The organism is Streptomyces sp. NPDC002537 (genome assembly GCF_053594975.1).
Window position 1 is genome coordinate 1 of sequence record NZ_JBSFWT010000063.1, and the last position, 43,383, is coordinate 43,383.

Annotated in this window: 37 protein-coding genes and 9 pseudogenes; 26 read left to right on the plus strand and 20 right to left on the minus strand. The window is 68.2% G+C overall.

Translation table 11 applies throughout. The annotated features are described in order from the left end of the window. The first annotated feature begins 192 nt into the window (after positions 1–192). Both ACWD4A_RS25045 and ACWD4A_RS25050 read left to right on the plus strand, forming a co-directional pair. Positions 193–1,308: a glycoside hydrolase family 19 protein gene (locus ACWD4A_RS25045; protein ID WP_451197342.1), complete on the plus strand. Its 1,116-nt coding sequence runs from the start codon at positions 193–195 to the stop codon at positions 1,306–1,308. A gap of 315 nt (positions 1,309–1,623) precedes the next feature. Beyond that, a complete protein-coding gene (locus tag ACWD4A_RS25050; RefSeq protein WP_451197344.1) occupies positions 1,624–1,854 on the plus strand; it encodes a hypothetical protein in 231 nt (76 codons plus the stop codon). A 517-nt stretch (positions 1,855–2,371) separates the two neighbouring features. Here ACWD4A_RS25050 and ACWD4A_RS25055 read toward each other — a convergent pair. The 4 genes and pseudogenes from ACWD4A_RS25055 to ACWD4A_RS25070 all read right to left on the minus strand — a co-directional run bounded on the left by ACWD4A_RS25055 (position 2,372) and on the right by ACWD4A_RS25070 (position 5,653). Further along, the gene (locus ACWD4A_RS25055; RefSeq protein WP_451197346.1) at positions 2,372–2,767 is read right to left on the minus strand and encodes a transposase; all 396 of its coding nucleotides are present in this window, start codon (positions 2,765–2,767) and stop codon (positions 2,372–2,374) included. A gap of 71 nt (positions 2,768–2,838) precedes the next feature. Further along, positions 2,839–3,759 (minus strand): annotated as a pseudogene (locus tag ACWD4A_RS25060) (transposase); the annotation flags it as partial. 7 nt (positions 3,760–3,766) lie between these two features. Next, entirely contained in the window at positions 3,767–4,573 is an 807-nt protein-coding gene (locus tag ACWD4A_RS25065) for an IclR family transcriptional regulator domain-containing protein (RefSeq protein WP_451197347.1), read from the minus strand. Between the two features lie 120 nt (positions 4,574–4,693). Then, entirely contained in the window at positions 4,694–5,653 is a 960-nt protein-coding gene (locus tag ACWD4A_RS25070; protein WP_451197390.1) for a quinone oxidoreductase family protein, read from the minus strand. Between the two features lie 309 nt (positions 5,654–5,962). On the opposite strand from ACWD4A_RS25070, the gene ACWD4A_RS25075 reads away from it, so the two are divergent. From ACWD4A_RS25075 to ACWD4A_RS25120, 10 genes are read left to right on the plus strand one after another with little or no spacing between them, the layout of a single operon-like run. Next, on the plus strand, positions 5,963–6,856 hold the full coding sequence (locus tag ACWD4A_RS25075) for a conjugal transfer protein (RefSeq protein ID WP_451197349.1): 894 nt from the start codon (positions 5,963–5,965) through the stop codon (positions 6,854–6,856). Between the two features lie 37 nt (positions 6,857–6,893). Beyond that, positions 6,894–7,139: a hypothetical protein gene (locus tag ACWD4A_RS25080; protein WP_451197350.1), complete on the plus strand. Its 246-nt coding sequence runs from the start codon at positions 6,894–6,896 to the stop codon at positions 7,137–7,139. After that, a complete protein-coding gene (locus ACWD4A_RS25085; protein ID WP_451197352.1) occupies positions 7,136–7,684 on the plus strand; it encodes a hypothetical protein in 549 nt (182 codons plus the stop codon). The genes ACWD4A_RS25080 and ACWD4A_RS25085 overlap by 4 nt, the downstream gene beginning before the upstream one ends. 37 nt (positions 7,685–7,721) lie before the next feature. Next, positions 7,722–10,271, plus strand: coding sequence for an ATP-binding protein (locus ACWD4A_RS25090; protein WP_451197353.1), 2,550 nt, complete (start codon positions 7,722–7,724; stop codon positions 10,269–10,271). Then, positions 10,268–10,846 carry a hypothetical protein gene (locus ACWD4A_RS25095; protein WP_451197354.1) on the plus strand — a complete coding sequence of 193 codons (579 nt, stop codon included), beginning with the start codon at positions 10,268–10,270 and terminating at the stop codon, positions 10,844–10,846. Before ACWD4A_RS25090 ends, ACWD4A_RS25095 begins: the two co-directional genes overlap by 4 nt. Before the next feature lie 56 nt (positions 10,847–10,902). After that, positions 10,903–12,906 (plus strand): hypothetical protein, encoded by a 2,004-nt coding sequence (locus tag ACWD4A_RS25100; protein ID WP_451197356.1) that lies wholly within the window; start codon positions 10,903–10,905, stop codon positions 12,904–12,906. Next, positions 12,903–13,688 (plus strand): hypothetical protein, encoded by a 786-nt coding sequence (locus tag ACWD4A_RS25105; protein WP_451197357.1) that lies wholly within the window; start codon positions 12,903–12,905, stop codon positions 13,686–13,688. The genes ACWD4A_RS25100 and ACWD4A_RS25105 overlap by 4 nt, the downstream gene beginning before the upstream one ends. 4 nt (positions 13,689–13,692) lie before the next feature. Further along, entirely contained in the window at positions 13,693–14,880 is a 1,188-nt protein-coding gene (locus ACWD4A_RS25110; protein ID WP_451197359.1) for a peptidase M23, read from the plus strand. 18 nt (positions 14,881–14,898) lie between these two features. After that, positions 14,899–15,690, plus strand: a complete 792-nt coding sequence (locus ACWD4A_RS25115; RefSeq protein ID WP_451197360.1) for a hypothetical protein — start codon at positions 14,899–14,901, stop codon at positions 15,688–15,690. Continuing rightward, on the plus strand, positions 15,687–17,648 hold the full coding sequence (locus ACWD4A_RS25120; protein ID WP_451197361.1) for a pRL2-11: 1,962 nt from the start codon (positions 15,687–15,689) through the stop codon (positions 17,646–17,648). Before ACWD4A_RS25115 ends, ACWD4A_RS25120 begins: the two co-directional genes overlap by 4 nt. A 969-nt stretch (positions 17,649–18,617) precedes the next feature. On the opposite strand, the pseudogene ACWD4A_RS25125 reads toward ACWD4A_RS25120, so the two are convergent. The 9 genes and pseudogenes from ACWD4A_RS25125 to ACWD4A_RS25165 form a co-directional block, all read right to left on the minus strand. After that, positions 18,618–18,785, minus strand: a pseudogene (locus ACWD4A_RS25125) (DUF397 domain-containing protein); the annotation flags it as partial. After that, positions 18,755–18,979 carry a hypothetical protein gene (locus ACWD4A_RS25130; protein WP_451197362.1) on the minus strand — a complete coding sequence of 75 codons (225 nt, stop codon included), beginning with the start codon at positions 18,977–18,979 and terminating at the stop codon, positions 18,755–18,757. The pseudogene ACWD4A_RS25125 and the gene ACWD4A_RS25130, both read right to left, overlap by 31 nt. A 335-nt stretch (positions 18,980–19,314) precedes the next feature. Further along, entirely contained in the window at positions 19,315–20,358 is a 1,044-nt protein-coding gene (locus ACWD4A_RS25135; protein ID WP_451197364.1) for a serine hydrolase domain-containing protein, read from the minus strand. Positions 20,359–20,442: 84 nt separating this feature from the next. Next, positions 20,443–21,552 (minus strand): glycosyltransferase family 4 protein, encoded by a 1,110-nt coding sequence (locus ACWD4A_RS25140; RefSeq protein WP_451197365.1) that lies wholly within the window; start codon positions 21,550–21,552, stop codon positions 20,443–20,445. Beyond that, complete coding sequence (locus ACWD4A_RS25145) at positions 21,549–22,085, minus strand: dCTP deaminase (protein ID WP_451197366.1); 537 nt, start codon at positions 22,083–22,085, stop codon at positions 21,549–21,551. Before ACWD4A_RS25145 ends, ACWD4A_RS25140 begins: the two co-directional genes overlap by 4 nt. Continuing rightward, a complete protein-coding gene (gene dcd, locus ACWD4A_RS25150) occupies positions 22,082–22,621 on the minus strand; it encodes a dCTP deaminase (protein WP_451197368.1) in 540 nt (179 codons plus the stop codon). Before dcd ends, ACWD4A_RS25145 begins: the two co-directional genes overlap by 4 nt. Continuing rightward, complete coding sequence (locus ACWD4A_RS25155; RefSeq protein WP_451197370.1) at positions 22,618–23,859, minus strand: bifunctional metallophosphatase/5'-nucleotidase; 1,242 nt, start codon at positions 23,857–23,859, stop codon at positions 22,618–22,620. Before ACWD4A_RS25155 ends, dcd begins: the two co-directional genes overlap by 4 nt. Next, positions 23,856–25,172: a UDP-N-acetylglucosamine 1-carboxyvinyltransferase gene (locus tag ACWD4A_RS25160; RefSeq protein ID WP_451197391.1), complete on the minus strand. Its 1,317-nt coding sequence runs from the start codon at positions 25,170–25,172 to the stop codon at positions 23,856–23,858. The genes ACWD4A_RS25155 and ACWD4A_RS25160 overlap by 4 nt, the downstream gene beginning before the upstream one ends. Before the next feature lie 195 nt (positions 25,173–25,367). Then, positions 25,368–25,850, minus strand: coding sequence for an ATP-binding protein (locus ACWD4A_RS25165; RefSeq protein WP_451197372.1), 483 nt, complete (start codon positions 25,848–25,850; stop codon positions 25,368–25,370). A gap of 265 nt (positions 25,851–26,115) precedes the next feature. On the opposite strand from ACWD4A_RS25165, the gene ACWD4A_RS25170 reads away from it, so the two are divergent. From ACWD4A_RS25170 to ACWD4A_RS25205, 8 genes and pseudogenes are all read left to right on the plus strand, one after another. After that, positions 26,116–26,979 carry a helix-turn-helix domain-containing protein gene (locus ACWD4A_RS25170; RefSeq protein ID WP_451197373.1) on the plus strand — a complete coding sequence of 288 codons (864 nt, stop codon included), beginning with the start codon at positions 26,116–26,118 and terminating at the stop codon, positions 26,977–26,979. Beyond that, positions 26,976–27,206, plus strand: a complete 231-nt coding sequence (locus ACWD4A_RS25175; protein WP_451197374.1) for a DUF397 domain-containing protein — start codon at positions 26,976–26,978, stop codon at positions 27,204–27,206. Before ACWD4A_RS25170 ends, ACWD4A_RS25175 begins: the two co-directional genes overlap by 4 nt. Before the next feature lie 240 nt (positions 27,207–27,446). Next, positions 27,447–28,562 carry an ISL3 family transposase gene (locus ACWD4A_RS25180; protein WP_451197375.1) on the plus strand — a complete coding sequence of 372 codons (1,116 nt, stop codon included), beginning with the start codon at positions 27,447–27,449 and terminating at the stop codon, positions 28,560–28,562. Further along, entirely contained in the window at positions 28,541–28,966 is a 426-nt protein-coding gene (locus ACWD4A_RS25185; protein ID WP_451197376.1) for a hypothetical protein, read from the plus strand. The genes ACWD4A_RS25180 and ACWD4A_RS25185 overlap by 22 nt, the downstream gene beginning before the upstream one ends. A 55-nt stretch (positions 28,967–29,021) precedes the next feature. Continuing rightward, the gene (locus tag ACWD4A_RS25190) at positions 29,022–30,722 is read left to right on the plus strand and encodes a hydroxysqualene dehydroxylase (RefSeq protein WP_451197377.1); all 1,701 of its coding nucleotides are present in this window, start codon (positions 29,022–29,024) and stop codon (positions 30,720–30,722) included. A gap of 667 nt (positions 30,723–31,389) precedes the next feature. Next, positions 31,390–32,013: pseudogene (locus ACWD4A_RS25195) on the plus strand (TOTE conflict system archaeo-eukaryotic primase domain-containing protein); the annotation flags it as partial. A 46-nt stretch (positions 32,014–32,059) separates the two neighbouring features. After that, positions 32,060–33,037 (plus strand): annotated as a pseudogene (locus ACWD4A_RS25200) (DEAD/DEAH box helicase family protein); the annotation flags it as partial. Positions 33,038–33,459: 422 nt separating this feature from the next. Then, positions 33,460–33,567 carry an Lsr2 family DNA-binding protein gene (locus ACWD4A_RS25205; protein ID WP_451197393.1) on the plus strand — a complete coding sequence of 36 codons (108 nt, stop codon included), beginning with the start codon at positions 33,460–33,462 and terminating at the stop codon, positions 33,565–33,567. A gap of 1,045 nt (positions 33,568–34,612) precedes the next feature. Here ACWD4A_RS25205 and ACWD4A_RS25210 read toward each other — a convergent pair. After that, positions 34,613–34,834: a hypothetical protein gene (locus tag ACWD4A_RS25210; protein ID WP_451197378.1), complete on the minus strand. Its 222-nt coding sequence runs from the start codon at positions 34,832–34,834 to the stop codon at positions 34,613–34,615. A 234-nt stretch (positions 34,835–35,068) separates the two neighbouring features. Here ACWD4A_RS25210 and ACWD4A_RS25215 point away from each other — a divergent pair. Continuing rightward, positions 35,069–35,119 (plus strand): annotated as a pseudogene (locus ACWD4A_RS25215) (hypothetical protein); the annotation flags it as partial. 22 nt (positions 35,120–35,141) lie between these two features. Here the strand turns inward: ACWD4A_RS25215 and ACWD4A_RS25220 are convergent. Beyond that, positions 35,142–35,705, minus strand: coding sequence for an ISAs1 family transposase (locus tag ACWD4A_RS25220; RefSeq protein ID WP_451197380.1), 564 nt, complete (start codon positions 35,703–35,705; stop codon positions 35,142–35,144). Positions 35,706–35,762: 57 nt separating this feature from the next. Continuing rightward, a pseudogene (locus ACWD4A_RS25225) lies at positions 35,763–36,011 on the minus strand (IS6 family transposase); the annotation flags it as partial. Between the two features lie 96 nt (positions 36,012–36,107). On the opposite strand from ACWD4A_RS25225, the gene ACWD4A_RS25230 reads away from it, so the two are divergent. Further along, a complete protein-coding gene (locus ACWD4A_RS25230) occupies positions 36,108–37,772 on the plus strand; it encodes an IS1182 family transposase (protein WP_451197381.1) in 1,665 nt (554 codons plus the stop codon). On the opposite strand, the pseudogene ACWD4A_RS25235 reads toward ACWD4A_RS25230, so the two are convergent. After that, positions 37,757–38,278 (minus strand): annotated as a pseudogene (locus ACWD4A_RS25235) (IS6 family transposase); the annotation flags it as partial. The gene ACWD4A_RS25230 and the pseudogene ACWD4A_RS25235 overlap by 16 nt on opposite strands. A 513-nt stretch (positions 38,279–38,791) precedes the next feature. Here ACWD4A_RS25235 and ACWD4A_RS25240 point away from each other — a divergent pair. The 3 genes from ACWD4A_RS25240 to ACWD4A_RS25250 all read left to right on the plus strand — a co-directional run bounded on the left by ACWD4A_RS25240 (position 38,792) and on the right by ACWD4A_RS25250 (position 40,850). Then, complete coding sequence (locus ACWD4A_RS25240; protein WP_451197383.1) at positions 38,792–39,037, plus strand: hypothetical protein; 246 nt, start codon at positions 38,792–38,794, stop codon at positions 39,035–39,037. Positions 39,038–39,427: 390 nt separating this feature from the next. Then, positions 39,428–39,562, plus strand: a complete 135-nt coding sequence (locus tag ACWD4A_RS25245) for a transposase (protein WP_451197384.1) — start codon at positions 39,428–39,430, stop codon at positions 39,560–39,562. Positions 39,563–39,614: 52 nt separating this feature from the next. Then, positions 39,615–40,850, plus strand: coding sequence for a transposase (locus ACWD4A_RS25250; protein ID WP_451197386.1), 1,236 nt, complete (start codon positions 39,615–39,617; stop codon positions 40,848–40,850). On the opposite strand, the gene ACWD4A_RS25255 is transcribed toward ACWD4A_RS25250, so the two are convergent. Next, positions 40,824–41,468 carry a hypothetical protein gene (locus ACWD4A_RS25255; protein WP_451197387.1) on the minus strand — a complete coding sequence of 215 codons (645 nt, stop codon included), beginning with the start codon at positions 41,466–41,468 and terminating at the stop codon, positions 40,824–40,826. The two genes, ACWD4A_RS25250 and ACWD4A_RS25255, sit on opposite strands and share 27 nt — an antisense overlap. Before the next feature lie 47 nt (positions 41,469–41,515). Continuing rightward, positions 41,516–42,409, minus strand: coding sequence for a transposase domain-containing protein (locus ACWD4A_RS25260; protein WP_451197389.1), 894 nt, complete (start codon positions 42,407–42,409; stop codon positions 41,516–41,518). Between ACWD4A_RS25260 and ACWD4A_RS25265 the strand changes: the two are divergent. Continuing rightward, a pseudogene (locus ACWD4A_RS25265) lies at positions 42,292–42,743 on the plus strand (ISAzo13 family transposase); the annotation flags it as partial. The gene ACWD4A_RS25260 and the pseudogene ACWD4A_RS25265 overlap by 118 nt on opposite strands. 144 nt (positions 42,744–42,887) lie before the next feature. On the opposite strand, the pseudogene ACWD4A_RS25270 reads toward ACWD4A_RS25265, so the two are convergent. Continuing rightward, positions 42,888–43,249 (minus strand): annotated as a pseudogene (locus ACWD4A_RS25270) (hypothetical protein). Positions 43,250–43,383: the final 134 nt, after the last annotated feature.

Below are 43,383 nucleotides of genomic sequence, written 5' to 3' on the forward strand. Positions count from 1 at the left end.
AGACTTCGAACACCTCCCTCAACGGCACGGGAGCCTCGTGCGTTGCGGAGACCGATCCCGTCACCCGATCAGTGGTCACGCTGAAAGAGCTCACTCACCTCCTAGCCACCATGCCGGGGCGGGGTGCTCCACGAAAGCACCCCGCCCCACATAGATGTCCGACCACCCGCACACACGGAAGTCACACACATCATGAAGATAAGACATATCGCCGCCGCACCCATGGCTGCCCTCTCCCTGGCCGGGGTCGTCCTCACTGGGCCCGCACCTGTCGCGCACGCCGCGAGCAGCAGTGGGTCTTTCAGTGGCCTGGCGGGTAAGTGCCTCGATGTGCCGGGCGGGAATACCAGCAATGGCACCCCCGTGCAGATATGGGGCTGCAACGGCGGCGGCAACCAGAACTGGACCGTCAACGATGACGGCACCATCAAGGCCCTCGGCAAGTGCCTGGACGCGAACGAGAGCGGCACGGCGGACGGTACACGCGTGCAGCTGTGGGACTGCAATGGCACCGGCGCCCAGCGCTGGACCTACAACTCGGCCACCCATGACGTGGTCAACCTGAACGCGAACAAGTGCCTCGATGTGAAGGACAACAACCCCTCCGACGGCGCCACCACACAGCTGTGGACGTGCACGGGCAACTCCAACCAGAAGTGGTCGCTCTCCGCCAGTACGCAGAGCAGCGGATTCCCGGTCAGCGAAGCCCAGTTCAACCAGATGTTCCCGAACCGCAACGGCTTCTACACCTACCAGGGCCTCATCGAGGCGACGAAGGCGTTCCCGCAGTTCGCGGGCACCGGAAGCGACGAGACCAGGAAGCAGGAGGCGGCGGCGTTCCTTGCCAATGTCGCCCACGAGACCGGCAACCTCGTCTACGTCGTCGAGCAGAACACCGCCAACTACCCGCACTACTGCGAGTGGAACAGGCCCTACGGCTGCCCGGCCGGCCAGTCCGCCTACTACGGGCGCGGCCCCATGCAACTGTCGTGGAACTACAACTACAAGGCCGCCGGTGACGCCCTCGGCATCGACCTGCTGAACAACCCCTGGCTCGTCGAGAAGGACCCGGCCGTCGCCTGGAAGGCCGCCCTGTGGTTCTGGCATACCTCCAAGGGCGCCGCCAACATCCAGACCCCGCACGAGGCCATCGTGAACGGCCGCGGATTCGGGGAGACGATCCGCATCATCAATGGCGGCCTGGAATGCAACGGCGCGGGACCCGCCCAGGTACAGAGCCGCGTCAGCAGCTACCAGCGCTTCACCCAGATCCTCGGCACCGGCACGGGCGGCAACCTCTACTGCTGATCGATCCCCCGGCACGTGATCGGTCCCCCTGCACGCCCGGGGCCCGGCACAGCACCCACGCTGCGCCGGGCCCCCATATGGCCCGGAATGGCACCGGGATCACATGGCCCCATGCGCATGATGCGTTGAAGGGGATTGCCGCGCCGTCATTTCTAATAACAGGCCCCATGCGCGCGCTCGCCTCCGGAGAGTCGTCGCGCCGTCACTACGTGACGGTTCGCTGACGCGTTGCTCCGCAACGCACAAGAAGCAGCCCTTCTCAGCTCATCCTTGGAGAGAGGGCTCGCTGCGCCGTCACTACGTGACAGTCTTGTCTTGAATATGCAGGGCATGGGCCAGGGGCACACCTGGCCCATGGTGCCTGTCAAGAAACCCAGGCATGGTTTGACTCGTCCCGGAAACGGATCGTGGGGGGAGAAGTACGCGGTCCTGCCGACGCAGCTCTGCAAGGCGCACCACTTGCTGCCGTTGGAACGCAACATCTTTGCCGCCGACCTGACGACCACTAAAGTGGCGCAGCTGACCGTTCCCGAGGAGCACCGCTGAGCCGCGCGCCACACTGACGCATGGCGATCTACCCTTGTTCCCAAAGCTCAAGGCACGGCAGCTGTCCCCTTGCCGGAACGCGGTGCACTCGGGCTGCCGGAACCGGGTCGAAACACGGGTCATCCTGCCCTCCCTCAGGCTGGACACATATCTGGGCGAACCGCTCCGCTGCCTGCGATGCCTGATTCCCCAGGCATGCTGCCACCCTGCGGATGCGTCGAAGGACACTGGCTACCACCCACACGCGGGCACGATCGTCGCGCGGACCGCCGAGCTGAAATCAGCCCGCCTGCCCGAGGACCAGGAGCTGCGGGTATGGCGAGTGGCCTGCCTGGCCGTCACTGTCAACGGCCTTCTCCAGCCTCGGCCTTTCAGCTGGGTTCGACTGAACCGGGTTGATGGTGATGGCGTTGTCTTCCTGGCTGTGTGCGGTCGCAGGTCATGCCAAGAGCCCGACACGCGGGCCGGGGTCTCCAGGGGTCCTTGGTTCGTGGGTGGGCAGGGGCGTTCGTGTCGTTCAGGTGGCTGGCCGGGGCAGGGTCTGGAGTCGGACGAAGGCGGTTGCCAGGTCGTGGCGCCATGGCCAGGTGGCGGTAATCCGCAGGTGCGGGCGCCGGGCGCCGCGGGTGAGGCGGGCATCGACGTGAAGGAGCCGGTAGCAGAGCTTCTTCGGCTCTGCCGTGGCCAGTTCGGCCCGTTCGCTACTGGTCAGTCCATCCCGCTCGCCCGCGTCGGTCCCGGCCTGGCTGACCCAGAACCGTACCGCGGTCTCGGTCAGGTCGAAGTCCTTGGCAACCTGACCGACCGAGCGGTCACCACGCCGGCACAGCTCGACGATCTCGGCTTTGAACTCCGGCGTGAACGAGCGGCGAGGACGCGGCTTCTTCTTGGCCATGCTCTCCAAGGTGGACATCCTTCCGGGGACAGAGCCCCTGATCTCGGATGTCCGTCAAACCGAATCAAGCCCAGGAGGGTCCGGGTTCAGGCGAGCAGGCCGATGGCGGCCAGGGACAGCTCGAGCCATGCCTGGTTGACCGCGTAGTAGCGTGATGGGAAGCGGGCGAGCCCGGTGGATTTGCCGCAGCGGATGCGGTCCTCGATGCAGGCGTGGGCCCGGTGGCGGGCCTCGAGCAGCTGCAAGGAGCCGTGGCCGTAGGGGGTGTCGGTGAGGAAGACCTGGTGGCGCATGCCCTCGTCGAGGTCGAACAGGGACAGCTGGGCGCCGGGGTGGGGGTGTTCGCGCCGGACGATGATGCGGGTGCCCTTGGGGTAGCCAGGCAGGGGGAGTATGCCGGTCAGCTCTGCGACTTGGGCGCCTTCGCGGAGGGTGCCGTCTTGTTCGAGGGCGGGGTGCCACGTCTGTTCGGGCAGGTGGCGGATCGCGCGCCGGACCGGTTCGGTCACGCAGTGTCCGACGGAGAAGAAGCTGTGGATCCCGCGTGAGTGCAGGGTGCGGATGTGGGTCAGGAATGCTTTGGCGGATCCGGCGCTGTCGGCGCGGATGAGGATGTCGGTGCCGTGGCGGTGGGCGTCGGGGATCTGTGCGAGTGCGGCGTCGAGGACGGTGATGTGGTCGTCGGCGGTGTTGGCGGCGGCGTTTCCCGGCCGGGGCAGGCCGACCAGGGCTTCGCCGGTGTTGTCCAGGAAGCACAGCAGGGGGTGGTAGCCGAAGCCGTGTTTGTAGGTGGGGGCGGCGTGTTCCTTTTCGGAATGGCAGGTGATGAGGGTGGCGTCGATGTCCAGGACCAGGCCGGGCAGTTCGTGACCGCATACGCGTGATGCCGGGATGCCGCCGCAGGTCTCGGCGGCCTGCATCCAGGCGTTCTCGCGGGCGGTGGCGCGGGCCGCGCGTAGTGCGGCGAGTGCCGTGGGGCCGATGCCGGCGAGCATCCGCCAGGCGGCAGGAGTGGGATCAGTCGAGGTCCGGCTGGTCGGCGACGCCGTGGCGGCTGATCAGTTCCGCCGCGGTCTTCGTTGCGTTGATGACCGTATCGGGTGCGGTCGGCATGACGGCCGCGGGCTTGAGGAGGAGGACGGCGCCCATGATGATGCCGTCCCATATGACGGGGGCTGCGACGGAGTTCCAGCCGGTCATGCACTCCTGCTGTCCCAGTGCGTAGCCGAGGTCGCGGATGTCGGCCAGTGAGGCGGTCAGGGCGTTGTTGTCGGTGTAGACGCCGGGTCCGGCTTCGTCGGGTACGGGTTCGGCGAGGACGCGCTGCTGGAGTTGTTCGGGCAGGTAGGCCAGGATCGTACGGCCCGACGCGCCGGTCCGGAGAGAACGCGTTACTGACAGTACGTCGCGCGGGGTCATGCCGAGTTCGACGAGGTCGCTGTCTCCGACGGCCATGTCGACGCACTGGCGTGCGGTGCCGGAGAAGGGGGCGACCATGTAGAGGAAGGCCATGCCGCCGGTGGGCGCCCGCAGTTCTTGCAGGGTCTGGTGGACCAGGTCGGTGTCGAGACGGTGGTCGAGTGCGGTGAAGGCGAGTTCGGCGGCTTGGACGCGCAGGCGGTACCGGCCGCGGCGTACCCGGTCGAAGACGCCCTGGTAGATGCCGGACTGCAGGATGCGGCTGACGACGGAGTCGTCGAGGCCGGTGGCATCGGCTATCTCGGCAGGGCTGTGGTCCGGTCCGCCGAGCTCGGAGAACGTCCGCTGGACGAGGAAGACGCGTTCGGCGTGGCCTGAGCTGTTTCCGGTGACGTTGGTGACCATGGTGGTTTCCTCCCCTGGTGGCGGGGCCGTGGCCCTTTGTGAGGGCATGACGACCTTCCCGTCCGTAACAGCCGTAAACGCGTGGACCGTTCACAGCTGTTATGGAGGGTGCTGCTGATACTACTGAGGTCGAGCGGTGGTGAGGGAGATTTTCCCGGTTTGGGTGCGGGAGGCCAGGTCGCGGTGGGCGCGGGCGGCTTCCTCCAGCGGGTAGGTGGTGCCCGGCAGCGGGGTGAGGGTGCCGGAGCGGACTGCGGTGAACAGGGCCTGTACCGAGTCGGCAAGGGCGGTGCGGTCGGTGTAGAGGTGGGGGAGCCAGAAGCCGGAGACGGTGAGAGAGCGCTCCATCAGGGTCCTGGTGGTCACGGTGGCGATGTCGCCGCCGGCGTATCCGAAGACCGCGAGCCGGCCGCGGGGTGCGACGGCGGCGAGGGTGCGGTCGAAGGTGGGACCGCCGGTCATCTCCATCGCGGCGTGCACCGGTCCACCCGCCGCTTCCACGATGCGTTCGGTCAGATCCTCGGCAGTGGAGTCGACGGCCGCGTGCGCGCCCAGTTTCACGGCGAGTTCGCGTTTTTCCGCCGTGCTGGCGAGCGCGATGACCTTCGCCCCGGCGTGGGCGGCGAGTTGGACGGCGAGGGAGCCGAGCCCGCCCGCGGCGGCGGGGATGACGACGGTCTCGCCGCTGGTGATCCGCAGCGAGGTGTGCAGCAGGTGCCAGGCCGAGTTGCCCTGCAGGGCCAGGGCGACGGCCTGGTCGTCGGTGATGTCGTCGGGTATGTCCCAGCTGACGCGTGTGTGGACCAGCGCCTTCTCGGCGTAGCCGCCGCCCCGGATCAGTCCGGCGATGCGGCGGCCGCCCGGACCGATGGTCCCGACGACTTCGTTGCCGGGGATGTAGGGCAGGGGGACTTTCGCGAGATAGCTGTTGTCCCGTGCGTGGAGGTCCGCGAAGTTCACGCCGACACGTGTGACGTGGACGAGGTGGTGGCCGCGGCGGGGTTCGGGGTCCGGGGCATCGGCGGGCCGCAGGACCTCCGGGCCGCCGAATTCGTTCTGGAGGAAGTCCTCTGTTTTCAGGGCGTGTTCCGGGATTTCGGCTGTCGAGCCCGTGGACAGCCCAGTGTTGCGTGTTTGCCTGTGGGAGGCCGTTGCGTGATGCCGTCGATGAGAGAAGTGCTCAGACGGATTCTCAATCTTCCTGTGCCACGTACTCACCCATCGGGCGGTATCCCAGACCCTGAAGCAGCAGGAGATACGCACCTTTCAGAAAGCGCACAGGCCTGGGTTACCGCCGGTCGGCAGCTGCAGCAGCAGGCCAAGCCGAAGGAATCGCCGTCGGCACGGACCGGCCGCCGACAGCTACCGGGCGGGCGCCGGACCTCATGGATGGTCGAGGACGAGCGCAACGGTGCGAAGTTCGCGGCACGGCTGGGCCGGGCGGTGCTGTGGTGCGTAGTGGGACTGGCTGTGATCACCGGCGTGCGGACGTGGTTCTGGCCCCGAGAGAGCCCGCCGCCCCCGACCGCGGAGGGGAAGGCTGCCCCGGCGTACCCGGTACAAGAGGCCCAGGCCGTCGCCGCCCGGTACGCGCGAGCGTTCCTCACCTGGGACGAGGGCGCGCCGGAGGCGAGGGCGAAGGAGCTGGCACGCGACCTGCCCCGGGGAACGGACGCGGCCGCAGGCTGGAACGCCAAGGGCCGCCAGGACGTACTGGTCGCCCAGCCGGGGGCCGTGACACCACAGCAGGACCGGGCGCGGGCCCGTGTCCACGTGGACGTCCTGGTGAGTACCCCGGCTCCGGAACCCAAAGACAAGAAGGACAAGCCGCCGGCGCCCGAGCAGCGGTGGGTCGGCCTGGAGATACCGGTAGCCGCCACCGAGGGGCGCATCGTCGTCACCGGGCAGCCCGGCATCGTCGGCGTCCCCAGGAACGCGCCGCCCGTGCCGGAGAGGGCTGTTCCGGATGTCGACGCGCAGTTCGGCGAGGTGACCAGGAGCGTCGTGGAAGGGTTTCTCACCGCGTACGCGAACGGCACCGTCGATTCCGTCACGGCACCCGGTGCCTCCGTCGCGCCCCTGCCCTCAGGACTGACGCTCGGCAGCCTGCAGAACTGGACGGCCGACAAGGGCAGTGGTGACACCCGTACGGGGACAGCGGCCGTGGTGTGGAACCTCTCCGGCGCCGAGATCACGCAGATGTACCGCATCGAGCTGACCCGCGTGTCCTCGGCATCCGCCGCGCGCTGGCAGGTCGCGCGGATCCAGGGCGGGGCGGCGTGAGCCCGCACCGCCTGAACACACTCAAGGGGAACTGCTGATGGGCACGCAGAATCTGGCCGCGCTGACCAGCGGGGTGCAGCTGAAGGACTGGATCATCACTGTCGCCGGCAACGTCTTCCTGATCATTTTGATCGTCAGAGGCATAGGCCACTACGCGAAGCGCGAATGGGGCGGGCTGATCAGCCATCTGATGGCCGGTGTTGTGGTCGCCGGATTCGTGTACGCGTCGGACGTCACCAAGAGCGTACTGGTGGATGTCTGGACCAAGGTCGTCGGCGCATGAGGACCGGGCACACCTACACCCGGCATTTTGACCTGGAGACCCGGCAGCACGAACTGCTCGGGGTGGATCTGGGGGAGGGGCCGCCGCGCCGTCTGTTGATCACCGGATTTGTGTTCTACGTGGTGTGGACCGGGGCGTTTTTGCTGGTGTTCGGGTGGCCGTCGAGGGTCTTCTTCGTCTTCTACTTCGTGCCGCCCGCCCTGATCGCCTACTACGGCGCGCAGCGCAGTAAGCGGATCGACCGCCGTTGGAATCTCACGCACTGGGCCCTGACGGTCCGTTACCTGGTGGTCGGCCACCGGCCGGTCGTCAATGGCGGCCGCCGGGCGGCCGGGCGTGCCGAGTGGCTGCCGCTGCGGGCCCGCCTGGGGGAGAAGGCAGGACGTCTGGCGGAACTGCCTGGCATGGGCAGTGTGGAGGGCCTGCTGGGGGACGGCGAGGCGAAGGCGGTGGCGGGGCGGGCGCTGACGCTCGACATCCGCCCGCGCCTGTACGGGCCGGACGTCGTCTACCGCGCCCGCCAGCGCGGCCGCGCCAGGAAGTGAACGCGGCCGCACCGAGCAGTACATGGGGAGGACGGACATGAGGTTGCTGAAAGGTATGGCGCGGCTGGCCGGGGTGGTGGGGGATCGCTCGGCACCACCGCCACAGTATGTCGCCATCGCGGACGGTCTGATCGTGACGGAGACACACGCCCAGGCGTGGTACGTCCTGGGCAGTTCCAACACGGACCTGATGAGCGAGGCCGCACGCGATGCGGAGCACGACCAGGTAGCCGGCGCGCTGGCCCGGCTGCTGGCCGGGTACGACTGCCACCTGAAAGTGGTGTGGTCGCCGCTGGACGCGGAGGACTACCGTACCGAGGCCGGGCGGCTGTTCACCGCGGGCGACTTCCCGGCGTGGGCCGGTGCCCGGGTACGGCGGTTGGAGGACCTGGGACTGTCGACCCGTCACCTGCTGCTCGGCGCGCGGATCGCCGAGCGGTCCAGTCAGGCCACGGCCCGCGGCCGTAACGGGGCGCAGAAGGCGTTCGGCATCGCCTCGTCCACCGTGCCCGCGAGGGAACTCGCGCGCCTGGACGCACTGGCCCGACGGCTGGGGCGTCAGCTGGAAACCACACCATGGAAGGCACAGCCGGCCACAGTGGAGATGCTGGCCTGGCTGATCGCCCGCGAACAGCACCGGGGAACCGTACTGCCCGCCCCCGACAGTGACGGCGTGATCAGCGGAGCCAAGATCGCGCAACTGGTGCGTGGCCGCGTCATGCCCTACCCCGACCACATACGCTTGCTCGATCGCCGGGGCGAGGCCGCGGCCTGGACCGCCGTGCTGGCGATGACGGGCTTCCCCGAGGAGATGGAGTCACCCGGTGCGGGGGAGTGGCTGCGGACAGTCTCCGAGATCACCTATGTCCCGGAGTGGGAAGGCGAGGACGTCGACCCGGACGTGACCTTCCTGCCCGTCAACCCCGAGCCGTCCGTGCGTTTCAAGGTCCTGCACCGCCGGGACGCGCTGAAGAAGACCGACGAGGCCCGCCGCCTGGCCAAGGAACAGCGACAGAGCGCCTCCGCGCACTCCGCAGGCGAGACGGGGCAGGAGATCCAGGAAACCGAGGAGACGATGGAGGCCCTCGCGCGCGACATGAAGCGAGAGGACGTCACCCTCCTCGAGGACCACCCTCGGATCGTCGTCAGCAGTGACGTGTCGCTGGACGACCTGCGGGCCAGGGTCGACGCGGTGATCACCCACTACGGCGGCCTGGGCATCGAAGTCAGCGTCCTGGAGGAGGAACAGCGCGAGGCCTGGCTGGAGACCCAGCCCGGCGACCGGGTACGCATCCCCGACCTGATGCACACCCGCACCGTCGGCGCGCTCGCCGGTTCATGGTTCTGGGGCGGCGCGTCCGTGGGAGATGACGAAGGACCGGTCATCGGCCTCCTCACCGGCACCACCCCCGGCATCGTCCGCAACGACCTCACCGGCGGCTCCGACCGAGGAGACGCGACCACCACCGCCTTCATCGGCCGCAGCGGTCGGGGCAAGACGACCGCGATGATGCTGTCCCTGCTGGACGCCGCCTTCCGCGGCGCATTCGTCCTCGCCCTCGACTTCAAGGGCGACATGGGCGGCCTCGTCTCCGCCGGCCAGTACTACGGCCTGAACGCCCATCTCGTGGAAACGGGCGCACAGTTCGCCGGGACCGCCGACCTGTTCACCCTGCTGACCGGCGAAGCCGCAGAACGCGCACAGACGGAAGTACCCGCCCAACTGGGCATCGCCCTGCCACAGCACCTGCGGATGCGCGGTGCGGAAACCCCGATCCAGCTGGCCGTCAACGAGATCATCGCCCAAGGCGACCCGCAGACCTGGAAGGTAATCGAGCACCTGCGGCAGTCACAGGACGAACTCGCCCGCGAAACCGGCGACGCCCTGCTCGAGCTCTCCCGGACCGCCCTGGGCGCCCCCTTCATGGGCAGACCCGCAGGCGACGCACTGCTATCGCCCGAATCCGGGCTGTGGGCCGTCCAGGTCCCCGGCATCACGCTGCCCTCTCCCGACGACGAACGCGAAGACTGGTCCGTACACCAGCGCCTGAGCGTGGCACTGGTCCACTCACTCCTGGCCTACGGGATCAGCATGGCGGGCCGCAAAGACCTACGCGGCATGCCCAAAGTCCTGGCCGTCCCCGAAGTACACGTCCTGACCGCGACCCGCGAAGGCGCGTCCTTCCTGCAGTACGTGGCACGGGTGGGCCGCGCACTGAGAACGGCTCTGGTCGTCGACACCCAGGACCCCGAGTCGCTGGCCGGACTGACGGGCCTGCTCGAACAGCTCACGACCGTATTCGGATTCCAGCTGACTTCCGCGGAACAGCAGGACACACTCGCCGCCCTCCTCGACCTCTCACCAGGCACCCACACACGCGCCCTGATCCAGGCCATCGGCGTCGACAGCACCCAGGAAATCCGCCACGGCCACTGCATCATGCGCGACCGCCGGTTCAACAGCGCGACCGTCCAATGGGACATCCCGTCCCTGGAACTGATGCAACTGCTGAGCACCACTCCCATCTCTGACGACGGCGACCGCGGCGTGGACCTGACCAAACAACCCGAGGGAGAGACAGCATGAAGCGTATTGTGACCACGGCCGCTGCTGCGGCTGTCCTGCTGGCCGTCGCCGGATGCTCTTCCCAGGAAGAAACGCACAGCAGGGTGGAGACCCCAGCCGACACATCCAAAACCGTTATGGCGGTTGCCGTCGCATACCAGCAGGCATTGATGGACCACGACTGGACTCGCTCCTGCCGGATGGAGACTCCCCAGGAGCGCCTTGGCCGCACGGTCCAAGAATGCGTGGCCAACAACAGCCCTCACCATTCCGACGCACCGTCGGAGTCCGCGGATACGGCCAGACCGTCCGCACGGGAGGGTACGGACAAGGAGTCGTCCAACGACCCGGTCTCGCTGGGCCCGGTCACCGCGGAACCGCCCGTGGACGTGCCCGGCAACAGCGAACACCCAGCTGGCACCGGCGTCATGGTGATGTTCACCGCTGAGGAGAAGCACCGCTCACGCACCTACCGGTACGCCATACGACTCGTCCGCAGCGGCAGCTCCTGGCAGGTCGATCAGCGCGAGACGGTCTTCGACTCGGACATCGCGCACGGCGACCCGGTCCGGGCGGCTCTGGGGAAAACCCGATGAGGCTGTTGAGATGGCGGCTGCCGCGACTGCGGAACTTGGCTGTCCCATTGGTGGGGGTGCTCGCCACCCTCGTTCTGTGCGGATCGGTCGCCAACGCGGCCGACAGCCCGCGCAAGGAGCACAAGACCTTCGAAGTGACGGGCGTGGGCAGCCTCTTGCCATCCCCCGAAATCCCAAGGCCCGGAGGAAAGGAGGCAGGCACCTTCTTCGAGACCTACAACAACGACGACCTCTACGAGCTCGATACCGAATACGGCATGTGGGACACCGATGACTTCGTGGAGATCTTCGCCGATATCTTCATGAGTCTGACGGTGACGGTCGGCCGCGCGGCAGTGGTCTGCGTCCAGTGGGCGTTCAAGATGACTTCCCTGCCTGAGGTAGAGCAGGCCATGACCAAGGCGATCTCCGCCTCGGCCGGTACGGTCACCGAAACGCTCTTGCCCTCGGCGCTGATGGTCGGTGCGCTTGTCGCCTGGGCCAATCACCGCAAGTCGGGATCCTCGATTGGTCAGCTTGGCTGGGTCTTCGCCTCCGGAGTTCTGGCTGTCTCTCTGCTGACCAGCCCCAACATCTGGGTGAGCGCCCTCGACTCCACCCGTACTGTCGGAACCTCCATTGCTTTCAAGGCCGCTGACGCCGGGCTCGGCGACGGAATACAGGAGCCGATCAAGCTCGGCCACGAAGTCCAGTACACCAAGGACGAACGCGACACGATGCTGCGGAAATCTGCGGATGCGGTCTGGCGCACCTACGTTGCTACGCCGTGGTGCATCGCGGAGTTCGGCAGCACGGGCGCGTGCAAGGAGTACGGGAAGGAGCTGCTCGACCAGGGCACGGACTCGAAGGACCGCAAGACATGGCTGAGCCATAACGTCAATGGCAACCCCGACGGTGGCCAGGACACACTCAAGTGGCGGGAGGGCCACCGCCCTCTGGGGCGGATGATGGTGACGTTCGCGGCCCTGATCGGTGTGACCCTGTTCGCGGTGCTGGCGATCATGCTGGCCTTCGCGTCTCTGGCCAGCCTGCTCGGTGCGCTGATGCTGCTGGTCTGCGGGGTGTTCTTCGCCTGCCTGTGGGTGATTCCCGGGCGCCCACGCCAATGGGGCACCAAGTGGTTTGACCTCCTGCTGGGCTTCGCCCTGCAGAGCTTCATCAGCACCATGGTGCTGGGCTCCGCGATGATCATGATGAGCGTCACGACGGGCACGCTCGGCGAGTACGGGTACTTCGCCGGGGCGGGCCTGAGCATCTGCTCCGTCATCGTCGCCTTCAGGATGCGCAAGCTCATGGAATCGATCGTCGGTGTCTCACGGTCCATGGGCCCCGGAGCCGCGATCGGCGGCTTGCTCGCGGCGCGCAGCGCGATGAAGGGCGCCGGGATGCTGTGGCGCGGAGCCCGCCGCGTCGGCCGTCGTCTCCCACCGAGGCCGGCGATGCGGTGGCCCACTGCCGACGACCTCGGCCCCGGCTCTCGCGTTCCATTCCCTGGCGGCGGTGGGAGAGGGGGTGGCCGTGGGATCGCCGGAGCAGGAATGCCCCGGCGGCCCCTGCCCCCTCCACCCTCCGTGCAAGGAGCACGCGCTCCATTGCCCCCTGGCAGCAGCAGGCGCGAAGTGGGACCGGTGATGAGCAGGCCGGAACTGCCCCCGTCGAGCGCGCCCGTACGAGGCCGCAGCGTTGCGGACGGCGCCAGGCCCGTCTCCCCGGCGTCGCAGCGCCGGGCCATCGAACCCGCTTCAGTTCGGCCGCGCCCGGCTCTGCCCGCAGGCCCGAGCGCACCCTCACCGTCCCACCCCGCCCCGGCCGAGATATCCGCGACAGGCAGGCCATCTCCAGTGCTGCGGCCCGAGGCAGGAACCCAGCCTTCCTTCGGGTTCCAGCGCCTGCCGCGCACAGGGACCACCGCTCCGCGCGTGATCCGCAGCGAAGTCATCCGCAGTAGCCCGGTCCGTCCGGGCGGGCCCACCAGCCCGGCCCCGTCACGTCCCGAGCCCGCGCGACGTCGCCGTCGCATGGCAGTGTCCGGAGCCCGTAAGGTAGGTGGCCGCAGGTGAGCAAGGACGACGACAGAGACGAGCCGAAGTCCCCGCTCGATTGGCGGGAGTTGCTCAAGACCGGCTACGACTACCCCGAGGAAATGAAGACGGACCGGCGCGGCGAGCGGCGCCGCGCCCGCAAGCAGTACCGGCAGCGCGAGCGGGACGGGCTCAAGCAGGTGCTGGAGGAAGAGCGCCGCCGCGAGCCGATGACCGCGGGCGGGGCCGTGCTCGTACTCGTCGTGATCCTGGCCATCGGATGGGCCTCTGCGCGGTGGTTCTTCCACGAGGATGGGCAGGCTCCGGAGTCTGCCGCAGCTGCCAGTACGCCTGCCGAATCCGGACCGGCCGAGCCTCGCGGTACCCCGGATACGAAAGTGTCGCCGCAGTCGGCCGATCCGTCGGGCGACGCCGATCTCAGCAGCCCGGAGAAGGCCGCCGAAGGGTTCGCCCGCGCCTACTTCACGATGAACCCGCCCGCGGACAAGACCCACGAGACGGTGATCCGGCGGACGTCCCCGTGGATGACCGAGGCGCTGACCCGGAATCTGCTGATGTACCCCGACCGGGCATGGAACGAGCTGATCTCCAACGGCGGCATATCCACGATTGCCTCGGTCACCGTCAAGAAGGCTGACCAGAACAGGCCGGTCGACACCCCACTCAGGGCATGGCGGACCGTGACGGTCGAGGCTGCCATCGACGGATACAAGCAGTACCGGCAAAGCTACGTCCTGCAGACCGAGATGAGACGCAGCAGCGACAACACCTGGCACGTCGCCCGGGTTCTGGGGGTCTGAACCCATGGACGGACGCCAGGCCATAGGCATGGCCGCAGGAGTGGCAGGGCGCGGACTGGTGATCAAAATCGCCATCCCCGCCGCCATCCTCGGCATGTTCGGACTGATCGCGCTGGGGCTCGTCGCCGGGATCTCCGGGACGAAGGCCCGGGCCGCATCCGGATGCGGCCCGGTCGGACAGCCCGATGCCACTGGCGGCAGAGCGACCGGTAGCGAGCACGCCCAGCAACTGTCCAACGCCAAAACCATCGACCGCGTCGCGGCGGAAGGCGGCCTGTCCGGGCGCGCCACCCTCATCGGCCTCATCACCGGGCTTGCGGAATCATCCTTGCTGAACCTGGACCACGGCGACAGAGACAGTCTGGGCGTCTTCCAGCAGCGGCCCTCATCCGGCTGGGGAACCAAAGAACAGATCATGGACGTCGCCCACGCCGCCAAAATGTTCTTCTTCGGCGGCGATACCGGAGACCCGCCCGGTCTCACCAGTGTCAAGGGCTGGGAGAACAAGACGCTCAACGACGCGGCGCAGGCCGTCCAGCGCAGCGCGTTCGCCGACGCCTACGCGGGCCAGGAGGCCGAAGCACGCAGCATCGCCGAGGAAGCCGGCATCAACCTCGACCGTCCCGCCAAGGGCGACGGCGGCCGGACCCGCGACGACGCTTCATCCGCCCCCTCACCAGGACAGCATGGCGCTCACGAGGCAACCCCCGCCAACTGCACGGACAGCAAGCAGAACAGCCCTGGCGAGCCCGGCCAGGCCTTCCACGACGGCCGCGCCTCATGGCCCGGCGATGTCAAGAACCGCCGGTCGACGGAGGACGCCATCCGGTGGGCACAGCAGGAAGCAGCGAGCGGCAGCGACCGCTGGTACCGCATGTGCCTGGCCTTCGTCGCCACCACCTACGGCTGGAACGCCTCCGGAACCACCTACGCACAGGACCACTACCTGGACGTGGTGCCCAAGGAGATGCGCCACGACAGCGACCGCGACCCGCCTGTCGGAGCACTCATGTTCTGGACCACAGGCAGTCGCGCCGGGCACGTCGCGCTCTACGTCGGCGACGGAGAGATCGCCTCGAACGACATCGAAACCCCAGGCCACATCAGCATCGTCCCCGCGACGGACATCGAAACGAAGTGGGGCGCTACATACCTGGGCTGGAGCCCTCCGTACTTCCCGCACGCCGGATGACGAAGAAAGAAGAGCACCATGCCTGCCACCGACCCCGACCAGGTACCGGCCATCCCCCTCTACATCATCACCGTCGCGGCATCCGGCGCCACCACCCTCGACGGGGAGCCGGTCCACGCAGAACCCGGCCAGGAGCCGCGCGTCGCCGCCCTTGCGGAAATCCGCATCAAAGCAGCCCTCTGCGACCGAGCCGTCCGCGTCAACGCCAAAGAACCCGACGGCACCGTCTGGCCCCTTCTCGTCGACACCGACGGCACCGTCACTGTCCTCGACACCCCTCACCCCACCCCGCCCCGCACAGCCACCACCCCCAACTGGCAGGCGCCACTACCCGTGCGCCACCAGCCGCTCTACAGACACCTGCTCACCGCCATAAGGGCGGACGACCTCGACACCGCCGTCATCACCGCAACCAACCTCGAAACCGCGCTGACACAGGAATACGGCCCCCGCCACCCGCACACCCTCAACATCCTCACGCTGCGCACCTGGCTGACCCTGCGCCGGCAGCCCACCACGCGCGACACCCTCGACCTCCTGCTCCACACCACCGGACGACGCCACGAAGCCCATGCCCTCCCGCCAGAAGACACCGCGCGCTGCGCTCGCAACGCCCACGCGGTATGGGGTCGCCTGACCGGTACCGACCCGTCCGCAGCCCGAGAGCTGTCCGCAGACGTCCTGCGTGTGCTGGACCTCGTGGGGGAGACGAGCAGGGCCCGCGACATAAGAGCCTGGACCGACACCGCCGTCGCCGGGCGAAGGACCCCCGGTGACCGACGCACAAAGCGGAAGAAAGACGTCCGATGACAAGAAGCCACATCGACAAGCAGATCGAGGAGCTGGCCGAAGGACTGGGCATGGGGCTGGGCCGGTTCCTGTCCGGACGCGACATGGACGGGATCCGCCGCACCGACGCCACGTTCCTCAAGCCCGGCAGCCACGTCCTGCCCGAGACGGAGGGCGCCGTCTCCAGGGCGGCCTACCGGCCGGGCTGGCAGCGCCTCGGCGCCCGGCTGACCACCCTCGGCCTGATCGGTGGCGGCAGCTACAGCTACTGGCAGGACCCGCAACAAACCCTCCAGGCCCTGGAATACGGCGGCACGGGCGCGGCCGGCGTGGCCGCAGCCGCCGGTATCGCGTACGCCCTGTGGAGCAAAGAACGACGCGAGCTCATGCGCGAATGGGTCAGGCCCCTGCACTTGGCCCTCGCGGGCCCGCTGGGCATACCCGAGCAAAGCGACCCCCGCCGGTACCTGCGCATCCCACTGAACTTCTCCGATGACGACGCCAGGATCCGCATCGACCTCCCCGTGAACCTCAAATTCAACGAGACAGCCGTGGCCGAGCTGATCGTCAAGAAACTCGCCCTGGAAGGCGTCTCCTTCTCCTGGAGATATGCGGGCAAAGCACCGTACGTCCTCGTCAAGAAGGCCCTGCGACCGCCGGACAAGCTCCTCTTCAAGGACCCGGACGTACGCGAACTCGTGCGCCGCGCCCCTGAGCCGGCACCGCTGATCGGCCTGGGCAGCGGCGACAGGACCGTGGCGGTCAACCTCGACGACGACTCCCCGCACGTCCTGGTTGCCGCGGGCACCGGCGGCGGCAAATCCGTCATCCTGCGCACCATCGCATCCCAGCTGATCCGCAACGGCGCGCTCACCTACATCCTGGACTTCAAACGGATATCGCACCCCTGGGCCCGCGGGGTGCCCGGCGTGACGTACTGCCGGGACATCGCCGAGATCCACGACGCCCTGATCCACCTCGGAGCGGAGGGCCGCCACCGCATCCACCTGGCCGACCAGCTGGGCGATGAAGCCGACCTCACCCAGGTCGGCCCAAGGATGGCCATCCTCCTCGAAGAGGTCAACGCCACCATGAAACAGCTCGCCCGCTACTGGGAGAAGATCCGGGGAAGGAACGACCCCAAAACCTCCCCGGCCATCGACTCCCTCGCCGAAATCCTGTTCATGGGCCGCCAAGTACGCCTGCACGTCCTGCTCGTCGCTCAGTCCGCCACCGCCCGCGCCCTCGGCGGCCCCGAAATGCGCGAGAACTTCGCCACCCGCATCCTGGCCCGCTACACCCAGAACGCCTGGCGCATGCTCGCCCCCGAAGTCCATCCCGCCCCGAAAAGCACCCGCCACACCGGCCGCGCCCAAGTCGTCCTCGGCGGCATCGCCCATGAGACCCAAATCCTCTTCATGACCCACGCCGAAGCCCACGCCTGGGCAATGGGTGATACCAACGTCCAGGCCCCAGTCGTGACCCTGAAGAAAACCGAGCCCGTACCCGCCGGCATCCCTGCCGCACTGCCCGGTGGAGCCGCTCCCACGACGATACTGGCGAGCGCCGGCGCACCTGCTGAGCAGCAGTCCTCACCGCCAGCTGAACTGCCGAGATGCGCGGACCGATTCGTCACGGCTGTCCCGGCCGAAACGCCCGCAGCCCTAGCCGCATCGGCGCTGCCTGCCAGCGAAAAACACGCGACTGTACCTGCGAATGCAGCAGAATCCCCAGGCGCGGGGGACCCAACCCCCGTAGAGGAAAAGGCTGACGAGTTGGTCGGGTTGCGCCAAGCCCAGCAACAGTTCCTGCCCGACATCACCATCACCACGCTGCGATGGGCACGGGCCAACGACCCTGACTTTCCAGCCGCGTCCGGCAAACGGGGCGCAGAATTCCTCTACCAGGCATCGGAACTGTGCCGGTGGGCTCGCAATCGTCCCCGTGTCGGCTCAGACCCGACCGAGACTTCCTCATGAGGAAGAAGCGGCAGATAGTGCTGCGGTTTTCTGATTCGGAAGCAGACCGGCGCTAAGACTGGGCGGCTTCCATCCGTCAGCGAGTTGCGGGACCGTAGTCCAGAGCGATACCCCCATCAGATGAGGGGATGCAGTGGCTAAGGGAATCTCTGAGTTCGCGATCGAGGGCGCCCCCGTATTTCTCAAGTGCCCGTGGCCCGGACGAAGCGCAGACCGTTCAGGGCGCCGTAGCCTCCGTCGGCATGAGAGGAGGAAACCTGGCATTCGAGTGCTCGGCCCTTCGACGGCGCTGTCATCGGTATTGGGGGAGTGGGCAGTTGACCAGAGGTCCTGTCCCCGGAGACTGACTATTGCCACTGAGAGAGGGCTCGCGGCGGCCCTGTTGCTCCCTTCAGCCTGGGCGGAGCTTCTGGTTGGGAGAGGCGGTTGGAAGGCTTTGAGTTGTGAGGCTCACAGCCTGTTTCCCCTGGTGGGTGTGGTGACTTGTGAGGCTGTGAGCTGTGAGTAGCCTCGCGACGGATGGCACTCTGGCCACGGTATGGCCAACCCCTTTGGTGGTGTTCCGGGCGGGACCACGCCGGGCAGCACTGCTGGTTGCGGGTGTGATGACGGTGCTCTCGACGATGAGCGTCCGGCGCATCGACCGGGACAGCGCCGTATTCGTCGTGTTCTTCGAGCTCCTGGCGGGGTATAAGCCGGTCAGGCCCGCGCACGAGGCCCTCGCGTTCAGCAGCTATTTCTCGAGCAATTCCACCTGTTCCTCGTTCCGCTCCTCCTCACGGCAGCGGAATCCGCCCCATGGCTCAGATCGTGTTCGTTCCTGACGGTCCGCCCGGAGCGGTGATGCAGGGGGGAGAAAGCAGTCCTATGCATGGCCAGCGACGAGGCATTGCGGGGAACCTATGCTGATTGATATGTGAAACCACCTCCAACGATAGGGAAGGGGGACGGGCCTGCAGGTTGGTGGGGTCATTCCGTGAAACGGTCGAACCTTCCGGCCTTCACGCGATCTAGGAGTGCAGCAAGGATGCCTCGCTGTACGGTAGCAGCCATATTCGGATTATCGCTCTCGCGTATGAGGATCTGATTGCCTGATTGGGCGATCTCTACGCAGTCCTCTCTGTCGGCCCCGGAGGGGGAGGATTTCTGTCAATGGATCTTTGTGCTATTTCTGCGGTCTTTCGCAGGTCTCGGGCTATGCGGTGGATGAACTGCCTTGATTCTTCAGTGCCAAGTGCGGCCCGTTCGGTAATGTTGATTAGCTCTCGATATCTCTGAAGCTCCGCCCCGGAGCTCAAGGAGCGGCCGCCGAAAGGCGTATCGATGTGCACGGTGTCGAGCTGAGGGGCTGGCGCACCGGCATAGAGCGCCAGTTTTTGTTACCTCGATGAATTCCTCGCTGCTGAATGGGATGACTCGGGGCAGCTGGCCCATGGGTGTCGGCACTGTGACGCGCTCCAGGTGTAATTTCCTGGTCCACGCGGAGGACTTGGGCCGGGGCACTTTCCATGGGGCGGTGGGTATGGACACGCTGCTGGCCGCCAGTTGTCCGGTTCTGGAGTGGCAGGTGGTTGTTTACGATTTCGATGGCGGTGCCATCGCCATCGACCAAGAAGAGTGAGCCCGGTGGCTTGGGATCTTGGCTGGCCGGGGCATGGTTGCAGTGTCAGTTGAAGGCAAGTTCGCGGAACCGGTTGCGGGTCTTGGCAAGGTGCTGCCGGTCGCGCGTGTAGTAGAGCTTGTTCGTCAGCAGGACTGCCCAAGTGCCCTTTTTGGGTGAGATCCACATGCCGGTCCCGGTGAAGCCGTAGTGCACGTAGGTGCGATCGGCGGGGTCGGTGCCGGGTGCGGGGTGCCAGAAGAGACCGCGCGCGGGCTCCAGGGTGCCGGTCTGGACGGTCAGGGACTCCTCGACCCAGTTGGGCCCGAATCCGGGGGCTGACGGCGCGGAGGCGGGGTCGAGCATGTACTGCAGGAAGCGGGCGAGGTCGTCGAGGATGGAGAAGGCGCCGGCGATGCCGCAGATGCCGCCGAGGAGGCGGGCGGAGAAGTCGTGGGCGGTGCCCTTGAGGTGGCGACCGGTGTCCTCGTCGAGCTCGGTGGGCGCACAGCGGGCTGCCAGGCCGGGCGGCAGCACTCCGAAGCGGGTGTGGGTCATGCTCAGGGGCTGCCAGATGCGGCTCTGGGCGAGCTGGTCGAGGCGCTGGCCGGAGAGGTGTTCGGCGAGGTAGCCGAGAATGAGTGCGGCCCGGTCGGTGTACTCGACGGCTGCGCCCGGCGGCCGGTGCAGGGCCTCGTGGAGGACCCCGGTCCGGATGGCGGCCGGGTCAGTTCCGTAGAGGTTCTTCAGCTGGGCCCGCAGTGGTACACCGGCGGTGTGGGTCAGCAGCTGACGAGAGGTGACATGGCCGAGCGGATGGCCGGTGACCTCGGTCCAGAAGCCCTCAAGAGGCTCGTCGAGCGGGAGGGCACCGTCCTCCCAGAGAGCGCCGACGGTGGACCAGACTGCGAGGATCTTGGTGAGGCTCGCGACGTCGAAGACCGTGTCCGGCCGCATCGGGGTGCCCGGCTCGGTGGGGTCGAGGGTGCCGGTAGTCCCTCCGGTCTTGGTCCCGGAGGCGTCGCCAATGGCCCACACCGCGCCGGGATAGACCTGGTCGCGGACACCGTCCGCTACGAGCTGCTTGATCCGGTCGGTGCTGTCTGCCATGGAGCGTCTCCGATGTCGCGGTGCGGGCCCGGTTCGTCAGCGTAGTGACTGTGCCGGGCCCGGGCGGGGAACACAGCGATGCGGTCAGCTGATTCGGTGGCCGAGTTCGGCCAGGGCCTTGGCGGTGGCACTGAGCGGGTAACGGGCGGCATTGTTCCGCCCTGCTTGCTGTAGGGCGGCCAGCAGCCTTGGGGTGGTGCGGAGCCGGTCGATGTCGCGGGCAAGGGCGGCGGGGCGGGTGAAGTCGGTGCTGGTTCCGGAGGCGGCGAGGGTCTCCATGAGGCCGGGGACGGGCTGGTAGAGCACGGGGAGGCCGCAGGCTTGGGCTTCGAGGGTGACTAGGCCCATGGCCTCGAGGGTGGTGGAAGGCATGACGAGCAGGTCGTGGTCGGCGAAGGTTCGCCACAGCTGCGGCCGGGGAAGCCAGCCGAGGTAACGGACCTTGACCCCGGACTGCCGCACCGCGTGGGTGAGATTGTGGAACTGGTCGTGCGGGGCGGCGATGCTCAGCTCGACGCCGGTGACGGCCGCCAGGGCCCGCAGCAGGTTCCCGGCGCCCTTCTCCTGCGTGAGCCGCCCCGCGTACAGCAGCCGGAACGGGCCGCCGGACGCCTGGGGCGGCCTGCGCGGTGGGCGGGTCAGAAGCCGGTCGGGGACGCCCCAGGGGATATGGGTGATCTTCATGCGGTCGGTGGTGGGAGCGGTTCGCAGGAGCCGGTCGGCCATGGCCGCCGTCGGCACGACGATGGCGTCGGCGAGCCGAATCGTGTGGGTGAGGACCTGGTGCTGGTCGCGGTGGGCTTCGGCGAAGAGCAGGTCAGTGCCGTGCACGAGGGCGATCCGCGGGTGCTTGGGCAAGGCTCGGATCAGCGCGGGGGTGGCGCCGAAGGCGAGGTGCTGGAGGTGTAGGACGCCGATCTGGTCCGGGGCGAGGGCTTCGGTCAGGGCCCGCTGGAGGGCGGCGACGTAGCGGTGGAAGGCGGGGCCTTCCAGACACTTGCCGACGACCGGCAGCAGACCGAGGCCGGCGGGTCGGCGGGGGCGGTGGCCGATGGGGGCCAGCATGAAGGGCCGGGCTGGTATTAGCGGGCTGGGGCCGGTGTAGAGGTCGAGGAAGAGTTCGACGCTGCCGCCGGGGCTGCCTGCGGGCAGGTCGAGGGCGGTAGCCACCAGCGGGCCGGTCGTGGTCGTCATCGGGGGCCTCCGGTGATCTCGGTGTAGAGGCGGGAGATGTCGATGCCCTCTGTGGCCGCGTATTTCGCCCCGGGCCTTTGGTAGCTGGCGCGGTCGCCTGAGGTGGCGAGGAAGATGAGCTTGCCGAAGGACATCCGCGGGTAGACCCGCACCGGCTTCGTGACGCGGATCTCCAGGGTCCAGCGGATGGCGTGTCCCACGTGGCCGAGCGGTGCGGAGACGTGCACCCAGATCCCTAGGGAGCCAGTGGTACGGTCGCCGTTGAGCATCTGCGCGTATGTCTCCGACCCGGTCCGCTCGTACGTCATCCCGAGGTAGAGCACCCCGGGCTCGAGCACGGTCCCGGCGGCCGGGATCACGGTTTCGGCGAAGGCGGTGGGGCGGGCGGCGTCGAGGTGGCCGTCGCAGATCCGTAAGGTCTCGCCCAGGCGCCAGTCGTAGGCGTTGGGGGAGAGCCGGTCCGCCTCGAAGGGGTCGATGCTGATCTCGCCCGTGGCGACGGCGGTGGCGATGGCGGGGCCGGTGAGGATCATGAGGCCGCCGCCTGGGTCGGCACCGGGTCCTGCCAGGCCCGGGAGGGTTGGGGGCCGAGGGAGCCCTGGTACTTGCCCGTGTAGAGGTCCACGGGTCCGGCGGCCACGAAGAACATGACCTGTCCGATCTCCATGCCTGTGTACACCCGCAGTGGGCGGACGGGAGTGAGCATCAGGGTCCACTGGCCGTGGAAGCCGATGTCACCGATCGGGGCAGTGATCTCGACGAACAGCCCGAGTCGGCCGACGCTGGAGCGGCCGAACAGCAGCGGTACGAAGCGATCGGAGCCAATCTGTTCGAAGGTGTGGCCGAGGTACAGCTCGCCGGGCTCAAGGACGTAGCCGTTGTCGCCGATGGTGATCGTCGTGGTGGGGTTGGGGCAGTGGGCGTCGATGACGGCCGTGGTGTAGGTGACCAGGGTGGCACCGAGGCGGACGTTGTAGCTGTTGGGGTTGACCTGGTCCGCGTCGAAGGGTTCGATCCGTAGCCGCCCGTCGAAGGCGGCAGCGGTGATCTCGGGTCCGGTCAGGATCACGGCAGGGGCCTCTCGTTCGCGGCGGTGGAAGGGGAGCCCGTCAGGACGTGGCGGACAGCCTGGCCCAGGGACATCCCGGCCCGGTGGGTTCGGCCGCCGAGGAAGTTGCTTGCCAGGAAGTCCGTGGTCAGCACGGTGCGAAGCCCGAGCGGCAGCGGGTCCGGTGCGATGGCGAGCGGGCCGACCCGCTTGGTCAGGTAGGCGGTCAGGCCGCCGGGGTCGTGGAGGTAGGCGCCGGGGACGCGCGCGTACGCAAGCTGGTTGGCGAACGGCTCGACGGCCAGCAGGTCACCAAAGGTCAAAACTATGCCCAGCTGTTGGGGCCGCAACACGGTGTCGTTGAGGACCACGGCGTCGGCTTCCAACCCGCTCCGGAGTCGGCGAGTGACCTCGGTCAGGACCTGGTGCCGGTCGAGCACGGTACCGCGGTAGGACTCGGAGGTGAGCCCCAGCGGGGCGGTTAGTTTCTCGCGCACGGCGCTGATCTGCTGGACGACGGGGGCCAGTTCCCTCGGCACGACGGCTGGACTCGTGGGAAAGGTGTAGGTGTGGGCGGCCCAGCCGGTGCCGACCGGTTCGGTCAGCGCGTATCCGGCGCCGAGCTCGCCGCCCTTGACCACGAGGGTGTCGCCGACCGGCTCGGGCGCGTAGTGGTTGCTGTGGCAGTGCCCGGCGAAGATGACGTCCAGGAACGGGCACTCGGCCGCCAGGCCCAGGTCCTGCTTGAAGCCGGAGTGTGACAGCAGCATCCACGCGTCTGCCTGGTGGTGGTGAGCCAGCATCAGCTCCCGCAGGGCCCGCACAGGGTCGGTGACCCGCTGCCCCTGGCGCTGGTGGGCGGGGATGTCCATGAAGGCGTCCGGGCCGATGACGGCGGTGACGGCCACGCGTCGGCCACCGACATGGAAGGTCCGCAGGCGGCGGAAGAGCGGCTGTCCGCTGCCTGCGCCGACGGCGTTCGCGCAGACCGTCAGCGGGTGGAGCTCGGGCTCGAAGTGGTGGAGCCAGCCATGGTTGCCCGGAGCGAGTACGTCGTAGAGCCTGGCAAGCACGCCGCGTTCGATGGCGCCGCCCGCGAGCCGGTAGTAGCCGCTGCCTTCGAAGAAGTCGCCGCAGTCCGCGATCAGTGACGTGGGCCGGGCTAGGTGGAGGTGGGCGAGCATGCCGTTGGGGGTCTCGAAAGCGGAGTGGAAGTCGGTGGTCACCACGATCCGCTCCAGCACACGTGCGGTGGTCATCGGGCGACCTCGGCGAGGTCGGCGCCGAGGGCGCGGAGCTTTCCGGGCAGGTCCGCGTGACCTCGCCGGAGCTGGTCGAGCCCGGCCAGCGTGGTAACGCCCCGGGCCGTGAGGGCGGCGATCAGCAACGCGGAGCCGGTGCGGATGTCGGTGGCCTCCACTGTGGCGCCGGTCAGTCGCTGAGGGCCGGTCAGGCGGCACCGGGTCGGCGACAGCTCGTCGATCCGGGCACCGAGCCGGGCGAGTTGCGGCAGGAGGTTGCCGTGGCGGCCAGGGTTAATAGAGTCGCCGAACAGGTGGGTGCCGGGCAGGCCGAGGGCCAGGGCCATCAGTGCGGGTTCGAAGTCGGCGTCCAGGCCGCTGGGGGCGAGGGAGGCAATGGCTCGCACCGGGCGACCAGTCAGTTGGGCGGTGGGGTGCACGGTGATCGCCTCGGGCGCGACGGTGACCGGGATGCCGGCCTGGGCCAGTAAGTCGGCCAGGAGCCGAACGTCCGGCCCGCGCAGGCCCTCGATCCGCCCGGAGCCGCCGGTGGCCGCGAGGGCACAGGCCAGGGTGCCCGCCTCGATCTTGTCGCCGGGCACCCACCAGTCCAGGTTGCCGCGTGTGCTGTCCGTCGGCGGGCCGAGGGTGATCTTCTCCTCGCTGGCATGGACGTCCCAGCCTGATTCCTGCAAGGCGGCCAGGAGGGTGCTTGTCTCGGGCGAGAGGTTCGGATTGCCTAGTATGAGGCGGCAGTTGGCGACGACGGCCCGGAGCGCGGCGGCGACGGTCACCCCGCGCGAGCGGAACGGCAGGGTGAGCATGACCGTGCCGAGCCTGCGGCCGGACGCCGTGACGACGTAGTGGTGGTCGTCGGCCTGCACGGTGTCGCCGAAGGTCTCGTACACCCGGAAGTGCTCGTCCATGCCCCGATCGCCGATCTGGCAGCCTCCGGGCCACGGCACCCGCGCGGAGCCGTGCGTGGCTAACAGGGCGGGCACCAGGTAGTAGGAGGCCCGGATGCGGGCGGCGTCGGCCAGGTCCGGGGTGGACGGGCCGAAGGCACCGGGCCACAGGATCAGGCTGCCGGGCTCACCCACGGGATTCGAGAGGCGGAAGCCGGTCTGCTCAAGCAGGCCCAGCAGGGTCTGCACGTCCGCGCTGGTAGGCACGTTGCTGAGCTTCACATGCAGTCCGGTGGCTGCGGCGGCGGCCAGCAGGGGCAGACAGGCGTTCTTCGAGCCGTCCACCGTCACGGCGCCGGTCAGCGGGTGGCCGGGGCGGACGGTGAGTGCGTGGGGAACAAATGTGGCAGGGGAGGTTGCGGGCAGTGTGGTCACTGAGCCTCCTTGGTCAGGGGATCCCTGGGAATGTCCTGAGGCGGGCCCGGCCCGGGAGGACCGGGCCCGCCGATGGCGCCGTGAGGGGAGGAAATCCTGCGCCCGCCGCACTCCTTGTCAGGGCAGGGTGCGGCTCGGCGGGCGGCGATGCCTCTGCGGGAACATGCCGCCGCCCGTCGACGTGCTCTACAGCGGCAGCAGCACCGTCACGGTCTTGCCGCCCCCGTCCTCATCGCGAGGGATGCTGGTTCGGCCGCCCGCCTCGGCGGCTAGCACCTCCACCAGGTGCAGGCCCCGGCCTCCGCTACCGTCAAGCTGCGGGGCTTCGACTCGGCGGGGCATCCGCGGGTCGCGGTCGTGGACTGCGACCATCAGGTGCCGGCAGTCCATGCCGAGATGGACATCCGCCCGGGCAGAGACTTCGGCGGCATGGCGGACGGTGTTGGTGACTAGCTCGCTGACGGCGAGCACGGCGGTCCCCACCACCGCGGCCCCGGGCCGCAGGCCCCACAGGCAGAGCTGGGCGGCGACTTCGCGGCGAGCTGCTGGCACGGCGCCCGGGGTGGTCGGGACGGAGAAGCGCAGCGAGCGGTCGGTCACCGCCGTCACCGGATCGCCGTCGGATTCGTCCTTCGGTCGTTCGCGCCGTTGGCCTGGCACCACATGCATAGCCGGGGCTCCTTCCGTCCGAGGCGGTATCCGCGCGCACGCCAGCCGCCGACGATCAGCGACAGCCGGGCTACGGATTGTGAAGCGCCCTCAGAATGGCCCTGTGCACTTCTCTCACGCAAGTGCGTGGAACAAGTGGGCATATGCCCGTCGGGCAAAGCTGCTGTATGGCGTCAAATGCCTGTACGGCGGTAAGAGTTGGCACTGTTAGGGCACACTTGCGTACAGCAACCTGCCGTACGCGGGGGAGCGTCAAGGAGGGGTGATGGCCACGGCCAGCGGACCGACCGTACGCAAGCGCCAGCTCGGAGCCGAGCTGCGGAGGCTGCGCGAGAGCGCGGGCAAGAGGATCGAGGACGTCGCCGAGCACCTGGAGTGCTCGATGTCGAAGATCAGCAGGGTGGAGACCGGCCAGGCCCCGATCAAGGCCCGGGACGTGCGCGACCTCCTCGCCTGGTTCGGCGTCGAGGACCCCGTTCAGGTGGAGGCCGTGATGCAGATCCACAAGGACGCCCAGCAGCAGGGCTGGTGGGCCCACTATGAGGAAGTCCTGCCGTCTGGTATGGCCACCTACGCCGGACTGGAGTCCGACGCGGTCGCCCTTCGCGCTTACGAGCCGATATTCGTCCACGGCCTGCTGCAGACCGAGGACTACGCGAGAGCCGTGATCGCGGCGGTGCGGCCGGGCGAACCCGGGGAGGTTGAGCGGCTGGTCCGCTTCCGCATGCAGCGCCAGGACCTGCTCTCGCGCTGTCCTGATCCGCTGGAACTGTGGGTGGTTGTCGAGGAGGCCGTCTTGCGGCGGCCGGTTGGCGGGAAGGAGGTGATGGCGGCCCAGATTAAGCACCTCATCCATGCCGCCGCCCTGCCGAACGTGACGATCCAGGTCATGCCGACCGCCAAGGGCGCCCACGCGGCCATGGCCGGGACGTTCGCACTGCTGGAGTTCGGCACGAAGGCACCGACCGTGGTCTACGTCGATTCGATCGCCGGAAACGTGTACCTGGAGAAGGAACGCGATGTCCGTAAGTTCATCCAGACCTTCGACCTCGTACGAGCCGCGGGGCCTGATCCGCAGGAGACCTCCGCCATCCTGGAAAACATCGCAAGGGAGATGCAGAAGACATGAGCACGAACGACAGGCAGCCGACTGGCGCAGTTGACCTGAGCGGCGCCTGCTGGCGCAAGAGCAGTCACAGCTCCGGCAACGGAGCGTGCGTCGAAGTCGCTGCAGTCGACGGCGTCGTCGCCGTCCGCGACTCCAAGGACCGCAGCGGTCCTGTCCTGCGGTTCCGCCCCGATGAGTGGGCTTCCTTCCTCGGCGATGCAGCCGAGGAAGACGTCCCCCACATCTGACCGGCACAGTCTGCCGACGGCAGTGAGAGCGAACCGGTCCGAACGAGACACAGTCGCTCGGATCGGTCACCAGGAATCAACTCTGCCCCGCCCGGTCGATCGGCAACCGTCATCTGCCCTGGCACAGAAGACTCGGTTGGGTGCTGATGGGATCTCCGAAAAATTGGCTCTGACGCGATTGCGTGAATCCCCAGGTCAGCGGCGGGAACGCAAGATCGTTTCTTCGTGGTGTTGTCCTCCGTGACAGTCAACGTGGTCGAGGATGTGCTGTTCGCCGGGCTGGGTGTGCGAGTGGAGCGTGTCAGCCAGGCTCTGGACGGGCTCGTGGTGGAGGCAGCGTCCACGAGCCGGCCGAGCCGGTGCCCGGACTGCCGACGCCGTGCAGGACGGGTGCACAGTTCGTACCAACGCCGTCTTGCCGAACGCCCGGTGGGCTCCCAGCGCGTCGTGGTTCGGCTCCGGGTCCGGAGGTACTTCTGCGACCGGAGGAACTGTTCGCGGAAGACGTTCGCCGAGCAGATCGACGGTCTGACCGAGCGGTACCGCCGCTCCAGCGTCGGGCTGAAGACATGGCTGCGGTCCATCGCGGCCGAACTCGGCGGCCGCGTCGGCGAACGCCTCTGCCGACGGTTACGGCTGGCTGCTGGCCGGACCCGGCTGCTGGATCTGCTGGAGGCGCCCCCGGTGCCGGAACGGGCTCCGCGGGTGCTGGGCGTCGACGAGTTCGCGTTCCGCAAGGGCTGCACCTATGGCACGATCCTGGTCGACGTCGAAGCTGGAACGGTGGTGGACGTGCTGCCCGACCGCACCTCGGAGACGTTCGCCGATTGGCTGCGGCAGCGCCCCGGGGCCGAGATCATCTGCCGGGACCGGGCCTCCGCCTACACCCGCGCGGTCAAGGAGGCCGCTCCCGGCACCCTGGAGGTTGCGGATAGGTGGCACTTGCTCCAGAACTTGTCCGCCGCGGTGGAGAAGACCTGCCATCAGCACCGTCCCTGCCTGCGCAAACGCGCTGATGAAGAGCCCGGGAAGAAGCCTCCGGAGCCGAAGCCCGTCGAGCTGCCGCCGCACGGGCTGCCCAGCACCCAGATGATCGAGCGGACCCGCCACCGATACGCGGACATCCACCGGCTCGTGGACGTCGGCTGGTCCGTCAGCGCCATCGCCCGCCGCCTCAATCTGGACCGCAAGACGGTCCGGCGCTTCCGCGACACCGACCTCGACGAGTTCCTCGCCTCCGCAGCCGCCGGCGCCCGAGAGGAGTCCTGGAGCCGTTCAAGCCCTAACCCATCCGGGCGGACATCCCCAGCCCTCGCAAAATCACCTCATGGATCATGCGGCCCCGCGAAACCCTGACCGAGAGCCAGGAGGAACGGCTGCTTCAAGTCCGGCTGGCCTGCCCGGACATCACCCGGGCCTGCGACCTCGCCCGCACCTTCGCCGACCTCGTCCGCCACCGGCGCGGGCACCTCCTGCTGGAGTGGATCCGCCAGGCCGAACAAGACGCCCCCAAGCCCATGAGCGGCTTCGCCGGCTTCCTCCGCCGCGACCTCGACGCCGTCACGGCGGGACTCACCCTGCCTTGGAGCTCAGGCGTGGTCCTTCTCACCGGGCATCCTGGTCCGCTCGATCGGTGGAATCGGTACAGAATCTGGCCATCCGTCGGGCTGTCGCTGCGTAGCGTCCTGCGGCAGGTGAAGTCGGAGGCTGGGAGGAAACATGGTCGCAACCCCGAAGACGAGGCGGATTCCGCGGCGTAAGGTACTTCGCTACGGGGCCATGGCCGCCGGTGCCGTGAGCCTGGGTACCCGCCCCGTGCGTCCTGCATGGGGTGCGGCCCGTGGGCGCCGGGTCGCTGTGTTCGGCGCGGGTGTCGGCGGTCTGACCGCCGCCCACGAACTCGCCGAGCGTGGATTCGAGGTGACCGTTTACGAGCGCCGTGCCGTGCCCGGAGGCAAGGCACGTACCCTCTACGTCCCGCACAGTGGCACCGGCGGCCGCCGTGACCTGCCCGGTGAGCACGGGCACCGGGGCGTGTTCGGCTTTTACCACAATCTGCCGGACACTCTGCGTCGTATCCCGCGGCCGGGCGGCGGAACCGTCTTCGACAACCTCGCTCCCGTGACCTGGATCGAGCTCGCCCGCTCCGGCAGCCGCGCCAACACCCCGCTTCCTGTCAGAGCTGAGCCCTTCGCCTCCCGGGGAGTGAACCTCACCGACGCTGCTTTGCTGGTCAACACGGTCGCCGGGATCCTCGACGAAAGCCTCCATCTCCCACTCACCGAAACCCTCTTCCTCGCCAAACAACTCGTGATGATGTTCACCAGCTGCACCGAGCGCCGCTTCGGGCAATGGGAGTACGTGGACTGGTGGCACTACATCCAGGCCGAGAAGATGTCCCCCGACTACCAGCGGATCTGGGGCGGCGGAGCCCAGATCCTTGCAGCCTTCAAGCCCACCGCCGCCAGTGCCCGCACCATCGGCCAGGGCGCCGAGGCAATCTTCTACGACCTCCTGGGACGCGGCAGTGACGGTCCCGCCGACCGTATTTTCAACGCCCCCACCAGCGAGGCCTGGATCGACCCCTGGCTCACCCATCTGCGCTCCCTGGGCGTCCGCTTCGCCTTCGGCTGGTCGATCGAAGAACTCGAACTGCGCAACGGCCGGATCACCGCGGCCCGAGCCCGCACCTCCGACGGCATCCCAGCCCGCATCGACGCCGACTGGTTCGTAGCGGCCATCCCGTCCAACCGTGCGGCGCAGTTGTGGAACGCGGCGCTGCGCGCAGCAGCCCCGAGCCTTGCCGCCATGGACCGGCTTCAGCAGACCTGGTCCAACGGTATCCAGTACTTCCTGCGTCATCCCGCTCCCGTCATCCCCGGCCACATCGCCCACATCGACTCTCCCTGGAAGCTGGTCTCCATCAGCCAGTCCAAGCTCTGGCACGCCTCGTTCTCCCGCACCTGGGGCGACGGCGAGGCACAGGAATCACTCTCCGTGGTGATCTCCGACTGGGACACCCCCGGCCTCCTCTACGGCAGGCCCGCGCACAAGTGCACCCGGGCCGAAGTCGCCCGCGAGGTGTGGGCCCAGATGCAGGCCCACCTGAACAAGAACGGCAAACACGTACTGGACGAGGCCATGGTGCACTCGTGGTACCTGGACGAAGCGATCACCGAGACAGACAACGGGCTGCACAACGACGACACCTTCCTCGTCAACAGCACCGGCTCCTGGGACCTCCGCCCCGAGGCATCCACCGCCATCACCAACCTCTTCCTCGCCGCCGACTACGTCCGCACCCGCAGCAACCTCGACTTCACCTCCATGGAAACCGCGAACGAAGCAGCACGCCACGCCGTCACAGCCCTCCTGGCGGCAGCGGGCGCCTCAGAAGCATGCCCGGTCCCAACATTCCGGGGCTACGAAGCCCCGGAATTCACGGCGGCCAAAGCCGTGGACCGCAACCGGTGGCAGCACGGCCTGCCTCACATCCTCGACACCGAACACCACTGAGCGACTCTGTCCGGGACCAGCACACCACTCGCGGCAACTTCCGCAACTGGGCCCGCCTGACCGCACACACCCAAACCGCCCTCCAGAACACCGGCCGCACCCGTGGCGGCCAAGAGGTGCTGCGCGGGGGCCTCCAGCACTCACGGCGCGGGCGGCTGGACTGCATCACTGCTCGCACGGCGATCTTGTAGTTCGGCGGTGGCCCGCCCGGGTCCGAGGTCGGCGAGCCACACGTGGCAAGGGATCGAGGCCGCTGCCAAGCGGTTCGGGGAAGTTGATGGAGAAGAGCGGGGCCCCGCGTAGGATGGACGCTGGCCAGGACAACGTCCTTGCGCGAAGGAGCCCGACGGCCCCCGGCCCGAACTCTGGACTCCTGCCGGTCGTTGGTCTGGGCGTGACGACTGCGGAGCTGGAGCCTGCCCGTCTCCCTCTCTGCGCCATCCCCGACAGGCGGAAGGCCACTGACGAAGTCATGTGGGATCCCGGAGAAAACGGCCCCACCACGGAGATGAATCCGGATGATGGAAGCGTGGAGGACTGGCACGACTGCAACGACCCGGCCGAACTGCGCATCCGGCTCGAAGTGGCGCTCGAGGAGAACGCCGAACTCCGCGCGGGGCTCGCCGAGGTGCGCATCGAGAACCTGCGCTTGCGCACCCGGCTGGGCATGCCCGCCGACGACACCTCGCGGGCGCTGCCCCCGGTCCCCGAGCCTCCGGCACCAACGGTCACTTCGCAGGATGGGCATAGCCTGCCGTACGCGGACGCAGCCTCCGCTGCGGAGACGAAGATCGCTCTGTTCCGAGCCCTATTCGCCGGCCGTGAGGACGTGTACGCCACCCGCTGGGTGAGCGCGAGAACGGGCCGGACGGGCTGGAGTCCTGCCGAGGACAACCCCTTCGCCAAGAACAAGAACGACACCGAACGGGTGTTCTGACCCTTGACTGACAGAGCCATCTACAACCACCTCTCGCGGCCCGAACCCGGCACGCGGGAGGTCCACCTCGGTCTCTACCCGCTACTGGCCGATGACACCTGCCGACTCCTGGCAGCCGACTTCGATGGCAAGGACGCCAGCGACTGGCGTCGTGATGCCGCCGCCTACACCTCTGCCTGCCACGCCGCCGGTGTCCCCGCGCTGGTGGAGGTCTCCCGCTCCGGGGCCGGTGCACACGTGTGGACCTTCTTCACCGCCCCCGTCACCGCGGCCACCGCCCGCGCGCTGGGCATGGCGCTGCTGCGCCGGGCGATCGACGCTCGCGGGCAGATGACGCTGTCCAGCTACGACCGGCTCTTTCCCGCCCCTCCTCCCGACGAACGCCAGGGGCAACGCCCGGTTCGGCAACCTGATCGCGCTCCCGCTACAAGGCGTCTCCCGGCTGAAGGGCACCACGGTCTTCGTCGACCCGCAGTCCTGGGAGCCCTACCCGGACCAGTTCGCATACCCGGCCCAGGCCGAGCGGCTGTCCCCGGCCGAGCTCGAGGCGCTCGTCGGCAATCTGGGCGAGGACAGGGCGGGTCCGTCGGCGACCGCTCCGGTCCTGCCGCCCAAGCCCCGACGGCGTTCCCTGGGCAGGGCTCCCGGCCTCGTCGTGGCACGCCTGTCGGCGATGCTCGCCCTCTCCACCAAGGGCCTGCCGACCGCCTTGCTCGCCGCGCTCAAGCACACGGCGTCGTTCCACAACCTGGAGTTCTACCGCCGCCAGAGCCAGCGGTACTCCACCTGGGACACCCCGCGCATGGTCTGCTCCTTCGACGCCACCGACCCCGACTGGCTGAAGCTGCCGCGCGGCCTGGCGGACGAGGCGGCCCAACTCGTCGCCGCAGCCGGCAGCACGCTCTCGGTCACCAGCGAGCTCCCGGACATCGCACCGATCAGCGCCCGCTTCACCGGTGAGCTGACCGATGTGCAGCGCCACGCGGTCGACGCGGTCAAGAAGCACCTCAGCGGCGTGCTCGTGGCGCCCCCGGGATCGGGTAAGACGGTCATGGCCTGCGCACTGATCGCCCACCACCACAAACCGACAGCGATCATCGTCAACCGCTCGGAGCTGCTGTCCCAGTGGCAGGACCGCCTGGCCACGTTCCTCCAGCTCGGAGCAGGCCAGGTCGGCTCCCTGGGCGCGGGCAAGGACCGCCGCGGCCACGTGGTCGACCTGATCATGCTGCAGACACTCAGCCACCGCGACGCCCCCGACGGCCTGCTGGACGGCTACGGACTCATCGTGGTCGACGAGTGCCACGCCGTGGGCGCCCAGGGCGCGGAAGCCGCAATCCGCAAAGCCCGCGCCGAGCGGTGGATCGGCCTGTCGGCCACGCCGTACCGGGCCGACCAGATGGACCCGCTGATCACGATGCAGTGCGGCACCATCCGGCACGAGATCGCCGACACCAGCGCCTTCACCAAGTACCTCGTCGTCCACCCGACCTCGTTCACCACCGACGAACCAGGCAAAGACGGCGCCTCCTACCAGGCCATCTACACCGAACTCGCCACGAACCCCGACCGCAACACCCAGATCGCCGCCGACATCGCCGACGCCGCCCGGCGCGGACGGCACAGCCTGGCCCTCACCAACCGCGTCGAACACCTCCACCAACTCTCCACCACCCTCGCCGCACACGGCATCAAACCGCTGCTCCCGGCCAGCTGCTTCAGCCGCCTTCCTGCCCTGCCATCCCCGCCCGCCCTCGACCGGATCCCTCGTCATCGGCAGCGAATCCGCCCGTGGCCGAGATGCGGCAGTGGGCTAAGGAGCAAGGCACGGACGTGCCTGACCGAGGCCGGCTCCGCAGTGACATCCGGGACGCCTGGCACGCGGCTCACGCCCAAACCGCCAGCTGATCCACCACCCCACGAAGACACCATCGCACGCCGGCAGCCTGGTGGTAGGGCTCGAGATGCCGTCTGCCATCCCCGTCGGGCGCCGCAGCGCGATGCGGACAAGAGCCGGCAGAGGTCCGGGCCCGGTCGAACTGCCCGGTCTTGGCGGCACCTGGCCGACTACCGCCAGATTCAGCGTGACGCGCGCCACGTTCCAGTGGTGATGTCCTGGGTTATCCGGCCAGCGGGGCAATGATGCTCTGGGGCTTCTCGCGACCGGGACGGCATACTTGTGGAAGCGGGGCCGCAGCAGTCGGCGGCCTGGCCGTTCGCGCCCGAGGGGCAGAGCGCCACTTGGGCCGGTGCAGAAGGGGATACTGATCCCAAGAGCATGTGCCGACGACCCGCTGCGGCGACGAGCGGCCTGCGGAGCCGGCGATCTCTGACAGTCAGGCCTTCGAGCATCAACGCGCAGGGCATGGGCGTCAGTTGTCGTTTGGGAGCCCATAGGGCCGTTGGAGGAGGTACGCCCGAAGGGCGCCCACACCCCGCAGGGTGTGGGCGCCCTTCGGGCGTACCTCCTCCAACGGCCTCAGTGGTTTCTTCCATCAGCGCATCCAGCTGTGCGTCACCGAGCTCGCCCATTGTTGCCGCCTCACCTTTCCGACAGCCATCTCCCGGGTATCCGGAACCGTGTGCCGGACCTTGCCCCAGCCAGGCGACCGGGCGCAGACGGACCGACACGGACCGCGCCGCCGGCCACCGCCCAGTCCGCAACCATTCAACAACTTTGTCGCTTTTTCAACAATCCGTGCCTATCTGGTCATTTTGCGAAGATAATGGTTACATTCCAGGTGTGGGCCCCCGTGGCAGTCCGCGACAGCAGCGAAGCCTGTGCGGCGGCTCCGTGAGGGCCACTGCTGCGCCGTACCGGGACAACGCCCCCCCCGGTACGGCGCCCGGAGGGCCCCTGGCACGGCCTCAACCCCCGGCGGTCACGTGCCAGGGTCCCTCACCTCCCAAAAAGGGCGCGCTGCCAGCGCACCGAGCCCGCAGTCCCGCACGGTCACGTGCGGCGCGAAGTCCCGGTCGCCGCGAGAATATTGCGCACCTCGGTGACGCTCACACCGGCCCGTCCGGCAATAGGGGCGGTCGGTACCCCGTCCCGGCAGGCAGCCACGATCGCCATCGTCAGGTTCCGGCGCGCCGCCACCAGTGCCTCCTGCACGGCGGCGAGCTCCGCGGCCGCCGCCTCCAGCACGTTCTCCTCGCTCGTCATACCGTCCATCGCGCCAGCGCGCCCAGTGAGGACGGTACGGTGAGCGTGTTCCGGCCTACGGTCAAAAAAGGGGTGCCAGCATGGCGGGCGAAACGCTGGTGACGGTGGCGGGCAACGTCACCTCCGACCCGGAACTGCGCCATAGCGCCTCCGGCATACCCGTGGTCGCCTCCACCCCGCGCGTCTTCGACCGCGACCGCAGCGAATTCACCAACGGCCAAGCTGCTGTTCCTACGCTGCTCACTGTGGCGACAGGTCGGCGAAAACGCCGCACAGTCCCTCAGCAAGGGCATGCGTGTCATCGTCACGGGCCGCCTCAGACAGCGCACTTTCGACGACAGGGAAGGCCAGCGCCCAGGGCCTCGGCAAAGTTGTTCACGTGAGGCCGAGCATGGCCAAGGGACGGGTGTAGTCGCGGGAGTCGTGGCGGAGGGCTCCGGCGATGTTGGTGGCTCCGGCCAGACGGCAGGGCGGTGCTGATGGCGAGGTTGCGGAGGGCGGCCATCGCTCTGGGGCCGTTGCCGGTGCGGACCTGTGAGCGATCCTCGTCGAAGGTGACGTCCCGGACCCAGTGGAGGCGGTTCTTGATGCCCCAGTGCCCGCGGACGTAGGCGCCGAGGTGGGCGGGGCCGGCCCGGTGTGCCTTCAGGCTGGTGATGCCGTAGACGGTCTCGGTGTGTTTGGGCCGTCCGTCGAGGTGGCGGGTGGTGCGGCGGATCCGGAAGGCCTGGGCCGCATAGGGGAAGCGGAGACCGGCCGGGACGGTGACCGCGAGGATGGCGCGGTGCTCGCGGCGTCCATGGCTCCGGTCCCGCTCCCGGGCCCGGCCGGGGACATCGGCCCAGGGCAGCGCGCTGAGCTGGGCGAACGGCGTTGTCACGTTGGTGGTGGGGGTAGGTGCGTTGGGGCGTCTTGAGGGTCGGTGGTGGCACCTCGGTCAGATGACCGCGGGTGCGCCGGTGATGGTCTTCCAGACGCTGAGCCGGTCAGCCATCTTGCTCCGATAGTCACTTGCTGTGATCAGGTGCCGTCGGGGCCTGAAGTGCGGCGAGATCGAGCTGAACGCGGACAGGAACCTCTAGGCCGAGCCCGGGGAGAGGAGGCGTTTCATCGCTCTCTCGCGCTGCCTGACGGGCTGATGGGAGTTCTCTGCGCGGTTCAAGTACTTGGAACTGCGGTGAGCGACTTCGTCGGGGATCTTGAGAATCCTCGGCGGATGGGTGTGATCAACCGGCAAGCTCGACTCGGTTTTGAAGGTGAACGACCGTCGTTGAGGTGTCTGGTGTCCGTCCGTCCCCGCTCCGGTGTGCAGATTCCCGCTCTGACTGCGCAGGTTGCCCGCGCGGGCAACCCCCGCGGGACGACGGCGATGTGGGTACGCGACCGGCTGGACGGACTATGGCGGGACGAGGACTTCGAAGCCTGGTACTCGCGTGACGGACGCCCCGGGTTATCGCCCGCCCAGCTCGCCACCGTATGTGTCCTGCAGTTCCTGCTGAACCTGTCGGACCGGCAGGCGGCAGAGGCGGTGCGCTGCCGCCTCGACTTCAAATACGCCCTCGCGCTGGAACTGGACGATCCCGGCTTCCACCACAGCGTGCTGGGCGACTTCCGCGACCGCCTCGCCAAGGACGACCGCGCCGACCAGCTGCTCGACCTCGCGCTGGAGCGGCTCAAAGCGGCCGGCCTGGTCAAAGCGAGGGGCCGTCAACGCACGGACTCCACCCACATCCTTGCCGCCGCCCGCGAGCTGACCCGGCTGGAGCTGGTGCTCGAAGCGGTCCGTGCCGCCGTGGAAGAACTCGCCCGCACCGACCCCGACCTCCTGGACGGACTGGTGACCGCCGAGTGGGGCGAACGCTACGGGCGCCCGGTCCGCATGTGCAGCCAGCCCAGCCACCCCGTCACCCGCCTCACCCAGGCCGGCACCGACGCGGCCGACCTGCTCACCCGCTTCCAGCGGCACCGGCCCGGCCGCCGCCCGGGCTCGCAGCTCGAAGCTCTGCGCCAGATCATGGTGCAGCAGTTCGTCGTCGATGCCCGAGGCCGGCTGCGGCCGCGCTGTGAGAAGGACGGCCTGGTTCCGGCGAAGGTGCGGATCGAGTCGCCCTACGACGTGGAGGCGCGCTGGGTCCGCCGTGGGAACACCCGGTGGACCGGCTACCTCGCGCATGTGACCGAGACCTGCGACGACGGCCGTGTCAATGTGATCACGGATGTGGCCACTGTGGTCTCAGCCGCGGACAGCCAGGCGCTGCCCGCCATCCACGCCCGCCTCAAGCGGCGCCGTCTGCTGCCCGCCCAGCACCTCGTCGACGGCGGCTACACCTCGGCCACCGGGTTCGACGCGGCCGCCCGCACCCACAAGGTCACTCTCGTCGGGCCACTGCCCGCGAACAGCTCCCAACAGCGCGCGACGGACACCGGCTTCGCCCGTGAGAACTTCATCATCGACTTCGACCGACGCGAGGTCACCTGCCCCAACGGCCAGGTCAGCGGCAACTGGAACGAGCCTCCGGCCGTGGCCCCTTATGCGGTCGTCCGGTTCGACAAGCGGCAGTGCCAGCCATGCCCCGAAAGGTCCCAGTGCACCCGCGGTGCGGCCCGGACGGTGAACTTCCTGCCCCGCCGCCTGCACGAGCTCCAGGCCCGCAACCGCGCCGACCAGCGCGATGACCAGTGGAAACAGCTGTATGCCTCCCGCTCCGGCGTCGAGGGGACCGTGCACGAACTCGTCACCGGCCACCGAGCCCGCCGCTGCTGCTACCACGGCACCGCCAAAACACACGTCCAGCACGTCCTGACCGCGATCGCCATCAACATCGAACGCCTCAGCGAACAAGAACCCGAGAACTCCACCTACCGCCCACGCCCACCCACGGCCTTCCAGCAGTACCTCGCCACCCGAGGGCTACCTCGGCCCCTGTGGTGGCGCCAAGGCAAATGACCTTCGAACCTCAAGATCCCCGACGGAGTCGCTCGGTGTTCGACCGGGGGCATCACCTCGCGGTGCGCGGCGCCGTAAGAGCGGAGCTTGTCGGTCACGATCACCCGGAGCACGTACGCACAGTCCTTGAGGAGGCGGCGGAAGAACCGCCTGGCAGCACGGGCGTTGCGCCGGGGCTGGACAAGGATGTCGAGAACGTTGCCGTCCTGGTCGACGGCCCGCCACAGATAGTGGATCTTCCCGTTGATCCTGATGAAGACCTCGTCCAGGTGCCACTTGTCGCCCGGCCGCGGACGACGCCGGCGCAGCCGGTTCGCGTACTCCTGCCCGAACTTGAGACACCAGCGGCGCACCGTCTCGTAGGAGACCTCAACACCCCGCTCGAGCATCAGCTCCTCGACCTCGCGGAAGGACAGCGGGAAGCGGAAGCACAGCCACACACAGTGAGAAATGATCTCCACCGGGTACCGGTGCCCCTTGTGCGACGGCACGTCCTCGGACTCCACGACCGGCCCCTCCCGCGACGACCATCTCACGCAGACCCGCCAACGTGACAAAGCTGGGCCCACTGCTCACTCAACTCGGCTTTCTGGAACCGTAGTCCGGACACACGCTCGCGGATCACAGCCTCGCGGCGCTCCAACTCCTCGAGCAAGGACACCATCACCCCACCCCCTCACCGAGAAGGTAGAAGCAGCCAGCACCCCCGATCAGTCCGCTCAGGCAAACACCCAGGTCAGCCAGTCACTCGAAACGAACCGGACCCCAAAGGGTATAGCTCCTGCACCCATCTCGAAAGCTGAGAACGCATCAGCTTTGCCGTAGGAGTCATCTCAGACCCACCGCACCCCCAGCCGTATGCGCAGCCGACTTCGTCATCGCCTTCACCGCACGGTCCAGGGTCGGGCAGCACCATACGCAGACCCACACGAGTGAATCATGTGACCTCGCGCAATGAGGTCGGCGAAACGTGGTACGCATGTCATATTCTTATATTTTTCTAGATTTGGGAGATATGGATGCGTAAGGCAATTGGTCGCTATCTGGTTGCTGCCGCAATGGCCGCAACGGCTGTCATCCCGCTCGCAGGCATGGCCGAAGCTGCCCCGAACACCCCGGCCGTAGTCACAGGTGAGCACTGCGGTGACCAGGACTGCAGGGAGCACAGCGACTGGCCCGGCCGTGACCACCGGGAAAGCCGCAACATGTTCGAGGGCCTGAATTTCCTCAACAACATCCTGAACTTCGGCAGCTCCAACTCCTGACAGGGCAGAGTCCGCTGCTGCTGCGGAGGGTAGGCGAGAGCAGAACCGCTGCAGCAACTCAGAACGGCAGCAGCCTCACAACCGCTCTGCCCTTCCCCGGACCGGAGGTGACGTCCAGTCCGGGGAAGGGCTCGGGTGAGGCGCCCCCCGGAGTGACTCTGCTGGCTAATTCACATGGGCTGCTGCGGTGATCGTCTTGGCCGTGGGGCCGTGCTGATGGGTGTATGTCCTTTGGGTGGGGGTGGTCTGCGGTGTCGATGTGGCCGAGGCCGGGTTGTGAAGTTCCGGTGCTGACGGCTCGGGTGGTGCATGCGGCCTTTCCGAAGGGCTGCCTGCCTGGCGATGCGGATGCGGGAGGTGCTCGGAGAAGCGTTCGCCGACGCTCAGTTCATGGAGTACTTCGCTGTGCGTGGGCATCCGTCGATCTCGCCGGCACGGCTGGCGGCTGTGCTGGTGCTGCAGTTCGCGGAGGGGATGACGGACCGCCAGGCAGCTGACGCTGTGCGGGGCAGGGTGGACTGGTAGTGCTGCCTGTCGATGGAGTTGACCGGTCCGGGCTTCGATGCCTCGGTGCTCAGTGAGTTCCGCGCTGCTGCTCACGCGGATGCTGGAAGACCTGCGGGAGCACGGCCTGCTGGTGAAGGGCGGGCGTCAGCGCACGGACGCAACGCACGTTTTGGCGAGTATGCGGCTGCTCGAGCGTCTGGAGCTCACCACCGGGACGATGCGGGCCGCCCTGGAATCCTTGTCGGCCGCGGCCCCGGTCTGGTTGGCCGACCACGTCCGGCCCGCCTGGTGGGAACGCTATGGCCAGCGGGCGAGCGACTGCCGTATGCCGAAGGGAGAAGCAGCCCGTGCCGAGCTCGCGCTCACGGTGGCCTCGGACGGCTATGAGCTGTTGGACGTTGTCCACGCCGCGGAGGCGCCCGGATGGCTGCGGGAGATCCCCGCGCTTGGCGTCCTGCGGGCGATGTGGCTGCAGCAGCACTACCGCAGCCACGATGGGCCCCGCCTGCGGGGAAAGGGTGAACTACCGCCCGGGGCTGTGGCGATCAAGAGTCCGTACGAGGTCGATGCACGCTACGGGGGCAAGCGCGGTAGGGGCTGGAGCGGATACAAGGGGCACTTCACCGAGACCTGCGAGGCCGACCGGCCGCACGTGATCGTCCATGTCGCCACCACGCCGGCGACGACCTCGGACGTCGAGACGGTCACCGCACGACACACCGACCTCGCCGTAGCCGGCCTGTTGCCCGACCAGGAACTCGTCGACGCCGGCTACGTGAGCGTGGACCATGTCCTGGCCGCCCGGGCACTGCACGGAGCCGAACTCATCGGCCCGCTGCCACCGGACTCCGCCTGGCAGGCCCGCGACCCCGACGCCTTCGACCTCACCCGGTTCACCATCGACTGGGAACAGCGGAAGGTCGTCTGCCCCAACGGCGCCGTGAGCCGCGACTGGAAGTGCACCAGCAACGCGGACGGTCTGCCGGCCGTCCAGGCGACCTTCAAAATGCCCGACTGCGGACCGTGCCCCGACTGTCCCCGGTGCACCCGCTCGGCGACCGGCGCCCGGGGCCTGACCTTCCGTGCCCGCCTCAGCTGGAGGCCCAGCGTCGGATCCGCGCGGAACAGGGCACCGATGCCTGGCGCGAGCAGTACGCCATCCGCGCCAGCGTCGAGGGAACGATGGCGCAGACGTCCAGCCGCTGCGACGCCCACCACGCCCGCTACCGAGGCCTGCCGAAGGCTCAAGACCGGGAAGTTTGAGTGCCGAGGGCAGTTGTCAAGTGGTTCGGTGAAGTTGATGTAGAGGGGTGGAAGTGTAGGTTCGCCATCGTCGTGTGTTCGGTCCGTGGTTGTGGTGATGGTTATGGCGATCTTCGCGTTGGGGATCGGGGTGTTTTTCCTGGTCGTGTTGTAGGCGTAGGTCGAGAGTGGGCGCTTGACGCGGCGGGGCTGGATTCTGGTGCGGCGGGGCCGGTTCGCGGGGGTGCAGGACGGCGTGACGGATCACGGGAGTGGGCCGGCACCCCTGACGTGTCGTGGTCCCGGTTGCGGTGATCACGGTGTGGCGGGCGGTGCGGATGGTGACGGCGAGCGAGATCCGGGACGGGGTGATCCCGGCGTGCAGGGCGGCGTCGACAACGATCTGCCGCGCGGCCTGGTAGACGACAAGCAGGCCGAACAGTTCCTGCTGGGCGTCGTCGGTGTGGTACGCGCGTAGCACGCGGTCCGCCCCGCGCAGCGTGATCTTCAGTCCGAAGTACGCGGTCTCCGCCTGCCACCTTCGGTGGTAGAGCTCGGTGAGTTCGGCAGCGGGGTAGCGCCGGTGATCCAGCAGCGTGGTGAACAGCAGCAGGCTCGTACTCGTCGTCGTGCCGTCGACGGCGAGGACTGTCACCGTGGCCTCGACGACGCGGATGGCCACGCCGGCGATCTACGGTGGGACCGTGCGCCGGTGGCGGCTCCACCTGCTCAGCCGGCCCGTTCATTGGTCCCGGTGGACATCGACAAGTAGGTGCCGTCGGGAAGGGTGTGCAGCACCGGTGGCTGCAGGTCGGCACTCATCCGCCACAGCAGTTGAGCTCCGGTGGCCGCAGCTGACCAGGCCAGCGCGAAGCCCTTGCTGCCCCGGTCGGCCAGCAACAGCATGTCTGGTTCCAGCGCCCGGCACAGTACCGTGCACTGGGACTCCTCGGCCTGGGACCACGGCCCGAGCACCGCGTCGATCAGTGTCCTGGTGCCGCACTCGACCAGTGCGGACAGCCGGACCAGGGGGAATCCGGCGACTCCGTTGGTCGCGGAGACCCGGCCGCAGTACGACCGGTTGGCCTCGCTGTCCGAGACCAGGATGCTCGTGCCGTCCCAGGTCACGGTCCGCAGCCCTCGCCACCATGATCCCGCCGTGTCCTCGGCTGCAACCGCGCCCTTCACCCGGTCGAACAGCTCGGACAGCGGTGCCGAGCCGAGTCGGCGTCGGGCCTGGCGCAATGCCGCCGCGGACGGGTCGACGTCGGGCATACCCGGCGCGGCGACCAGCGCGGCCCACACGTCGCCCCGATATCCGCACTCGCCGAACAGCGCCATGGCCAGCACAAAGTACACCACCACCCGCGACGGCAGCTTGCGTACCCGTGACGTCAATACGGCGTCGACCAGCTCGAAGGGAAGGTACTTGGTCAACTCGCCCAGATGGCCAGGAGCGAAGATGCCCTGGGCGACGGTCAGTGTTCGCGTGAGCGTGCTGGTGCCCTGGCAAACCGGTCCTCGGCCTCGACCGGGAGGCCCTGGCACACCCCGCCCTGACCGGCATGACCAGCACCGAACTCGCCGGCCTGTCCACGGCCCTGGCCCCGTACTGGCAGGCACTGCACGCACCGGACCACACCGCCTGGCGCGACGGCGGCACCCGGCGCCGGGCCCCGGGCGGCGGCCGCAAAGCCAAACTCGACCTGGCCGACCGTGTCCTGGCCACCGTGCTGCACCAGCGCCTTGGCCTGTCACCCGCCGTGCTCGCCCGCCTGTTTACCGTCAGCAAGGACACCATCCGCGAGGCTACCGGCGAGATCGGGCAGCTGATGGACCAGCACGGGCACACCCCCCCGGGCCCGTGGCGGCGCACCTGGGCACCCTCACCGGGCTCTTCGTCCACGCCGCCGCACACGGCGTCACCCTCACGCCACAGACGAAACCCACACCTTGATTCTTTACAAGCCCTAACTTCGCGGCATTGCGGTGGGTTGAGAGTTCGAACACCTCCCTCAACGGCACGGGAACCTCGTGCGTCGCGGACACCACCGCCCTCATCCGATCAGTGGCCAAGCTGAAAGAGGTTCAGTAAGGATCTTCAGCGTTGCTGCTTGAGGGTGAGGACGGCCTGGGTCATTGACGTGAGGCGGTTGGGGCTGCAGCGTGCTTTTCGGAAGAGGCGCCAGCACTTGAGGCGGGCGAAGGCTCGCTCGACCGGCGTCCGCAGTGCCGTTTGAAGGGGGTGCAGAAGGTTCCGCCGGCCCCTTCGTAGGCTTTGTCCGCGAGGACAGGGACCTTCAGCCGCTCACAGATGGTGATGGTTCGGTGGGTGCGGGCCGCGGTGATGTCCACGGTCCGGCCCGGCAACGCGGGTGAGAACCAGAGCAGTTCGCCTGCGGGCCCGGTGACGGAAGGCCGGAGTTTGCACCGACGGTCACCTTCACGGGTGACGATCAGCATCGTGACTCATTCGACGAGGGCGTGCGGCAGGTCGAGTGTGCAAGGATGGACAACCAACGAGGCCCTCTGGCTGCTGGGTTGGGAGGTGAGACATCCCGATCAACAGTCCGAGGGCCTCGCTTGTTACGGGCCCG

What these genes read in the sequence shown, in the direction of transcription:
- ACWD4A_RS25045 (WP_451197342.1), top strand. Translation starts at nt 193, where the DNA reads ATGAAGATAAGACATATCGCCGCCGCACCCATGGCTGCCCTCTCCCTG.
- ACWD4A_RS25055 (WP_451197346.1), bottom strand. Translation starts at nt 2,767, where the DNA reads ATGTCCACCTTGGAGAGCATGGCCAAGAAGAAGCCGCGTCCTCGCCGC.
- ACWD4A_RS25065 (WP_451197347.1), bottom strand. Translation starts at nt 4,573, where the DNA reads ATGGTCACCAACGTCACCGGAAACAGCTCAGGCCACGCCGAACGCGTC.
- ACWD4A_RS25075 (WP_451197349.1), top strand. Translation starts at nt 5,963, where the DNA reads ATGGTCGAGGACGAGCGCAACGGTGCGAAGTTCGCGGCACGGCTGGGC.
- ACWD4A_RS25080 (WP_451197350.1), top strand. Translation starts at nt 6,894, where the DNA reads ATGGGCACGCAGAATCTGGCCGCGCTGACCAGCGGGGTGCAGCTGAAG.
- ACWD4A_RS25085 (WP_451197352.1), top strand. Translation starts at nt 7,136, where the DNA reads ATGAGGACCGGGCACACCTACACCCGGCATTTTGACCTGGAGACCCGG.
- ACWD4A_RS25090 (WP_451197353.1), top strand. Translation starts at nt 7,722, where the DNA reads ATGAGGTTGCTGAAAGGTATGGCGCGGCTGGCCGGGGTGGTGGGGGAT.
- ACWD4A_RS25095 (WP_451197354.1), top strand. Translation starts at nt 10,268, where the DNA reads ATGAAGCGTATTGTGACCACGGCCGCTGCTGCGGCTGTCCTGCTGGCC.
- ACWD4A_RS25110 (WP_451197359.1), top strand. Translation starts at nt 13,693, where the DNA reads ATGGACGGACGCCAGGCCATAGGCATGGCCGCAGGAGTGGCAGGGCGC.
- ACWD4A_RS25115 (WP_451197360.1), top strand. Translation starts at nt 14,899, where the DNA reads ATGCCTGCCACCGACCCCGACCAGGTACCGGCCATCCCCCTCTACATC.
- ACWD4A_RS25120 (WP_451197361.1), top strand. Translation starts at nt 15,687, where the DNA reads ATGACAAGAAGCCACATCGACAAGCAGATCGAGGAGCTGGCCGAAGGA.
- ACWD4A_RS25135 (WP_451197364.1), bottom strand. Translation starts at nt 20,358, where the DNA reads ATGGCAGACAGCACCGACCGGATCAAGCAGCTCGTAGCGGACGGTGTC.
- ACWD4A_RS25140 (WP_451197365.1), bottom strand. Translation starts at nt 21,552, where the DNA reads ATGACGACCACGACCGGCCCGCTGGTGGCTACCGCCCTCGACCTGCCC.
- ACWD4A_RS25145 (WP_451197366.1), bottom strand. Translation starts at nt 22,085, where the DNA reads ATGATCCTCACCGGCCCCGCCATCGCCACCGCCGTCGCCACGGGCGAG.
- ACWD4A_RS25155 (WP_451197370.1), bottom strand. Translation starts at nt 23,859, where the DNA reads ATGACCACCGCACGTGTGCTGGAGCGGATCGTGGTGACCACCGACTTC.
- ACWD4A_RS25165 (WP_451197372.1), bottom strand. Translation starts at nt 25,850, where the DNA reads ATGCATGTGGTGCCAGGCCAACGGCGCGAACGACCGAAGGACGAATCC.
- ACWD4A_RS25170 (WP_451197373.1), top strand. Translation starts at nt 26,116, where the DNA reads ATGGCCACGGCCAGCGGACCGACCGTACGCAAGCGCCAGCTCGGAGCC.
- ACWD4A_RS25175 (WP_451197374.1), top strand. Translation starts at nt 26,976, where the DNA reads ATGAGCACGAACGACAGGCAGCCGACTGGCGCAGTTGACCTGAGCGGC.
- ACWD4A_RS25185 (WP_451197376.1), top strand. Translation starts at nt 28,541, where the DNA reads ATGCGGCCCCGCGAAACCCTGACCGAGAGCCAGGAGGAACGGCTGCTT.
- ACWD4A_RS25205 (WP_451197393.1), top strand. Translation starts at nt 33,460, where the DNA reads ATGCGGCAGTGGGCTAAGGAGCAAGGCACGGACGTGCCTGACCGAGGC.
- ACWD4A_RS25210 (WP_451197378.1), bottom strand. Translation starts at nt 34,834, where the DNA reads ATGGACGGTATGACGAGCGAGGAGAACGTGCTGGAGGCGGCGGCCGCG.
- ACWD4A_RS25240 (WP_451197383.1), top strand. Translation starts at nt 38,792, where the DNA reads ATGCGTAAGGCAATTGGTCGCTATCTGGTTGCTGCCGCAATGGCCGCA.
- ACWD4A_RS25245 (WP_451197384.1), top strand. Translation starts at nt 39,428, where the DNA reads ATGGAGTACTTCGCTGTGCGTGGGCATCCGTCGATCTCGCCGGCACGG.